The organism is Nonomuraea phyllanthi (assembly GCF_006334985.2).
GTDB lineage: Bacteria > Actinomycetota > Actinomycetes > Streptosporangiales > Streptosporangiaceae > Nonomuraea > Nonomuraea phyllanthi.
On sequence record NZ_VDLX02000003.1, the window covers coordinates 1 to 57,036 of the forward strand.

Consider the following 57,036-nt stretch of genomic DNA (forward strand, 5'->3'; position numbering starts at 1 on the left):
CATCGCCTGGTTCTCCTTCGAATCTTGATCTTGCTACTCGAAGGATCACGCGATGGCCGTCTTCATTTCACGACGCCACGCCTGTGACCAGGCCAAGCTCGTACACCACTTCCGTGGACGCAACCCATATTGGATGCTGGGGTGCCGGGAAGTCGTCCTGGGCAGCCCCTCGGCGTCCGGGGGCATCGGTCGTCGTACGGTCGCCCAGCGCCAGTCGACGCGAGGTTGTCGGACGTCGAGATCATGTGGGCGTGCGGGGTACAAGCCAGTTTGGCCGGCCGTCGAGTGCTGCACGGGCGAGCAGCGGGTGTGAAGCGGAGAGCGTTCGTCCCTTGAGTCGCCCGTGGTGCGACGCCGGTGGTGAGGATGGCCGGCCGGCCTGGTGGCAAAGGCGTCGCGCGTCCCCGGCTCTGGCGGCAGGGGCTGCGCCGTGGCCCGAGTTCGGGGTCCTGGCGCGGACGGGAGCGAGCTGGAGGAAGCTCCGCCTGGCGGACCGATGGAATGCGGAGCGTGGGTGAGAGGGTTGTCCTCTTGGGGGAAGCCTGTGAGATGCCCGTGAAATCGGGCAAAAAGCACCTCCGGGCAGGCGAAGCGGGGTGGCGGCGTCCAAGAGATTTCTGAATCCAGGTAGCGTTCGCACTATGGCATCGCCAACTGGAACCACAGACGCGCCCTTCGGCCGCATGCTGACCGCGATGGTCACGCCGTTCACCTCCGATGGTGAGGTCGATTATGTGGCCGTGCGACGTGTTGCCGAGTATCTGGTGGACGAGCAGCACAACGATGGTTTGATCGTCAATGGGACGACAGGTGAGTCGCCCACGACCACGGACGAGGAGAAGAAGCGCATCGTCAGCACCGTCCTTGACACGGTCGGCGATCGCGCGACCGTGGTGGCGGGCGCGGGCACCAACGACACGCGCCACAGTGTCGAGCTCGCGAAGCAGGCGGCGGCTGCCGGCGCGCACGGCCTCCTGGTGGTGACGCCCTATTACAGCAAGCCCCCGCAGGAGGGGCTGTATCAGCACTTCACCGCCGTCGCCGACGCGACAGGGCTTCCGGTGATGCTGTACGACATTCCGGGACGCAGTGGCGTACCGATCAAGACCGAGACTTTGATCCGGCTGGCGCAGCACGAACGTATCGTGGCTGTCAAGGACGCCAAGGGCGATCTGTTCGCCGCCAGCCAGGTGATGGACGCGACCGATCTCGCCTTCTACTCCGGCGACGACCTGCTCAACCTGGCCTGGCTCTCCCTCGGGGCGGCCGGGTTCGTCAGCGTGGTCGGACATGTGGTGGGCGCCAAGCTGGCGCGCATGATCAAGCTCCACAAGGGCGGCGATGTCGCCCAGGCCATGGCCATCCACAGCGAGGTGGCCCCCGTGGTGGACGGGATCATGCTGCGCGCCGGTGGCGCGATCATGGCGAAGGCGGCGCTGAGCCTGGTGGGGGTGCCGGTGGGGCCGGTACGGCTGCCGCTCGTGGACGCGACAGAAAAGCAGATCGCCGAGCTGCGTGCTTGCCTGGTAGCCGGCGGGGTGAAGTTGACAGACGCATAGGAACGGGGAGGAACCGGGAGTTTTGAGAACACGATCTGACCGTGGGGGCCAGGCATGAGCCATCCGCATCCTGAGCTTGGCCCGCCGCCGCCGCTGCCTGATGGCGGCCTGCGCATCGTAGCGCTCGGCGGATTGGGAGAGATCGGCAGAAACATGGCCGTCTTCGAATACGACGGTCGCCTGCTGGTGGTCGACTGCGGGGTGTTGTTCCCCGAGCCCGATCAGCCAGGTGTCGATCTCATCCTGCCTGACTTCGAATACATCAGGAACCGGCTCGACGACGTCGAAGCCGTCGTGCTGACGCACGCCCACGAAGACCACATCGGGGCCGTGCCCTACCTGCTGCGCGAGCGGCGCGGCATCCCGCTCATCGGATCCAGGCTCACGCTTGCGCTGATCGAGGCCAAGCTCACCGAGCACAGGATCCAACCGACCAAGGTCGAAGTCATCGAGGGCGAACGACGCACCTTCGGCCCGTTCGACTGCGAGTTCCTCGCGGTCAACCACTCGATCCCCGACGCGCTGGCCGTCGCCATCAGGACGCCCGCGGGCATTGTCCTGCACACCGGCGACTTCCGCATGGACCAGCTGCCGAGCGACGGACGCCTCACCGATCTCGGCGGCTTCGCCAGGCTCGGCACCGAGGGCGTCGACCTGCTGATGTCCGACTCGACCAACGCCGAGGTGCCGGGATTCGTCACCAGCGAGCGCGAGATCGGGCCGGTCATCGACGAGGTGATCCGCACCTCCGAGCAGCGGGTCATCGTGGCCAGCTTCGCCTCGCACGTACACCGCATCCAGCAGGTGATGGACGCCGCCGCCAAGCACGGTCGCAAGGTCGCGCTGGTGGGCCGGTCCATGGTGCGCAACATGGGTGTGGCCCGGGACCTGGGGTATCTCAAGGTGCCGCCGGAGCTGATCGTCGACTCGCGCGACATCGAGGAGTGGCCGCCGGAGGACGTGGTGCTGATCTGCACCGGCTCCCAGGGCGAGCCCATGGCGGCGCTGTCGAGGATGGCCAATCGCGATCACCCCATCCGCATCGCCGAGGGCGACACGGTGCTCCTGGCCTCGTCGCTGGTGCCCGGCAACGAGACCGCGGTCAACAAGGTGATCAACGGGCTGACCAGGTGGGGCGCCCGCGTTGTGCACAAGGGCAACGCCAAGGTGCACGTCTCGGGCCACGCTGCCGCCGGCGAGCTCCTGTACGTGCTGAACCTGACCCGCCCGTCCAACTTCATGCCCGTACACGGCGAATGGCGCCACTTGCGGGCGCACGCCAAGCTGGCGGCCCTCACGGGGGTGCCCGAGGACCACATCGTGATCGCCGAGGACGGCGTCGTGGTGGACCTGGTCGACGGCCGTGCCAAGATCGCCGGTGCGGTGCATGCCGGGTACGTCTACGTCGACGGCTCGTCGGTCGGCGAGATCACGGACACCTCGTTGAAGGACCGCAGGATCCTCGGCGACGAGGGGTTCATCTCCGTGGTCGTGGTGGTCGACTCCAATACGGGCAAGCTCACCGCGGGCCCCGAGATCCATGCGCGGGGTTCCGGCATCGATCCCATCCAGTTCGACGAGTTCATCCCGCAGATCGAGCGTGCCCTCGAGGAGAAGGCCGCCGATGGGGTGGTCGACATGCAGGAGATCCGCCGCGTGGTCCGCCGGACCGTGGGGCGCTGGGTCAGCGACACCTACCGTCGTCGGCCCATGATCATCCCGGTCGTGCTGGAGGTCTGAGCCTCCTGGTGGTACGGCAGGCGTCCCCGTCTGCCGTACCGTTGGCCGGCCGCGCGTGCGCCGGATGCGCTTCAGTTTTTGTGGCGGGTGTGCTGAGCGAGTGGCGGGTGGAGCGTCCGACGGCGTTCCACCTTGAAGGGCGATCAGGCGTGAGCGTTCCGTCTGGCCGTTGGGGGCGGGCAGGTCACGTAGCCGTGTGAGACGGCTCCTCTCGTGTGGCCGCATCAGGCCCTCCTTCTCGCCCGGCTGTGTCAGGCGGCGCATGCCGCCGGAGCAGGTCACACAACACACAGAGGTGGCCCTCTCACGCAGCCCCGTCAGGCGGGCGGTTCCTGCTGCGCAGCTCTGTCAGGCGGTTCTCCTGCTGCGTGGCCATGTCAGGTTTTGCTGCGTGGCCATGTCAGCACGTCGCCGTCGCCCACGCGGGTCTCCAGGGTCGCCGCCTCCCAGGCGCTTCTTCTCGCGTAGTCCTGGCGGGTGGCACTCCCGCGTACTCATGTCAGACGTCCCTCCGGCGTAGCAGCCATGCGGCGACCAGCAGCGGAAGCGCCGCGTAGGCGACCAGAACCGCGGCCGCGGCCACGGGTGGCAGGAGCGAGCCGTACACCGAGTTGGCGTTGCCGTCGCCGGTGATCTGGCGGGGGAGGGCCGCGATCATCAGCGACCCGAGACGCTCGCTCCAGGGCTCAGGGATGTTGCCGATGATGATGGGGATCACGTAGACGAGCCCGACCGTGATCGAGATCGCCGCGGGTGTGGAGCGCAGGAGCGCGCCCAGTCCGAGGCCGAGGAGGGCGAAGACCGGCACGGTGAGGCTGACGGTGGCCAGGACGGGCAGCCGGTCCAGGAACGCGACGGTGTACGCGCCCGAGAAGCGGTCTCCCAGTACCCATCGAGAGAGGAAGTACGTACCGAACACCACCGTTGGGCCGATGACTAGGGCCGCCGCGACCACGACCGCGGCCTTGGCGCCGAGCAGCGGCCAGCGACGGGGGACGATGGTCAGACTTGTTCTGATCAGGCCGGTGACGTATTCGGAGGTCATGGCGAGCGTGCCCAGAATGCCCATGCACAGCTGGGGCACGATGACCACCACTTCCTCCAGGTCCGAGATGCGCGCGCTGGGCCGCCTGTCGACGGGGGCGCTGTCGTACATGCCGGCGGCCATGACGGCGAGGCCGAAGCCCAGGAGGACGGCGCTCAGGCTGAGGCCGATGATGAGACTCGTCGAGCGGATCGAGCGGATCTTCAGCCATTCCGAGGTGAGAACGCTCATCAGATGTCTTGGGCCATAGCTCGGGTCCGTCTTGGCCCGAGGAGCCCTTTCTCCTTACGTGTAGTGGCCGTACGTGTAGTGGCCATTTCCGTGCTCTCTGGAGCGGGTGGTATGGCCGATGCTGAGTGCTGGTGTTCAGCGGAGCTGAGGGGTGGCGGGGCTCTGTTGCTTCTTTCGTGGGTGGCGGCTTGGTGTCGCCGGTGGTCTTGGCGTGGGAAGCGGTTCTTGGAGGCGGCTGGTCATGCGTCTCTGCGTTTGAGCAGGACGTAGCCGACGGCGAGGGCGATGACGGGGTAGGCGCAGAGGACGGCGAGCGCGGCCCATGGGGGAAGGAAGCCGTCGCCGAGCCGGGACGAGAGCCGAGCGCCCACGATCTGAGGGACGATATTGGGCAGGAGGAGCGTGGCCACGCGGGTGTTCCACGGCGAGGGCAGGTAGTTGGCGATGCCTGGCAGCACGAACAGCAGTGCCACGACCGAGACGATGCCTCCTGCCGTTGAGCGGATGGCGGTGCCGAGGCCGAGACCGACCAGCGCGAGTGCGGTCGCCGAGAGGCTGGAGGCCAGCAGCGACGGGAGGTCGTCGGCTAACGGGGTGGTGTTGAACCCCAGGTTGTGGCCGCTTGCCAGCAGGCGGCTCACCGAATAGGTGAGCAGGAGGATCGTGGTGGCAGCCGTGAACGTGGTCAGCCCGACGATCCCGGCCTTGGCCAGGAGTAACGTGCCGCGTCGGGGGACGGCGGCCAGGCTGGGGCGGATCGTGCCCGTGGCGTACTCGGACGTGACCGCGAGCACTCCGAGCACCGCGAGGCTGATCTGGACGAGTGGGAGGAAGCCCTGCTCGGGGGCGGCGGCGCGGAGCGATCCCCGCTCGTCGGCCAGGGCGCTCACGTAGAGGGTCCATCCGACGCCGAGCAGCACCGTCAGGGCCGCCGTGCCCAGCGTGTGATAGGTGGAGGCCACCGAACGCAGCTTGAGCCATTCGGAGGAGACGGCGGCCTTCATCGCGCCGCTCCGTACTGCACGCTGCCGGCCGTAAGGGCCATGTAGGCGTCTTCGAGGGACGGATAGCGGGAGGTCAGCTCGGCTACGGTGGCCTCGGCGATCAGCCGGCCGCGGCCGACGATGAGGATGCGCTCGGCGGTGAGGGCCATCTCGCTCATCAGGTGGCTGGAAAGCAGGACCGTGCGGCCTTCGGCGGCCAGCGAGCGCATGAGGTCGCGGATCCAGCGCACGCCGTCGGGGTCGAGGCCGTTCACCGGCTCGTCGAACATCAACACCCCTGGATCCCCGAGCAGCGCCGACGCTATGCCGAGCCGCTGTTTCATGCCGAGCGAGAATCCGCCCACCCGTTTGCGCGCCACGCCTGCGAGCCCCACCTGGGCCAGCACCTCGGCCACGCGCGCGGCGCCGATGTCGTTGGTGAGGGCCAGGGAGAGCAGGTGGTTGTAGGCGCTGCGGCCGCCGTGGACGGCGCTCGCGTCCAGGAGCGCGCCGACCTCGCGCATGGGCCTGCGCAGCGACGTGTATGCGCGCCCGTTGACCAGCGCCCGGCCGGAGGTCGGGGCGTCGAGGCCGAGGATCAGGCGCATCGTGGTCGACTTGCCTGCTCCGTTGGGCCCGAGGAAGCCGGTCACATGGCCGGGCTCGACCTTGAACGACAGGTCGTCCACGGCGAGCGTGCCGCCGTAGCGCTTCGTGAGATGCTGGAGTTCGATCACGCCGTAAAGGATGCGGGACGGTGGGCCGCGGGCGCGTCGGACCACGGTTCGAATCTCAAGGTCAGACCCTGGGTTGACGTGCGGCGGCGGCCGCAGCGGCTACGGTTCAACGCGTGGACGACACCCATCCCTTCTTCGCCAGGCGACTGAGCCGGCAGCAGCTCGTCATGCTCGATCTGGTGGCGGGCGTGTGCTTCGCGTTCACGGCGTTCACCACGGCGGTCAACGCCGTCGAGCTGCCGCCGTGGGTGAGGATCGCCATCCCGTTCGGGCTGGGGCTGCTGGTGGGGCTGCGAAGGCTGTGGCCGTTGCCGGTCTTCTGCCTCACGCTGGCGCTGGCCGTGGTAGCCACGCACATCGACGCGGTCCCGTTCGCCTACGTGGCGCCCGCTTACGTGCTTTACGTGGTCGCCCTGTCCGACAGGCTCGGGGCCGCGGTCCCGACGTCAGCCATCGGGATGCTGAGCCTCGTCACGGTGGTCGGCCTCGCCGTGGCCGGGGTGCCGCAGGGCAGCGCGCCGATGTGGGTGCTCGACCTGGACCGGCCCCTCATAGGCATCGCGGCGCTGGGCGGTGCCTGGACGGTCGGCCGGGCTGTGCACGAGCGCCGGCTTTACGCGGCACGTGACGCGGAGCGGCTGGCGGCGCAGGCGGTGACGGAGGAGAGGTTAAGGATCGCTCGCGAGTTGCACGACGTGGTCACGCACAGCGTCGGGCTGATCGCGGTCAAGGCCGGGGTGGCCAACCACGTCCTTGCGACCAGGCCGGACGAGGCGCACGACGCTCTTCGTGTGATCGAGACGGCGAGCAGGAGCGCGCTGGTCGAAATGCGCCATCTGCTCGGTGTACTGAGGTCCACGTCCGAGCCCGACCTCGTCCCGACGCCGGGATTGCGAGGGATCTACGGGCTCGCGGACCAGGCTCGGCTGGCAGGGGTCGAGGTCGAGCTGGACGTGCAGGTCGGCGATGTCGGCGACGTCGATGACGGCTCGGAGGCGCAGGGCGGCAAGCGAGGGCGGTTGCCCGATGGCGTGGGTCTTTCGATCTATCGCATCGTGCAGGAGGCGCTCACCAATGTCGTCAAGCATGCCGCTCCGGCTCGCTGCCGGGTGTCCGTGGTCGCCGACGGCACAGATGCTCGGATCGAAGTGGTGGACGACGGGCCAGGAAGGCGTACGTTGCCGTCCGTGGGCACCGGGCATGGCCTGATCGGGATGCGGGAGCGGGTCGCGATGTACGGCGGCGTGTTCGAAGCAGGGAGGCTTCCCGAGGGCGGGTTCCGGGTGCGCGCCCGGCTGCCTTACGAGGCGGCCCCGTGATCCGCGTGGTCATCGCCGACGATCAGGCGCTGCTCAGGGGGAGTTTCCGGGTGCTGGTCGACTCGGAGCCCGATCTGACCGTCGTGGGGGAGGCGGCTACGGGAGTCGAGGCCGTTGCGGTGGCGTTGGAGCAGCGGGCGGATGTGGTGCTCATGGACGTACGGATGCCAGAAATGGATGGGATTGAGGCTACTCGAAGGATCAAGGATGTTTCGCGGGTTCTTGTGGTGACGATGTTTGACCTGGATGCCTATGTCTACGACGCGCTCCGGGCGGGGGCCAGCGGGTTCCTGTTGAAGGACACGCCACCGGCCGACCTGCTCACCGCCATCCGGGTGGTGGCGAGTGGGGAGGCGCTGCTGGCACCCACGGTCACCCGCAGGTTGATCGAGGAGTTCACGCGGACGCCTGTCCTGCCTCGGGTCAAGGGGCTGGAGGGGGTCACGGAGCGGGAGCGCGAGGTGCTGGTGCTGATCGCGCGTGGGTTGTCCAACGGGGAGATCGCGGAGCATCTGCAGGTGACCTTGGCGACGGTGAAGACCCATATCACCCGGTTGCTGGCCAAGCTGGAGGCCCGGGACCGGGCGCAGCTCGTGATCGCGGCGTACGAGAGCGGGCTGGTCTCTGCCGCGAGCTGATTGCTGATCCCGATCCTGATCCTGACTTCGATCCTGCTGGTTGAGCACCGGCCAGCGATCTGGAGCCGGCGATGGTCGAGGGCCGGGAGGCCGAGGCGGGCGGCGTAGTGGGGGCGGGCGGCGTAGTGGGGAGGGGGAGCGCCTCAGGCAGGCGGCTTCGCCTTCACCATCTCGCAGGTCCGGCCAGCACCGTCACAGGATCCGTATCGCCTGGGCACCATCTCGGACAGTCGCCCGCCTCCACACAACGTGCTGTGGAGGCGGGGATGCGGGATGTCAGGCGTGCTGGCGTAGGGCTTCGGAGAGGGCCGTCAGACGTTGAGGGGAGGCCAGACCGGCGTGGTACAGGTGGAATTCCGATGCTCCTGCCTTGGCGTACGTGCTGAGCTGATCTGCCAGCACGGCGGCGTCGGCGGGGCGAGGTGGCAGGGCGAGGACATAGGCGCCTATGCGCTGGCCCGGAGTGGAGAGGTCCTTGAGATGGGCCAGGCGGGTGGCGTCCGTGGCCGGGTCGCCCCAGCAGTTGGCGACCAGGACGTCCGCTTCCGGTTCTCCCGAGGGGAGTGGGGCGAAGGCGCCCGCCGCCCAGGGGTCCGGGTTGGCGTGCAGGGTGATGGGGAGGTCGGAGGTGATTCCTCTGGTGATGGCGATCAGGCGGCGGCGCAGGGAGGTGGAGAGCTGGACGCGGACGGCGCGCACCTCGTCGGCCAGTTCGCCGAGGGCTTGGTCGATGGTGACGGCACCGCTGTCCCCGTCTATGGCGGCGCGGACCGTGGCCCTGGTGGTGGGCGGGTAGCGGTCGGCGCAGGACGAGCAGAAGCACAGGGAGAGCAGGTCGGCGTCGGCGGGAGTCCAGTCGGCGCCGGAGGTCTTCTCGTGCACGCTCTGGTGGCCGAAGCCCATGGGGCCGCACGCCTCGAGGATGAGGCCGTCCGGCTCGCCCACCGTGAGGATCTCCCGGACGAGGCGCTCGCAGTACTCGATGACGTCCTCGTGCGCCGGGCACAGCGCGTACGGGTACGGGTCGCCGAAGGCGTTGCGGACGACGAGGTCGGGATTCGCGGCGCCCAGGTGGGAGTTGTGCGTCAGGACGGTCCAGGCGTGCACCTGGAGGCCCGCCGCCTTCAGGGCGTCACTGGCCTGCAGGTACGCGTCCTCCGGGGTCCAGGTCGGCGCCGCCGGGACCAGCCGGGACCAGGCCGACGGGCGGACCGGGAGGTAGAAGGCGGGGTGGGGGACGTCGAGTACGCGGTGGGAAGGGTGGTAGGGCGTGGCGGCTCTCGTGGAGTGGTAGCTCGCCGCCAGCGCCACCGCCTGCACGCCCAGGCCGGCCAGGCGGTCAGGGGCCGAGGGGTCGCCGACCACGTCCCAGGGGTAGACGTAGGCCACGTTCACCGGTGTGGGCTGCTTCACCAGCGTGGTCTCCTTGCGGAAAAGGTGGGTTCGAAGCGTTGCATGTAACTCGTGTCATCGCGGGCGGAGATGCCGCATTTCTCGTACTGCTCGTGCATGACGGCCAGCGCGTCGCGGTCGAGTTCGACGCCGAGTCCGGGGCCGGTGGGCACCGGCACGGCGCCGTCCGCGAAGCGCAGGGCGCCCGGCGCGACCACGTCCTGGCCGTCCTGCCAGGGCGTGTGCGTGTCGCAGGCGAACGTGAGGTTCGGGGTGGCGGCCGCCAGATGGGTCATGGCGGCCAGGCTGATCCCGAGGTGGGAGTTGGAGTGCATGGACAGCGCCAGGCCGAACGTGTCGCACAGGGTGGCGACGTGCGCGGAACGTACGAGTCCGCCCCAGTAGTGGTGGTCCAGGAGGAGCACGCCGATCGCGCGGGAGGCGACGGCGGGAGGAAGGTGTTCGTGCGTGACCACGCACATGTTCGTGGCGAGCGGCATAGGGACGGCGGCGGCCACTTCCGCCATTCCGGGAATGCCGGGTGTGGGGTCCTCCAGATACTGGAGAGTGCCTTCCAGCTCCCGGCCCACGCGGATCGAGGTCTCGACCGTCCAGGCGGCGTTTGGGTCGAGGCGGAGGGGGACGCCGGGGAACGCCTCGTGGAGCGCGCGGATCGCGGCTATTTCCTGGTCCGGGGGGAAGACGCCGCCTTTGAGCTTGATGGACTGGAAGCCGTACTCCTTGATGAGGAGAGCCGCTTGCTCGACGATGCCCGCTTCGTCCAGGGCCGTGCCGAACCGGTCGGCGTCCTCGCTGGGGTGGCCGGCCCATTTGTAGAAGAGATAGGCGCTGTACGGCACCGCGTCCCTGACGCGCCCGCCGAGCAGTTCCGCTACGGGCACTCCGGCCGCCTTGCCGCGAATGTCCAGGCAGGCCACCTCAAAGGGGGAGAAGATCCGGTCGATGCTCTTCTCCTTGGTGGTGGCGCCGGTCAGCCCGTGCCGGTCCGTCACCGTTTCGCCGATGGTCGCGCTGATCCGGGCGTACATCGTGTTCGTGGCGTGCACGTCGAGCCCGATCAGAGCCTGCGCGCATTCGCGTACCTTGCCCAGATGCGCGAGGTCTCCGTACGTCTCGCCCAACCCCGTCAGACCCTCGTCCGTGACGACCTCGACAATGGTACGGAGCGCCCACGGCTCGTGGACTCCGGCGGCGTTCAGAAGGGGCGGATCCCGGAAGGCGACAGGTGTGACGTGGATCTGCCTGATGATCATTTAGCCCGCCGTCCAGATATGTGAACAATAGCCAGATTTGTGGACAAGTTGCCGCAACTGTAAGAATCAAGCTGAAGAAGTGTCAAGCTCGGAAGGGCCTTTCGATGATCTACGGACACGACCCCAGGACCGGCGAGACCATTGGCGCCGCGTTCCCCGAGACCGACAGCGCCGGGGTCGACTCGATCGTTTCCGCCGCGGCCGCCGCCGGTACGACCTGGCGGGCGACCCCGGCGGCTGAGCGCGCGAACGCGCTGGAGGCCGTCGCCGACGCGCTCGCCGCGCACGTGGACGAGCTCTGGCAGCTCGCCGACCAGGAGACCGCGCTCGGCGAGGTACGGCTGCGCGGCGAGGTCGCGCGTACGGCGGGGCAGTTCCGGCTCTTCGCCCAGGTCCTCAGGGACGGCGGTTACGTCGAGGCGATCATCGATCATGCCGACCCCTCGCTCGCGCCGCCCCGCCCGGACGTGCGCCGGATGAAGCGGCCCCTGGCGGGTGTCGTCGCCGTCTTCGCGGCCAGCAACTTCCCGTTCGCGTTCTCGGTGGCCGGCGGTGACACGGCCTCCGCGCTGGCCGCCGGTTGCCCGGTGGTCGTCAAGGCGCACCCCGGTCACCCGGGCACCTCCGAGCGGGTGGCGAAGATCGTCCGCGAGGCGCTCCCGTCCCCTGACCTGCTGGGTCTGGTGCAGGGCATGCAGGCCGGCGCCGACCTCGTGCAGCACCCCGGGGTGGTCGCGGCCGGGTTCACCGGGTCCGTGGCCGGGGGCAAGGCGATCCAGCGGCTGATCGACGAGCGGGAGGTGCCGATCCCGTTCTACGGTGAGCTGGGCAGCGTCAACCCCGTCGTCGTGCTGCCGTCCGCGCCGGTCAAGGAGGTGGCGGCGGGCTTCGCCGGGTCGCTGACGTTGGGGGTCGGGCAGTTCTGCACGAACCCCGGGCTCATGTTCGTGCCCGAGGGCGACGAGCTGCGCGACGCCATCGTGGAGGCCGTCGAGGGGACGAGTGGCGGCCCCATGCTGGCCGAGCGGATCCGGGACGGCTACCTCGGCGGTGTCGAGCGGCTGGGCGAGCTGCGCCTGCTGGCCGAGGGCAAGCCGGGCGAGGGGAGCTGGGCGGTCACACCCAAGGTGTTCACCACCGACGTCAGCACGTTCGAGGAGAAGCTGCCGCGTGTCGCCGAAGAGTGCTTCGGGCCCGCGTCGATCGTGGTCACCTACCGGGACGTCGCTGAGCTGCGGTCTGTGCTCGAGCGGCTGGAAGGGTCGCTGACCGCTACCGTGCACAGCACCGACCCGGATGAGGCCGGCGAGGTCACCGAGGTGCTGGGGCGCAAGGCCGGGCGGCTCATCTGGAACGGGTGGCCGACCGGGGTGGCGGTGTGCTGGGCGATGCATCACGGTGGCCCTTGGCCTTCCGCGACGACGAGCTACACGTCGGTCGGGGCCACGGCGATCGATCGGTGGCTGGCGCCGACGGCGTACCAGGACTGGCCTGAGTCGCTGCTGCCGGAGGAGCTGAAGGACGCCAACCCGCTGTCCATTCCGCGCAGGGTGGACGGTCGTCTGCAGGCGTGACCGGCCGACCTTGGGTCTGGCCTGATGTCTGAGGGTTGAGGCCTGCGGGCTGAGGGTCTGGCCTGAGGTTGAGCTCGGGGAGGCTGGGGTTGAGCCCCGCAGGTCGAAGGTGGGGCCCGAGGGCTGGGGTCTGCGGGGCGGAGGTTCTGGCGCTCAGGCCTGAGGCTGAGGCCTGAGGCTGAGGGCTGCGGGCTGAGGGCTGAGGGCTGAGGGCTGAGAGTGGATGGTGGCCCGCGGGGTCTGCCCGCGGGTTGTCGGTGGATGTTGGGTGGCGGGCTGAGGTTGTGGGGCCCTGGGGTGAAGGTGGATGGGGCCTGGGGATGTTGGTGATGGTGGCCGGGGGAGTTGTGGGGTCAGGCGCCGGCTATGTCCAGGCCCTGCGCGATGATCCGCTCCAGCGCCGCCACGTGCTCGGGCGACGGGTCCACCAGTGGTGCCCGTACGCCTCCCACCTCCAGCCCTCGCGCCCGCACCCCCGCCTTGACCAGCGAGACCGCGTATCCCGGCACGCGGTCCCGCAGCTCCACCAGCGGCAGGTAGAAGTCGGTCAGCAGCCGCTGGGCCAGCACCTCGTCCCCGCCCGTCACCGCCTTGTAGAACGCCAGCGAGATCTGCGGCGCGAACGCGAACACGGCGCTCGAGTAGAGGTTCACCCCGAGCCCCCGGTACGCGGGCACGGTCAGTTCGGCGGTCGGCAGGCCGTTGAAGAAGGTGAACTCCTTGCCGGTCGCCGCCCGCACGGTCAGGATGATCCGCTGCAACAGGTCGAAGTCGCCCAGCCCATCCTTGAAGCCGACGATGTTGGGCATCTCGATCAGCTCGGCGACGGCGGCGGGGGTGAAGCGGGCGGTGCCGCGCTGGTAGATGATGACGGGCAGGTCGACGGTGGCGGCCACCTCGCGTACGTACCGGACGAGGCCCGTGGGAGGGCCGCTGACCAGGTAGGGAGGCATGAGCAGCAGCCCGTCGGCGCCCTGCTCGGCGGCGGCACGCGCGATGGCCTTGGCGGCGGGCAGTGGGCCGCCGGCGCCCGCGAAGACGGGGACGCGGCCGGCGGTGGCCGAGACCGCGGTGGACACCACGCGGGAGTGCTCGTCGAGGTCGAGGGCGCTGAACTCGCCGGTGCCGCAGGCGGCGAACACTCCTCCCGCCCCCGCCGCGACCCCGTCGGCGACGTGCCGGGCCAGCACGGGCTCGGCGAGGCCGCCGTCCGGCCCGAAGGGGGTCACCGGGAAGAAGAGAACACCATCCAGCCGCATCGACGATCCTTCCTGTCTGGCGGGTGGCTTCCCGCGGGAGATTGGTCGTACCTGGGTACCTGGCGGGTGCCCTCCCGCCGGCTGCCATTCAGCGCGTGCTCTCCGCACGTGGAGAGGCGGTCCCTTTTTGGTGCGTGTCCTCCTCACGTGGGGAAGGCGGCTCCTGCTGCTAGCGGATGCCCCCTGCGCGGAGAGGTGGTTCCCTCGGGGGCGCGCCTTCCCCGCGTGGAAAGGTCGGTCTCTTCTCGTGCGTGCCTTCCTCGCGTAGAGGGGTGGTCTCTTCTCGTGCGTGCCTTCCCCGCGCGGAGAAGCGGCTCCTTCTGGTGCGTGGCCCCCCGCGCGGAGAAGCGGCTCCTTCTGAAGCGTGCCCTCCCCGTACGGAGAGGTGGTTCCTGCTAGCGGATGCCCTCCCTGCGGAGGGTCGCCGCGAGCTTGCGGGTGTGCTTGATCACGGCCTCGATGATCCGTTCGATCTCGGAGGGCGCGAGCATCGTGGGCATCGAGCAGCTGATCGCGTCCGTGGCCGGGATGCGGTAGTCGACCGCCACCGCCACGCACGCCACCCCGCGCGTCCCCTGCTCGCGTTCGTACGCCCACCCCCGGGTGCGGACCTGGTCGAGCTCGCCGGTCAGCTTGGCCAGGTCGGTGATCGTGTGCTCGGTCAGCCCCTGCAGCGGCTCGGGCAGCAGCGCGATCACCTCGTCGTCGGTGAGCTGGGCGAGCAGCACCTGCCCCAGCGCCGTGACGTGGGCGGGCAGGCGGCGGCCGACCCTGGGGATGACGTGGTCGGCCTCGCGCGAGTCGCGGGTGGCCAGGTAGAGCACGTGCGCGCCGTCCCGGCGGGCAAAGTGGGAGGTCTGCCCGATCTCTGCCCGCAGGTCCTCCAGGGTCTCCTGGGCGAACGGCAGTGCCGGGTCCTTGTCGAGGTACGCGGTGCCGGTCAGCAGCGCGTGCGGCCCGATGCCGAACGCCGACCTGGCCGAGTCCGTCTCCACCCAGTTGAGCTCGACCAGCGTGCGCATGAGGGCGTGCAGGCTGCTCCGGGGGAATCCGGTGCGCTGCTGGAGCTCCGACAGCGTCAGGCTGTTCTGCGACTCGGCCAGGGCCTCCAGGATGCGTACCGTCCGCTCGGCGGACTTGACCAGCTGCGGCTCCATACTCGTCCCATCTCGACTGCGGCTTCGGACATCCAGAATATGGGATAGCGTCCAGATACATGGACGCCTAACCCTTGATGGCACCGCTTGTCAGACCGCGCATGAACTGCCGCTGGAAGGCCAGGAACGCGATGATCGACGGCAGCAGCGCCAGCAGCGAGGCCGCCAGCAGGATGCCGATCCCGACCTCCTCGTCGGAGCGGAGCGAACGCAGCGCGATGGGCAGCGTCCACATGCTCGACTCCGGCGCGACGATCAGGGGCAGCAGGTACTGGTCCCAGATCATGGTGAAGCCGAAGACCCCGATCACGCCGAGGGCCGGGCGGCACAGCGGCAGGATGATGGTGGCGAAGATGCGGAGCTCGCCCGCGCCGTCGATGCGCGCGGCCTCCTCCAGCTCGACCGGCACCTCCTTCATGAACTCGGTCATGACGAGGATGGAGAAGCCCCAGGCGCCGACCGGCAGGATCATGCCGGCGTACGTGCCGATGAGGTTGACGTGCAGCAGCGGCATGTCGGCCAGGACGAGCGAGAGCGGGATCGCGATGATCTCCTCGGGCAGCATCATGGTGGTGAGCATGAGCAGCAGCACGAACGTCATCCCGCGGAAGCGCTTGCGGGCCAGCGAGTACGCGGCGAACACGCTCACCAGCATCTGCAGCAGCAGGCCGAAGCCGACGACGATGAAGGAGTTCAGCAGGTAGAGGTAGACGTTCTTCTCCCCGGCCTGGATGAAGTTCTCCAGGGTGACGTCGTCCGGCCAGAGGGTGAAGGAGGTGGGGTCGAGGGTCTTGGTGAACGCGCTGACGAGCAGCCCGACCAGCGGCCCGGTGAATATGACCACCATCAGGCCATAAATCAGGACCTTTCCGGTGGTCGCCACGGGGCCCTTGCGCGCCTCCAGCCCCAGAGCGCTGTCGAACCTCATTCTGCCTGCCTCCTGCGCAACACCTGCGCCACCACGGTCAGCACCAGCGTGGCGAGGAACAGCACGATCCCGCCCGCCGAGGCCACGCCCAGGTCGTTGCTCTGGAACCCGAGCTTGTAGACCAGCGTCATCAGCACTTCGGACGACCCGTTCGGGCCGCCGTTGGTCAGGACGTACACCTCGACGAAGACCCGCAGCCCCCGGATGGCGGCCAGGGTGAAGAGGATCCAGAACACCGACCGCAGGGCGGGCACCGTGATGTGCCGCAGCCGCCGCCAGGTGGACGCGCCGTCCACGGCCGCCGCTTCATAGAGCGTGCGGTCGACGCCGACGAGCCCCGCCAGGAAGATCATCATGTCGTACGGGGTGCCGCGCCAGATGCTCATCAGCATGATCGACCAGAGCGAGGAGTGCTCGCTGGCCAGCCACGGTTGAGGATCGATGCCCACCCAGCCGATGATCGTGTTGAGCATGCCGCTGTCGGCCGGGTGGAACATGATCCGCCACACCTCGGCCACGGCCGCCATGGTGGTGACGACCGGCAGGAAGGCCGCGGTGCGGACGAACCACAGGTACCGGGCGGGCCCCTCGATGAGCAGCGCGAAGCCGAGGCCCAGCACCAGCGAGCCGAGCGTGGTGCCCAGCGCCAGCACGACGCTGTGCCCGATCGCCGAGGCGAACTCGGAGTCGGTGAGGATCGTCTTGTAGTTGTCCAGGCCCACCCAGGTGTCGGAGATGTAGTGCACCTCGTGGAAGCTCTTCCACAGGCCCAGCACCATGGGGATGAACTTGAAGTAGAGGAACAGCAGCAGCGCCGGTGCCAGGAACAGCCAGGCCACCAGCGACCCCTGCCACCACGCCCTTCTGGCGCGGCGATGGGGGGCCGCCGTGTGGCCGGGGGCCTGGGTGAGTGTGGTCGTCATGACGCTTTCTGGCTCTGCAGTTCCTGGGTCAGCTTGGTGTTCAGCTGGTCCATCGTCGTCTTGACGTCAGCGGAGCAGTCGGCCCAGACCGCGTTGATGGCGTCGGCGGAGTCCTGGCGGATCGGCGCCCAGTTCGGCACCGGCGGGGCGTAGACGGCGTTGGCGAAGGCGTCCTGGAACACCTGCCAGCGCGGGTCCTGCCGCTCGCCCGCCATGTCGACCTCGGTGTTGACCGGCAGGCGGACGATGGCGCCGTTGGCGTCCTTGTTCATGCCGATCTTCTGGCCTTCGGGGGAGATCGCGTACTCGGCGAACTTCTTCTGGGCGTCCTCCTGGTCGGAGCCGACCATCATGTAGACGTTCTCGCCCTCGCCGAGCGTGCCGGGGCCGCCGGTCGGGCCCTGGGGCACGGGCAGCACCTCGATCTTGTCGGTGCCGATGCTCTTGACGAACCGCGCCAGCACGTACGGGCCGACGACGTAGATGCCGCCCTGGCCCTTCTCGAACACCTCGTGGGTGACGGTCGTGTCGTTGCTGACCGCGCCCGGGTTGACGGTCTTGGTCTTGCAGAACTGGTCCTGCAGGTACTGGACGGCCTCGACGGTCTTCGGGTCGTTGACGGTGGCCTGGAACTTGCCGCCGCCGGTGCTTTTGACGAAGTCGCCGCCGTTGGCGTAGATGAACGAGGAGGCGTACCAGGAGGCGTAACCGCGCTTGGTGCCGGCGGGGGCGACGAAGCCCGACGTGTCGGCCTGGCCGTTGCCGTCGGGGTCCTTCTCGGTGAACGCCTGGGCGAGCTTGGTCAGGTCCTCCCACGTCTTGGGCGGCTCCATGCCGACCTTCTCCCGCCAGTCCTTGCGTACGATCATCGCGAACGACTGGGCGGAGAACGGCGCGGCGTAGTACTTGCCGTCGGCGCCCTGGGCGGCCATCCACGCGCGGTCGGAGAGCTTGTCGCCGCCGGCCAGCGTGGCCTTGTCGACCTCGCGCAGCCAGCCCTGGGAGTGCATGTTGCCGAGTTGCGCGGTGTCGTTGATGACGATGTCGGGAAGCTGCTTCTGGGCGGCCTGCTGGTTGAGTTTGGTCTCGAAGTCGTCGAATAGCGCGACGACTTTCGTCTTGATGCCGCTGGCCTTGGTGAATGCGTCTGCGAGTTTCACCGCCGTCTTCGCGGAGTCGGATTCGGGCGCCTGCCTGATCCAGATCTCCAGAGCGTTGTCTGAACCTGATCCCCCGGAACCGCAGCCTGTCAGCGTTACGGCCAGGGTCGCCGTGACCGCGACCCCCAGCAGACGACGTGACATCAGACCGCCTCCCGTTCACATACGTGGACATGAGTCGAGTGCTTGAACTCGTGCCTGCGAAAGTAACTACTGACGCGGTTCTCGGTCAATATTCAAGGATGTGAATTTCAGTCAGAATCGTGTACATCATGGAGACATGCGCATACTCATGACCGGTGCCGCGGGGAAAGTCGGCACGCTGCTCCGCCCACGGCTCGCCCGGGAAGGCCGCGTCCTGCGCCTCTCCGACCTGCAGGCGGTCGAGACGGGCCCAGGCGAGGAGTGGGTTACGGCCGACCTCGCCGACCCGGCCGCGATGGCCGAGGCGATGAAGGGCGTGGACGCGGTGATCCACCTCGGCGGCCAGAGCCGGGAGCATCCCTGGGACGACATCGTGCAGGCCAACATCCACGGAACGCAAGTGCTGATGGAGGCGGCCCGGGAGGAGGGCGTCCGGCATCTGGTCCTGATGGGCAGCCACCACGCGGCCGGCTTCCACACCCGGCCCGCCGACGGCTCCGACCTGCCCGACTACGCCTTTCCCCGGCCCGACACCTTCTACGGCGTGAGCAAGGTCGTCATGGAGGCGCTCGGCAGCCTCTACCACGACCGGTTCGGCATGAACGTGACCGTGATCCGGCTCGGCACCTGCAACGAGGCCTCCGCCGACACGCGCGGCCTGGCCACCTGGATCTCGCCCGACGACCTGACCCGCCTGGTCGAGGCGGGGCTGACCGCGCCCGGCTACCACGTGGTCTGGGGAGTCTCGGACAACGCGCGCCGCTGGTGGTCGCTGGAGGAGGCCGAATCCATCGGGTACGTCTCCCGCGACTCCTCCGAACCGCAGGCCGCCAAGCTCATCGCCGAGCAGGGCGAGCCGGACCTGTCGGAGCCGCTGCACAACCGCGCTGGAGGCGTGTTCACCCTCAACGAACTGGGCGGCCGCTGGTAACCCGGCCGGCACCGTCGCAACCGGTTGCAAGAACCTTGACGAGGGCAGGGGTGAAGGTCAAGGTTTAGTCTGGCAACCGTTTGCAAGGGAGGACGGCGATGACGGCGACGATCAAGGACGTGGCGCGCGTGTGCGGCGTGCACGTGTCCACCGTGTCCCGCACCTTCTCCGCGCCGCACCTGGTCAATCCCACCACCAGGAGCCGCGTGCTGGCCGCGGCCGACGACCTCGGCTACCGCCCCAACCGCGCGGCCAGGGCGCTCACCACCGGGCGCACCTTCAACATGGGCCTGATCGTGGCCGACATCGCCAACCCCTTCTTCCCGCCGCTCATCAAGGCCGCCCAGGCACAGGCCAGGGGACGCGACTACCACGTGTTCGTGGCCGACACCGATGAGGACCCGCGGGTCGAGGAGGAGCTGATCAGGACGCTGACCAAGCAGGTCGACGGCGTCCTGCTGTGCAGCCCCCGCCTGTCGAACAAGATGATCGAGCGCCTGGCGGAGGACGTGCCGTTCGTCGTGGTCAACCGGCGGATCAAGGGCATGGCCGCCGTGCTCATGAACGTCGCCCAGGGCGCCAGGCTCGCGCTGGAGCACCTCGCCGGGCTCGGTCACCGCAGGATCGCCCTCGTGTCGGGCCCGATCGGCTCGTGGACCAGCAACGAGATGCAGGGGGTCGCCGCCGACGCCACCGGACTTGACCTCGTCTTCTTCGGCCCCAACCAGCCCACGGAGGCGGGCGGCCTCGCCGTGGCGGCGGACGTGGCGGCCTGCGGGGCGACCGCGGTGCTCGCGTACAACGACCTCGTGGCACTCGGCGTCATCGAGGGGCTGTCGGCGATGGAGATAGGGGTACCAGACCAGATAAGTGTCATCGGGTTCGACGACATCCTGCCGGGGCGGCTCAACCGGCCCAAGCTGACCACGGTCGCCATGCCGGCCGTCGCCGCCGGGAGGATGGCCGTCGACCTGCTGCTGCAGTCGGGGGGCGAGGGCGCGACAGTGACCCTCGACACCGCCCTCATAGTCCGCGAATCCACGGGAAGGGCACAAACATGATCTTCGGAACGCTGCCGTCGGGGGAGACCGTCGAGCAGGTGGACCTGTCGTCAGGCCGGCTGCGCGCCGGGGTGCTGACGTACGGCGCCATCGTCCGCTCGCTTGAGGTGTCGGGCCGCGACGTCGTGCTCGGGCTCGACACGCTGGAGGATTACCAGACGCGCAGCCGCTACTTCGGCGCGGTCGTCGGCAGGTACGGCAACCGCATCGCGGGCGGAGCCTTCACCCTTGACGGCGTCGAATACCACGTCCCGGTCAACAACGGCACGGCCAGCCTGCACGGCGGCGTCGAGGGCTTCGACAAGAAGGTCTGGGCCGTCGAGGAGCGCACCGGGCAGTCGGTGACCTTGCGGCTGACCAGCCCCGACGGCGACCAGGGCTACCCCGGCACGCTGACGGCGCGGGTCACGTACACGCTGGAGGACGACGCGCTGCGCATCGACTACGCGATGGAGACCGACGCGCCGACCGTGGTCAACCTGACCAACCACTCCTACTTCAACCTCAAGGGCGAGGGCGAGGGCGACGTACGCGACCACGTCGTGACGCTGGACGCCGAGCACTACCTGCCGGTGGACGAGCACAAGATCCCGACGGGCGAGCTGGCGCCGGTCAAGGGCACGCCGTTCGACTTCACCGAGCCGCACGCCGTGGGGGAGCGGTACGACGGGCAGTACGACCACTGCTTCGTGCTCAACGAGGGCGGCGCGACGGTGACGGCCGGCGGGCTGACCATGGAGGTCACGACGACCGAGCCGGGCGTGCAGTTCTACTCGGGCAGCATGCTCGACGGGGGCGCGACGCCGTACGGGCCGTTCGGCGGGCTGTGCCTGGAGACCCAGCACTTCCCCGACTCGCCCAATCAGCCGAGCTTCCCCTCCACCGTGCTGCGGCCGGGCGAGCGACGCACCTCGACCACGACGTACCGCTTCACGTCATGACCGGGCGCAGGACGGCAGCGGCCTTGATCACCAGCAGGGCCACGTCGTCCTGCGAGGGCTCGTCGGCGAACGTCTCGACCGCGTGGCGCACGCGTTCGGCCACCGCGTGGGCGCTCAGCCCCGTGCAGCCGGACAGCAGCACGGCCAGCCCGTCGCCGTCGTCGAGCAGCCGCTCGCCGTCGCGCCGCTCGGTCACGCCGTCGGTGACGCACAGCAGCACCTCCTCCGGCGCCAGCTCGAACGTCTCGACGTAGAACCGGGCGCCGGACTCGATGCCGAGCAGCAGCTGCGGCGTCGCCATCGCCTCGACCTTGCCGTCCGGCCGCAGCAGGAGCGGCGGCGGGTGGCCGGCCGAGGCGATCGTGCACAGCGCGCCGCCCTGCGGCAGCGGGGTCAGCTCGCCGCACAGCAGGCTGAGGAAGCGGCCCTCCTCGCCCTCCTCCAGCAGCGCGTGGTTGAGCCGGTCGAAGATGTCGGCCACCGTGTAGTGCTCCTTGGCCAGCAGGCGTACGGCGTGGCGGGCCAGCCCGGTGACCGCGGCCGCCTCCGGGCCGCTGCCGCACACGTCGCCCAGCGCGAAGCACCAGTGGTCGGCCACCGTGAACAGGTCGTAGAAGTCGCCCCCGACGTCCGCGCCCTCCTCGGCGGGCTCGTAGACGACGGCGGACTCCAGGCCCGGCATGGGCGCCACGCGCAGGGGCAGCAGGCTGCGCTGCAGCACCCGCGAGGTGGTGGCCTGGCGGGCGTACAGCATGGCGGTGTGCAGGTTGAGCGACACCAGGCGGCACAGGTCCGACAGCAGGTCGGCCAGCTCCAGCGGCAGCGTCGGCTCGACGCGGCCGATCACCAGCGCGCCGTGCGACCTGCCCTGGGTGACCAGCGGGAACGACACCACGGTCTCCGGGCCGACCGGCCAGCTCACCTCGTCGAGCGGGGTGCGCGGGACGGCGGGCAGCGCCTTGCGCAGCTCGGCGTTGTGGCGCTCCTCGCTGTGCCAGACGTGCGCGAGCCTGGTCATGCCCGTCAGATCGGTCAGGTAGACGGCCGCCCAGGTGGCGATCTTCGGTACGACGAGCTGCGCGGCCAGCGCCGCGATCACCTCCTCGTCGTGCACGCCCGCCAGCAGCTCGCCCGCCTCGGCCAGGAACGACAGCCGCCCCCGGTGCGCGCGGTCGCGCTCGGCCAGCCGCTCGCGCTGCACCGGGACGGCCACCTGGGCGGCGATGTGCTGGAGGCTCGCCACGAGCTCCTCGTCGAAGCGGTCCGGCGACGTGGCCGTCACCACCACGTAGCCGGCCGGCTCGCCGCCCGCGAGCAGCGGCGCGCACGCCAGCGACCTGGCGCGCAGCCGCCGGGCCAGCTCCGCGTCCACGGCCGGCAGGTCCGCGACGATCGCGGGCGCCGTGCGGTCCCGGCCGAAGATCCCGGGGGCCAGCACCCCCACCAGCCCCGGCGTCGCGCCGGCGCCCGCCGCCACGCCGAAGGCGTCACCGCCGTCGGCGGCCAGCAGCACGTATGCGGCGTCGCCGCCGCAGGAGATCTGCACGATCCGCGCGATCGTGTCGAGCAGCTCGGCGAACGGCAGGTCCTGGCCGAGCAGGTCCTTGATGCGCCGGCCCGCCTCCCGGCGCGGCGGCGGCGCCAGGACGTGCCCGTGGTCGAGCGCCACCACCAGCCAGACGGAGCAGCGCCGCACCCGGTCGCGCAGGTGGGAGACGTAGACCGGGACCACGCCGCCGTCCCGGTGCCGCATGTGCGCCTCGCCGCGCCAGCGGCCCAGGCAGAGCGTGTCGGCCAGTGACATCGTGTACGGGCCGTGCCCCCGCCAGGCCACCAGCTTCTCCAGCCGCCGGCCGATCGCCTGGTCGGCCCGCCACCCGAGCAGCGTCTCCGCCTCCGCGTTCCACGACTGGACCAGCCCGTCGCGGTCGGCGACGATGACGCCGACGTGCAGGGTCTCGATCGGGGCCGCGCCGGCCGGCTCCGGCGCGTCGTATCCGTCGGCCAGCTCCAGGCGCACCCAGACCCGCTTGGCCGTACGGGTGTAGGTGACGCCCCAGGCGTCGGCCAGCATGCCGGCGAGCGCCAGGCCGCGTCCCGACGTGCGCGTCGAGCCGGGCACCGGCCCGGCCTCCGGGAGCGTCCTGGCCGGGTGGTGGTCGTCGACCTCGATCTCCAGCTTCGCGGGGTCGGCGTCCACGTCCAGCCGGCAGGTCAGCTCGATGCCGGTGCCCGCGTGGACGACGGCGTTCGTGACGAGCTCGCTGGTCAGCAGCACGGCGTCCTCGGCCAGGTGGTCGAGGCGCCACTCGCCGAGCACCTGGCGGACGAACCTGCGCGCGTGCGCCGGGGCATGGGGGGTCCCGTCGAAGGCCGTGCTCGACACCCTGGTCGTGTCCACTGTGCGTCCTAGAACATCACTCGATGTGGCAGTACGGTCACTCTCAGAGTGGCAGACGGACGCGCTCCGTACCGGCGGTTGTGAGAAGGCCGCCAGGGTCATGTGGCGGTCATGGGCCGGTCGGCGGGTTTCGCCGGATCTTCCAGGGGTCCGGACGGATCATCGGCGTGCCTACGCGCCTTCCGCGGTGTCTCCGACGTACCTTTGGCATCATGGCCACCCGTACGCCGAAAAGCGCATCGAAGGGGCCGGCGAAGCGGTCGACCTCGTCTCGCTCGACGCCCGCCAAGCGCGGGACCTCGTCGGCGGGGCGGTCCAGGGCGGCCTCGAGCCGCAAGCCCGCTTCGGTGACCCACCAGGATCCGATCAGCTGGGTCTTCACGATGATCGGCAAGCTGATCGTCGGGCTGTGGATGCTGCTCGCCAACGGCATCGGCAGCACGGCTCGCGCGCTGGGCAAGAACGCCCGCGAGCTCGATCCCGCGCACCGGCGCGACGGAGTGGGCCTGACGGTGCTCGCGGGCGCGATCGTGCTGGCGGCCATGACCTGGCGAAACGCCGACGGTGCCGTCTCCAGCGTGGTGAACGCGACCGTGCACGGCGTCTTCGGCTCGCTGGCGTGGGCGCTGCCGCTGCTGCTCGGCCTGCTGTCCTGGCGCTACCTGCGCCACCCCGACCAGAACGCCGACACCGGGCGCATGGTGATCGGGTGGGCGGCGCTGCTGGTCGGCGTGCTGGGCGTCATCCACGTCGCCAACGGCACCCCCTACCCGGCCGGCGAGGGGCAGGGCATGGACAAGGTGTCGCAGGCCGGCGGCATGATCGGGTTCATCGTGTCGGCGCCGCCGATGAGCATCCTGCCGCCGTGGATCACGATCCCGCTGCTGCTCCTCCTCTCCGGGTTCGGGGTGCTGGTGATCACCGCCACCCCCGTGCACCGGATCCCCGAGCGGCTGGCCGAGCTGCGGCACATGCTGTTCGAGCGGCAGGCCGAGCCCGCGCCGCGCGCGCCGGGCAAGAAGCGGGCCAGGAGCGCCAAGAAGGCCACCGAGGAGGGCGGCGACTCCGTCAAGCCGTACGACACGCCCGTCCTGGCCGACGACGCCGACAAGCGGGCCGACCACTCGCCGGAGATCGTGCCGGGGCTGACGGACGAGGAGGAGGCGCCCGCTCCCGAGGCCGACAAGCGGCCGGAGCCGCCGCAGCCGACGCCCGCGCCGCGCAAGGTGGAGCAGCTCGTGCTCTCGCCGCAGGCGGGCCCCTACAGCCTGCCGGACCTGCAGTTCCTCAAGCCGGGCACGGCGCCCAAGCCGCAGACGAAGGCCAACACCACCGTGGTGAACGCGCTGACCAGCGTGCTGGAGCAGTTCACCATCGACGCCCAGGTGATCGGCTTCACCCGGGGGCCGACCGTGACCCGCTACGAGATCGAGCTGGGGCCCGCGGTCAAGGTGGAGAAGGTCACGGCGCTCACCAAGAACATCGCGTACGCGGTCAAGTCAGCAGACGTCCGGATTTTGTCGCCTATCCCGGGTAAGTCGGCGATCGGGGTGGAGATCCCGAACGCCGACAAGGACCTGGTCGCCCTGGGCGACGTGCTGCGCGCCCAGGTGGCGCAGGCCGATCACCACCCGATGATCGTCGGCCTGGGCAAGGACGTCGAGGGCCGCACCATCGTCGCGAACCTCGCCAAGATGCCCCACCTGCTCATCGCGGGAGCCACCGGCGCCGGCAAGTCGGTCTGCGTGAACGGGCTCATCACCAGCATCCTCATGCGGGCCACGCCCGACGAGGTGCGGATGGTGCTGGTCGACCCCAAGCGGGTCGAGCTCAGCGTCTACGAGGGCATCCCTCACCTCATCACGCCCATCATCACCAACCCGAAGAAGGCCGCCGAGGCCCTCGAATGGGTCGTGGGCGAGATGGACCGGCGCTACGACGACCTGGCCGCGTCGGGGTTCCGGCACGTCGACGAGTTCAACAAGGCCGTGCGGGCGGGCAAGCTGCAGCCGCCGCCGGGCAGCGAGCGCGTCTACCAGCCGTACCCGTACCTGCTAGTGATCGTCGACGAGCTGGCCGACCTCATGATGGTGGCGCCGCGCGACGTCGAGGACTCGATCGTGCGCATCACGCAGCTGGCCCGCGCGGCGGGCATCCACCTCGTGATCGCCACCCAGCGGCCGTCCGTCGACGTGGTCACCGGCCTGATCAAGGCCAACGTGCCGTCCAGGCTGGCGTTCGCCGTCTCCAGCCTCACCGACTCGCGGGTCATCCTCGACCAGCCGGGCGCCGACAAGCTGGTCGGCCAGGGCGACGCGCTGTTCCTGCCGATGGGCGCGAGCAAGCCCATCCGCATCCAGAACGCGTTCGTCTCCGAGAAGGAGATCGCCGAGGTCGTCGCGCACTGCAAGGCGCAGATGCAGGTCGAATACCGCGAGGACGTCGCCGCGGCGCCGGTCAAGCGGGAGATCGACGAGGACATCGGCGACGACCTCGACCTGCTGATCCAGGCCGCCGAGCTCATCGTGACCACCCAGTTCGGCTCCACCTCGATGCTGCAGCGCAAGCTGCGGGTCGGGTTCGCCAAGGCCGGACGGCTCATGGACCTGCTGGAGAGCCGGAACGTGGTCGGCCCGAGCGAGGGGTCGAAGGCGCGGGAAGTAATGGTCAAACCGGACGATCTACCCGGTTTGCTGGCTGACCTGCGTGGCGAATGACCACAATGCCGCCTAGCGGGGTAGTAACTGGTTGAATGTAAACCACTACCTAGTGTGGTGGCATTTCCAGTGCCGTGGGGGAGGCATTCGCCGTGGAGGAGCAGAGTATCGGGGCCGTGCTGGCGGCGGCCAGACAGTCGTCCGGGCTGACGGTCGAGCAGGTCAGCGAGGCCACCAACATTCGTGAGGCGATCATCCATGGCCTGGAGCAGGATGACGACAGCCAGTACGGCGGCGACTTCTATACCAGGGGCCACATCAAGGCGGTGGCCAAGGCCGTGGGGCTCGACCCCGAGGCCACGGTCCACCTCTATGACCAGCGGCACGGCGGGGCGCCGAGGCCGATGGCCGCCTCGGCCGTGTTCCAGGCCGACCGCAAGATCAACCTGAGGGAGCGGCGCGGGCCCAACTGGTCCATGGCCCTCGGGGTGGCGCTCGCGATCGTCGTCGTCTTCGGCATGATGCGGGTGCTGGGCGGCGCGAGCGACGAGGTGCGCACGGCCGACGTGCAGGCGGCCTCGGCCCGGCCCAGCGTCCCGCCGAACTCGCCGATCGCCGAGAAGCCGAAGAAGCACGCCGCGGGCAAGGCGGCCCAGCGCATGGTGACGATCAGGATCAAGGCCAAGCGGTCGTCGTACGTGCAGGCCCAGGACGGCAAGGGGCGCAAGCTGTTCGAGGGCACGCTGAAGGCGGGAAAGACCTCCACGGTGCGCGCCGAGGACAAGGTCAACCTGCTGCTCGCCGACGCCTCGGCCGTGTCGCTGCAGGTCAACGGCAAGAAGGTCGCGCCGCTCGGGGGCAAGGGGGAGATGGTGCGGCGCTCGTTCGGGCCCGCCAAGCCGCCCGCGCGATAGCCGTCCGGCGGGAGCCGGTGCATCGGGTGGTGGCCAACTCCCGATACCGTAGTGTTCACCATGTCATCCCGCCGAACCGCATCGCTGATCACTCTGGGCTGCGCACGTAACGAGGTCGACTCCGAGGAGCTGGCCGCGCGACTCGAGGCTGCCGGCTGGCAGCTGGGCGACGACGACCCCGACGTCGTCGTCGTCAACACGTGTGGCTTCATCGACTCGGCCAAGAAAGACTCCATCGACACGCTGCTGGCCGCCGCCGACTCCGGCGCGAAGGTGGTCGCCGCGGGGTGCATGGCCGAGCGCTACGGCAACGAGCTGGCCGAGGCGCTGCCCGAGGCCAGCGCGGTCATCTCCTTCGACGACTACGCCGAGATCGGCGGCCGCCTCGACGACGTGCTCGCCGGGCGGCCGCTCAAGCCCCACACGCCACGCGACCGCCGCACCTTGCTCCCCATCTCGCCGGTGGATCGTGCCAGCGCCCCCAAGACCAACATCCCCGGCCACGGCGACCTGCCCGATGGCCTCGCGCCCGCGAGCGGGCCGCGCGTGCTGCGCAAACGGCTCGACGAGAGCCCGGTGGCCTCGCTCAAGCTGGCCTCCGGCTGCGACAGGCGCTGCACGTTCTGCGCCATCCCGGCCTTCCGCGGCTCCTACGTCTCGCGCCGGCCCGACGAGCTGCTGGCCGAGGCCGACTGGCTGGCCCACCGAGGGGTGCGCGAGCTCGTCCTGGTCAGCGAGAACTCCACGTCCTACGGCAAGGATCTGGGCGACCTTCGGGCGCTGGAGCAGCTGCTGCCCCGGCTCGCGGCCGTCGAGGGCATCGACCGGGTGCGGGTCAGCTACCTCCAGCCGGCCGAGCTGCGCCCCGGGCTGATCGACGTGCTCACCGGCACCGACGGCATCGCCCCCTACTTCGACCTGTCCTTCCAGCACGCCAGCGGCACGGTGCTGCGCCGGATGCGCCGCTTCGGCGACCCCGAGCGCTTCCTCGGGCTGCTGGGGAGCATCCGCGAGCGCGCTCCCGAGGCCGGCGTGCGCTCCAACTTCATCGTGGGCTTCCCGGGAGAGACCGAGGAGGAGTTCGGCGAGCTGGTCGGCTTCCTGGAGGAGGCCAGGCTCGACGTGATCGGCGTGTTCGGCTACTCCGACGAGGACGGCACGGAGGCCGCCGGGCTGCCGGGCAAGCTGGAGCAGGAGGTCATCGACGAGCGCGTGCGCGTGCTCACCGAGCTGGCCGAGGAGCTGACCGCCCAGCGCGCGGAGGAGCGCATGGGCACCGAGGTCGACGTGCTGATCGAGGACGACCTGGGCGACGGCGGCTACGAAGGCCGGGCCGCGCACCAGGGCCCCGAGGTCGACGGCTCCGTCACGGTGCAGGGCATCGGCCTGGTCAGGGGGCAGATCGTGCGCGCTGTCGTGGTCGACGCCGAAGGGGTCGATCTGATCGCGCGCATCAAGGCCGGCCCATGACGAGGGACGAGCGCCGGGTGGTGAGCCCGTGGAACATCGCCAACGTCCTCACGGTCCTCCGGTTGGCGCTCGTCCCCTTCTTCGTCGTCTGTCTCTTCCTGCCCGGCATGGGCTGGCGGCTGGCCGCCCTCGGGGTGTTCGTGGTGGCCTCGATCACCGACCACCTCGACGGGGAGCTGGCCAGGCGCTACGGCCTCATCACCGACTTCGGCAAGATCGCCGACCCGATCGCCGACAAGGCGCTCACCGGCGCGGCCCTGGTCTGCCTGTCGATCCTGAACGAGCTGCCCTGGTGGGTGACGATCGTCATCCTCGGCAGGGAGGTCGGCATCACGGTCCTCAGGTTCGTGCTGCTGCGCCACGCGGTGATCCCGGCCAGCTACGGCGGCAAGGTCAAGACCGTGCTGCAGATCGCCGCGATCGTCCTCTACCTCCTGCCGTGGGTGCCGGATCCGGTGCGGTGGGTGGTGATGGGGGCGGCGCTGCTCATCACGGTCGCCACGGGGGTCGACTACGTCGTCAGGGCCATCAGGTTGCGGAAAGTGGCCAGGCAGTCGCGCGGGGAGTGATCGATGGCAGATGTGGCCGAGGTTCTGGGGATGCTGGTGGCCCGCTCCGCCACGGTGGCGGTGGCCGAGTCGCTGACCGGCGGGCTCATCGGGGCGGCGATCACGTCGGTCTCGGGGTCGTCCAAGGCGTTCAGGGGCGGAGTCATCTCGTACGCGACCGAGCTCAAGCACGAGCTGCTGGGGGTGCCCGCCGAGCTGCTGCGGCGCGAGGGGGCCGTGCACCCCGGCGTGGCCGCGGCCATGGCGACGGGGGTGGCCCGGCTGTGCGGGGCCACGTACGGGCTGGCCGTGACCGGGGTGGCCGGGCCGGAGCCGCAGGACGGCAAGCCGGTCGGCACCGTCTACGCGGCCGTCTGCGGGCCGGGCGGGCGCGTCTGGGGCCGGGAGATGCAACTTTCTGGATCCCGCGAACGTATCAGGGTAGAGACGGTGGACGAGGCGGTAGATCTACTGTCAGGTGTGCTTAAGTCGAACATAGGGGAACATTCCGGGTGATTACCGTGTTACGTCCCGAGCGAACATGCGAAGCACGGTCTGACGCGGTGTCGGTGGATACGGGTACGGTGGAGCTGTGAGTGAGGTCCGTGAGCCAACTGCAAGCACCGAGCGCCCGGCAGGCGGGCCTGATGAGCCACGTGCGGTGGTCAAAGCGCGACGTCGCCCGATGATGACGGCGAGGAGTATGTACGAAGCCAAGAAGAACAATGTGCGGCACGATCCGATCGCGCGGGGTGTGGTGAAATCCGCGCCGGGGAGGGAGCGACAGATGATTCTGCTGCGTCAGCTGCTCGGCGACGTGCTGAGACGGTTGAGGGTGCGGCAGGGACGCACGCTACGCGAGGTGTCCACGCAGGCGCGTGTCTCGCTCGGCTACTTGTCCGAGGTGGAGCGCGGCCAGAAGGAAGCCTCGTCGGAGCTGCTGGCGTCCATTTGCGGCGCACTCGAGGTGCCTCTTTCTCAGGTGCTGCGTGAGGTTTCCGACCAGTTCGCGCTGGCGGAGCTGCAGGCTGCCCCTGTGCTGGCCGACGTGCCCGATCGCGAACGGCTGCCCCTCGCGGAGACGGTTCCCGGGTCGATTTCCGACTCCGTGTTCCCCGAAGTCAAGGACATGGTGGCTGCCTAGCCCCGCTGGCAGCCCGCACACCACAGGATGAGCCTTTCCTGTGGCTGCGTCCCCATCTCCCCGCGGCTGATGCGGGTGCCGCATCGGCGACAGGGCCTCCCCGCCCTGCCGTAGACCCACGTCTGGTTCGCCGGGCGGCGATCACCTGTGGTCACCGTGCCCGCATGAGATGTGTTCGCTTCCAGCAGTCGCTGGGCCAGTGACACGAGCCCCGCGAGATCCTCGATCTCCCCGACCCTCCTCCACGGCCAGATCCCGCGCAGAAACAGGGTCTCGGCGCGATAGATCGTGCCGATCCCCGCCAGGTTGCGCTGATCGAGCAGCGCCTCCCCGATGGTCCTGCCGGGCGAGACCCGCAGCCTGCGCACGGCCTCGTCCGGGTCCCAGTCCGGGCCGAGCAGATCCGGCCCCAGATGCCCGACCAGCCGCCCCTCGTCACCCGTCCTGACGAGATCCACCATCCCCAGCCGCACACCGACCGCCTGCCACCGCTCGTTGGCCAGGATGAGCCTGACCAGGTCTCCCGGGGCGGTCCTGCGGCCCGCCGGCATGATCCGCCAGCTCCCGTCCATGCGCAGGTGCGTGTGCACCGTCAAGTCACCCTCGACGCGGGTGAGCAGGTGCTTGCCCCGGGAGAGCGTGGTGACGACCGCGCGGCCCGTCAGGTCGGCGGTGGCGTGCCGGGGCACGCGGAAGTCCGACCTGGTCAGCACGCGCCCGTCCAGCGCGCCGCGCAGGCGGGCGGCCGTGCGATAGACGGCGTCTCCTTCGGGCATGCCCCAAGTCTAGGAACGCGGCCGGTGCGCACCGCTGGTTCCGTCGGCGATACGTGACGCCCCGCTCGTCACCACGACGTGCGTCGAGGGCGCGAGGGCCGGCTCACCCGGCGGCAGCGACCCATTCGTCCACCAGGGCGCAGAGCCGGTCGAGCGCCTCTTCGACGCGATCGCGCTCGCCGGTCGTCAGGAAGTCGATCTGCAGTCCCGTGTACGCCGAGTTGGCCAGCGTGGAGATCCGCGACGCGTCGGCCTCCGCGACGCCCCGCTCGCGCAGCAGCCCTGCCACGAACTCCGACCGGTCGGCCAGCAGCCGCGGCACGTGCCCCTGGAGCCGGCCACCGGCCGCCAGTCCCTCGATCTCGTGGATCAGGCGGGCGACCGGCAGGTTCTCCTCCCGGGACTGCCAGTCCCAGGTGCGGCGGATGATCGTGCCCACGCTGTCGGACCCCGACCAGCCCGGCAGCGCCCGCAGCCAGGCGCGGTGCCGCTCGTCCAGGCGCTCCATGGTGGCCGACAGCAGCTCCTCCTTGTCGGCGAAGTGGTGGGTCAGCACGCGCGTGGACCTGCCGAGGTGCTCGGCCAGCGGGCGCATCGACAACGTCGACAGGCCGTGCTCGGCCAGGTAGTCGACGATCTGGTCGAGCAGTTCGGCCCGGCGGCGCGGGTCGGCGGTCCTGGCCATCGGCGTATATCCCTTTGCGGTCATTGAGGTGACGACTGTTACCCTATATGGGAAACGACTGTTACCTTTATTGAGGGGATACGCATGCCCGTCGCCGTACGGCAGCGCGCCCGCCTGCCCGCGTGGCTGCTCGCCCTGGTCTTCACCACCTTCGCCCTGGCCACCGACGACTACGTGATCGCGGGCGTGCTGCCCGCCGTCTCCGCCGGTCTCGGCGTCAGCGAGGCGGCGGGCGGGCAGCTCGTCACCGTCTTCTCCCTGGCGTTCGCTCTGGGAGCGCCGGTGGCCTCCGTCGTGTGCGCCACCTGGCCGCGGCGACGGCTGCTCACCTGGGCCCTGGTCCTGTTCGCCGCTGCCAACGGCGCGGCCGCGTTCACGACGTCGTACGCCGTGCTCATGGGGCTGCGCGTGCTGGCGGCGCTGGCCGCGGCGGCCATCGTCCCCACCGCGTACGCCGTCGCCACCGCCCTCGCCCCCGACAGCGGGAGGGGCCGCTACCTGGCGCTGGTGATGGGCGGGCTGACGGGGTCGCTCATGCTGGGCGTGCCCATCGGCACGTGGGTGGGCGGCGCCTTCGGCTGGCGGGCCACGTTCGGCCTCGGCGGGCTGCTGGGGCTCGTCGCGCTGGTCGCGATCCGGAGGACGTTGCCCGAGCCGCCCCCGGCGGACGCCATGCCCGTCCGGGAGCGGCTGGCGTCCCTGGCCAGGCCGCGGGTCGTGCTCGGGCTGCTCGGGATCGTGGCGATCGTGCTGGGCAGCATGATGCTGATGACGTACCTGGCGCCGTTCCTGCGGGACCTGGCCGGGGCCGGGCCGGCGGCGCTGGGGTGGGTGTTCGCGCTGGCCGGGCTCGCCGGGCTGGTGGGCGGGCAGCTCGGCGGACGGGCCGCCGACCGGTGGGGTGCGGATCGGGCGCTGATCGCCGGCATCGCCGGGTTCACCGGGGTGATGGGCGTCTTCACCGCCTGCTGGCTGCTGCGGCCGCTGCCGTTGCCCGCGCTCCTGCCGCTGCTACTGGTGTGGGCGGGTGTGTCGTGGTGGGTGCCGCCACCGGCGCAGACCCGGCTGCTGGCGCTGGCGGGCCCGGCGGGGCCGCAGGCGCTGGCGCTCAACAGCAGCGCCGTCTACGTCGGGGTGTCGGGCGGGGGCGCGGTGGGCGGGCTGGTGCTGGAGAGTCACGGAAGCGGCTGGCTGCCGGCGGTGGCGGCCGTCGTCGAACTGGTCGCCCTCGCGCTCTTCTGGGCGGCGGGCAGGAGCCGCTGACGAGGGGCTCAGCCTTCAGGGCGGGCGCCGCAGGTGCTCGGTCTTCCGGGCGGATGCCGCTGACGAAGAGGCCTCAGTCCCAGGCGGCGGGGTCGGCGGCGAGCTGGCGGATCCGCTCGGGCAGCACCCCCGAGGCCACCTGCTCCAGCGTGACCTCCTCCAGGATGGACCGCTCGGTGGCCCGCAGCGCGATCCAGACCTGCTGCAACGACTCCGCCGGCCCGCGGTAGCCGACGTGCTCGGGGCGCTCGCCGCGCACGTTGGCCAGCGGCCCGTCCACGGCTCTGATCACGTCGGCCAGCGAGATGTCGGTGGCCGGCCTGGCCAGCACGTAGCCCCCCTCCGGCCCCCGCTGCCCGCGCACGAGCCCGGCCCGGCGCATCTGCAGCAGGATGTTCTCCAGGTATTTGGGGGGCATGTCTTGCTCCTTGGCGAGCTCACCCACCGTAGTCGGGCCGGCACCGGCCGCGGCGAGTTCGGCGGCGGCGCGGAGGGCGTAGTCCACACGAGCGGAGAGGCGCATGTTCTCGATTATCCCCCCTGGTCAACACTGGTTAGGCGCGCGTACGCCGGAACGGGTGCGCGCTGCGGATACGCCCGAGGATGGGAGCGCTAAACTTCCAACAACCTTTCTGATTCGACGGTGGGATTCGGTGTGGAGCGACGCCCTGGTGTGCCCAGATTGCTCAGGGAGATCAACGACCGGGCGGCGCTGGAGCTGCTGCTGACCACCGGCCCCATGACGCGCGGCCAGATCGGCGACCTGACCGGCCTGTCCAAGGTCACGGCCTCGCAGACGCTGGCCAGGCTGGAGGAGCGCGGCCTGGTCGAGATGGTCGGCACCCAGGCGGGCGGCCGCGGTCCCAACGCGGCCCTCTACTCGGTGATCGCCTCCAGTGCGTACGTGGCCGGCCTGGAGGTCGGGCCCGAGCTGATCTCCACCGCGGTCGCCGACATCCACGGCCGGACGATCGCCCAGGTCGCGGTCGACCCGGGCGGCCACGACGACCCGGTCTCGCTGGTTCACGGCGCGATCGTCAAGGCGTGCCGCAGCGCCAAGGTCAGCCTGTCCAGGCTGCGCGGCGTCGTCATCGGCACGCCGGGCGTGGTCGATCCGCGCAGCGGCGACGTGCGCTTCTCCTTCGACCTGCCGGGCTGGCACGAGGGCATCCACGAGGCGCTGGCGGGCGACCTGCGCCGCGAGGTGACCATCGAGAACGACGTCAACCTCGCCGCCATCGCCGAGCGCGCCGACGGGGCGGCGCAGGGGATCGACGACTTCGTGCTGCTCTGGTCGAGCCGCGGCCTCGGCCTGGCGATCATGCTGGGTGGCCGGCTGCACCGCGGGCGGTCCGGCAGCGCGGGGGAGATCGGCTACCTGCCGGTGCCGGGCGTGCCGCTGCCCGAGGACATCCGCACCCCGCCCGGCCGGCTGCCCTCGCTGGCGGGCGGCCTGCAGTCGCTCGTCAGCGCCGAGGCGGTGGCCGAGCTGGCCCAGTCGTACGGCTTCGCGGCCGGCAGCGCGGGCGAGTGCGTCAAGGTCGCGATGGCCGCGGGCGCGGAGGGCGAGCCGCTGCTCGACGAGATCGCCAACCGGCTCGCCCTGGGGGTGGCCGCCGTGTGCGTGGTCCTCGACCCGGGGCTGGTGGTGCTGGCCGGGGAGGTGGGCCACGCGGGCGGGTCCGCGCTCACGTCCCGGGTGGAGGAGGCCGTGGCCAGGATCTGCCCGGTGCGGCCCCAGATCGTCACCACGACGGTGACCGACCCCAACCCGGTGCTGCGCGGCGCCGTGCTGGCCGCTCTCGACCAGGCGCGCGAGGAGCTGCTGGCCTCCTGACCCCGGCGGGCTCCACGGGGGCTCAGGCGGTGAGGAGTTCGACGGCGGCCTGGGCGTTGGCCCTGGCCGCCCCGTACGTCGCGATGTAGGCGGCGCTGCCGGGCCGCCAGACGGGCAGCCCCATCTCGATCACCGTCACGTCGGGACGGGCCGCCACCAGCGCGGAGACCAGGTCCTGGCTCGCCCGGTGGCGGTGCGCGTCCTTGACCACGACGACCAGCGACCGGTTCGCGGCCTTGGCCAGCAGGGCAGGGACGTCGGCGGCCCCCGGCTCGACCCGGACGATCTCGGCGTCCGGCAGCCACGGGCCCACGCCCCACGGCACGTCGCCCACGGCGATCGTCGGCGGGGTGTCCACCTCGATCACCAGGGGCTCGACGAGGGGCTCCGTCTCTCCGGTCAGCCGCACGGCGCGCCGCGCCGCGTGCAGGCCGACCCCGTTCTGCTCGGCGGCGACGGGCGCGGGCGTTCCGAACCAGGCCCGCAGCGCCGCCACCCGGGCCGCCGCCTCCTCCAGCCGGGCGGGGTCGAGCCGCCCGTCGCGCACCGCGGCGACGATCTCGGCGATGATGGCCTGGACGTCGTCATAGGACGGCAGCGGCCCGAGGCACAGCAGGTCGGCCCCGGCCGCCAGCGTCAGCACGGCGCCGCCCGCCAGGCCCACGCTCCTGGTGATCGCCCGCATGTCCAGCGCGTCGGTGACGACCACGCCGTCGTAGCCGAGCTCGCCCCTGAGGAGCCCGGTCAGCGCGGCGCCGGACAGCGTGGCGGGCGTCTGTCCCGTCACCACCGGCACCGCGACGTGCGCGGTCATCACCGACCTCGCCCCCGCGCCGATCGCCGCGCGGAACGGGGCCAGCTCCCGTTCCCGCAGCACATCGAGGCTCACATCCACGACGGGGATCGCCAGGTGCGAGTCGACCCGGGTCGCGCCGTGGCCGGGGAAGTGCTTGACGCAGGCGGCCACGTTCACCGACTGCAGGCCCTGGACGGCCGCCACCGTGTGCCGGGAGACCAGCGCGGCGTCGGCGCCGAACGATCGCGTGCCGATGACCGGGTTGTCGGCCTCGGTGTTGACGTCGGCGCTGGGCGCCATGTCCAGGTTGATGCCGCAGGCGGCCAGTTCGGAGCCGATGGCGCGGTAGACGCGGCGGGTCAGCTCGGTGTCGTCCACCGCGCCGAGCGCCGCGTTGCCCGGGTACGGACTGCCGACGTGGTACGCCAGCCGGGTGACGTCGCCGCCCTCCTCGTCCAGGGAGATGACCGGCTCACCGGCGCCGCGCAGCGCGGCGGTCAGCTCGGACAGCCGGCCGGGGTCGGCCACGTTGAAGCCGAAGAGCGTGACGCCGCCCAGGCCGTGCTCCAGCTCGCGCAGCACCCATTCGGGCGCCGTGGTGCCCTGGAAGGCGACGAGCAGTGTGCCGGCCGCGAGACGGCGCAGCCCCCGATCACTCTGACTCATGGCTCCTCTTCTGATGACAGGCATGCATTCGAAACGTGGGTTTCAGGGCATGGCGAAAGAAGGTCTCCGCCCTGCGGGAGATGTCAGCCCTTGACGGCTCCGGCGACCAGGCCGGAGACCATGCGGCGCTGCACGACAAGGAAGAAGATGACGACCGGGATGGTCATCATCGTGGAGCTGGCCATGATGGCGCCCCAGTCCGTGCCCTTCTGCCCGAAGAAGTACTGCAGGGCCACGGGCATGGTGTACTTCGTCGGGTCGCTGATCAGGTAGAGGGCCATGATCAGCTCGTTCCACGCGGTGATGAACGAGAAGATGCTGGTCGCGACCAGGCCCGGGGCCACCAGCGGGAAGAGCACCTTCCAGAACGTGGTGAACCGGCTCGCCCCGTCGATCCAGGCCGCCTCCTCCAGCGACTTGGGCACGGCGGCCACGAACGTGCGCAGCATCCAGATGCCGAACGGCAGCGTCAGCGCCACCTGCGTGACGATCAGGCCGAGCAGCTGGTCGTACAGGCCGAGGCGCTTGACCCCGAGGAACAGCGGGATGACCAGCGCCTCGGCCGGGATCATCTGCGCGACCAGGAGCAGGGCCAGGAACGCCGTGCGCCCCTTGAACCGGAACCTCGCCACCGCGGTCGCCGACAGCAGCGCGAAGACCGCGCCGATCACGACCGTGCCGAGCGCCACGATGGCGCTGTTGCGCATGTAGAGCCAGATGGAGTGCTCGGCCACGCCCTCGGTGAGCACCCGCGTGATGTGCTCGAAGGTGAAGTGGGTGGGGAACGGGATGAAGTCGGTGGTGAAGATCTGGTCGTTCGCCTTGAAAGCGGTGCTGACCATCCAGTAGACGGGGAAGATCGCCACCAGGAAGACCAGCACGCCTGCCGTGTTGAGCGCGGCCTTGCCCAGGCGCCTGCGGGCCAGCGGTCTCATCAGACCTCCTCCTGCTTGAACATCTGCCGGATGTAGGCCGCGGTGACGATGAGCAGGATCACGGTCAGCACGACCGCGATGGCCGCGCCGGACCCCATCTTCGGCGGGGCCTTGAACGCCTCGGTCACCGCGTACATCGACAGGTTGTAGGCCTCCCGGTTGCTGGTGCCGGCCAGCACGTACAGCTGGGCGAAGACCTTGAAGTCCCAGATGATCGACAGTACGGTCAGCACCGCGAACACCGGCTTCAGCAGCGGGAAGGTGATCTTCCTGAACGTGCGCCACGGCCCCGAGCCGTCCACCCTGGCGGCCTCGTACAGCTCGGCCGGGATGCCCTTGAGCCCCGCCAGCACCGAGACCGCGATGAACGGGAAGCTCGCCCAGACCACGCAGATGATCAGCACCATGTAGATGGACCACGCGTCGTTGAGCCACGGCTGCCCGGTCCAGTCGGCGCGGCCGAACAGGGCGCTGGAGAGCCAGTCGGGCAGCAGGTTGAGCGCCCAGTTGATGACGCCCGCCTCCGCGTCGAACAGCCAGCGCCAGATCACGCCCTGCGCCACCGGCGGGACCGCCCAGGCGAACATGATGCCGATGATGACGAACAGCGACATCTTCTTGCCGAGCCGGTGCAGCAGCACGCCGACGGCGGTGCCGAGGACCAGCGTGAGCGGCACCGCGACGGCCGCGAAGACCACCGTGTTGCGCAGCGAGGACCAGAAGATGTCGTTGTCGAGAACGTTGGTGTAGTTCTCCAGGCCGAGCCAGGTGGCGGGCTTCTTGCCCGAGATCTGGACCAGGCCGACCTTCTGGAAGGAGATGATCACCATCTGGATCAGCGGCCAGAGCAGCAGCGCGCCGATGACCAGCAGGCCGGGGATCAGCAGGACGTAGGGGATGGACCAGGCGGGCAGCCCGCTGGCGCGGGCCCGCCGGGGTGCGCGGCGCCGTCCCGGGGTGGAGGAGTGGCCTCCGCCCCGGGAGAGCGTTGACGTGTCGGTCATAGGACTCAGGACGCGTTGAGGATGTCTTCGAGTTCCTTGTTGGCCGCGGCCAGTGCCTCGTCCGCGGTCGCCTTGCCCTCGATGACCTGGCGGGCGGCGTTCTGCAGCACGGCCTTGGTCTCGTTGGCCTCCGTCCACTGCGGGTCGGCGGGGAAGGCCTTGGCCTTGGCGAAGGCGGCGGCGAACGGCGCCTGGGCCGGGTCATCGGCCAGCGCGGCCAGCGCGTCGGGGTAGACCGGCAGCAGGCCGCCGTCGGTGGCGTACTTGACGCCCCACTGCTTGCCCGAGGCCAGCTTCACGAAGTCCTTGGCGGCCTCCTTCTGCTCGGAGGTGCCCCACACGGCGATGTCGTTGCCGCCGAGGAAGGACTGCGCCTCGCCGCCGGCCTTGGACGGGAGCGGGAAGAAGGCGATCTTGTCACCCTTGATCTTGCCCTTGCTCTCCTCCTCGATGGTCGCGAGGTCCCACGACGCGGTCAGGTACATGCCGACCTTGTTGTTGGAGAAGCGGGTGCGGATCTCGGTGGTGTTCTGGTTGAGCCGCGCCTTGCTGGACAGCCCGTCGGTCACCAGTCCGGTGTACTGGGCGAAGCCCTCCTTGAAACCGGGCTCGGTGAGCTTGCCGACCCACTTGTCGCCCTCCTTGACGGCGTACTCGCCGCCGGCGGTCCAGGCGAGGGCGCCCAGCAGGTGGTTGGCGTCGGAGCCGCCGTTGAAGGCGAAGCCGTCGACGTCCGAGCCCTTCGCCTTCTGGATCTTCTTGGCCGCGGCCACGAGCTCGTCCCAGGTCTTGGGGACCTCGATCTTGAGCTCCTTGAACCAGTCGGCGCGGTAGAGCACGGCCCGGCTGCCGCCGCCCCACGGCACGGCGTACGTCTCGCCGTCGATGGTCTCCAGCCCCATCAGGTTCTTGGGGATCTGGGCCTGGTCACCGCCCGCCACGATGTCGGTGATCGGCTCCAGGGCCTCCTGGCTCTGCCACAGCGGCACCTGGTCGTTGCCGATCTCCGTCACGTCGGGGCCGGCGCCGCCCGCCGCCGCGGCCGTGAACTTGTCGTTGACCTGCGGCCACGGGATCCACTCGACCTTCACCTTGGCGCCGGTCTGCTTCTCGAACTCGGCGACCAGCTCGTCGGTGTACGCCTTGGCGTCGGGGTTGCTGTCGCCCAGGCGCCAGAACGTCAGCGTCTTGCCCGCGTACTTGGGGCCGCCGGCGGAGGAGGCGGCGGCGCTGGGTGAGGACGATGGCGCCTCGCCGGAGCCACAGGCGGCCAGGCCCACGGCGAGCGCGGCCGTGGTGACCGTAGCGGCTGTGATCTTCGCGATCCTCACAGGGTCTCCCTTCCCGGGTGCCGGCCTACGGTCCGCACCAGGCTGATCGTCAAATGTCGAGCGACGGCTGCTAAACTAACAAGAAACTTTCTTAAAAGAAACGCTCGTTAGCCATTCGTGACGAGAGGGGTGCGGTAATGAGTCGAAGCCCGGGGGTCCCCCGGCTGCTGCGCAGGCTGAACGATCGCGCGGCTCTCGAGCTGCTCCTCACGGACGGCCCGCTCACCCGGGCCGAACTGGGGGAACGAACCGGGCTCTCCAAGGTAACCGCAGGTCAGCTGCTCGCACGACTGGAGGAGCGGGGGCTGGTCGAGGTTGCGGGGGAGCGCGCGGGCGGCAGGGGGCCGCACGCCGCCCTGTACGCCGTGGCCCCCTCCAGCGCGTACGTCGCCGGGCTCGAGGTTCTGCCCGACAGCATGCGCGTGGCTGTGGCGGACATCACAGGCAGAGTGGTCGTCGAGATCACGCTCAACCCCAGCGACAGCCGCGACCCGGTCAAGGCGGTCCACGAGGCCGTACGACGGGCGTGCGACGCGGCGGACGTCAACCTGTCGCGGCTGCGCGCGTTCGTCATCGGCACGCGCGGCGTGGTCGACCCGGTCACGGGCGACGTGCGCTGGTCGTACGACCTGCCGGACTGGCACGTCGGCGTGCTGGCCAGCCTGCGCCAGACCCTCGGCGCCTCGGTCACCATCGAGAACGACGTCAACCTGGTCGCGCTAGCCGAGCACACCTACGGAGCGGCCGTCGGCCACGACGACTTCGCGGTGATCTGGGCAGGTGTGGGCCAGGGCCTCGGCGTCATGCTGGGCGGCCGGCTGCACCGGGGGATCAGCGGGGGAGCGGGCGAGATCGGCTGGCTGCCGGTCCCGGGCGAGCCGCTGCCGTCCGACGTCTCGGAGCCGCAGTCCGGCTCGTTCCAGCGACTGGTGGGCCACGACGCGCTGCGCGGCCTGGCCGAGCGGCACGGCGTGACCGGCCACACGGTGTCCGACCTGGTGCGCGGCGGTGACGAGGCGTACCTGGACCAGGTTGCGGCGCGGCTGGCCGTGGGGGCGGCGGCGGTGACAGTCGTGCTCGATCCCGGACTGATCGTGCTCAGCGGTGACGTCGGCCGCGCGGGCGGCGAGCGGCTGGCCGCCAAGGTGCAGGAGGCGGTGGCCCGGGTGTGCCCCAGCAGGCCCACCGTGGTCACCACCGGGGTCGCGGGCAACCCGGTGCTGAGGGGCGCGCTGGTGGCGGCTCTGGAGCAGGCCCGGGAACAGGTCTTCTCCGACACTGTGTGAGAATTTCTGCCCATGTGGCAGTCCCCCCAAGATGTCGTGCTCATCTCCGACCCCCGGGTGACCGGGATCCTCGTCCAGGAGTGCGGCGAGCCGCTGGCCGACGTACGCGGGCGGCTCCGCGTGGACGATCGCCTGGCCGACGACGAGGGCGCGTACGCGCACCTGCGCTCGGGCCTGCTCGACCGGCTGGAGCGGGCCGAGCGGCTGCTGCCCGACGGCTTCCACCTGCTGGTGGTCGAGGGCTACCGCCCGATCGCCACCCAGCGGCGGATCTTCGACGGGTACCGGGCGGAGCTCCAGGCCGCCTTCCCCGAAATTTCGCCTGACGAGGCTTATATCGCGGCGAGTCGGTACGTGTCCCCTGTCGAGGTCGCCCCCCACACCGCCGGGGCCGCCGTGGACCTGACCCTGTGCGACCCCGACGGCGTCGAATATGACATGGGCACCCAGGTCAACGACAACCCCGAGCAGAGCGGCGGCGCCTGCTACACGAACGCTCCCAACGTCTCCGCCGACGCCCGTGCGAACCGCAAGCTGCTCGCCGCCGCCCTGGAGCCGTCCGGCCTGGTCAACTACCCGACCGAGTGGTGGCACTGGTCGTACGGCGACCGCTACTGGGCCATGACCACGGGATCCCCCCACGCGATCTACGGCCCGGTCTGAACCGCCACCGCTCCGACCAGCACCGCGCCGCCTAGCGCAGGGCCAGCGCCAGCGCCACGCCCAGCCCGAACGCGACGACGACCCCGCGCAGGACCTTGGCCGACATCAGCCGCGCCAGCCGCGTCCCGAGGAACCCGCCCGCCAGGCTGGCCGGCGCGATGGCCGCCACCGCCTGCCACTGCACGTCCCCGAACAGCGAGAACGCCACCACCGACACCGTGCTGATCACCAGCGCGAGCGTGGCCCGCACGGCGTTGACGCGGTGGAGGTTGTCGTGCAGGAACATGCCGAGCACGGTCAGCAGCAGCACGCCCATGCCGCCGTTGAAGTAGGCGCCGTAGCAGCCGCCGACGAAGACGCCCGCGTACACCAGCCTGCTGGGCGGCCCGCCGGCCTCGCCGCCGAAGTGCTTGCGCAGCCACGGCTGGGCCAGCAGCGCCAGGCTGGCGAAGCCCACCAGCCACGGCACCAGCGACTCGAACAGCCGGCCGGGCGTGACGAGCAGCAGCGCGCTGCCCGCGCCGGCGCCGGCCACCGCGGTGATCGACAGCACGGTCGCCCGGCGCCGCTGGCCGCGCAGCTCGGCCCGGTAACCCAGCACTCCCCCGAGATAGCCCGGCCACAACGCCACCGCGTTGGTCACGGACGCGGACAGGCCGGGGTAGCCGAGCGCGAGCAGCGCCGGGAACGAGATGAGCGTCCCGCCGCCGGCCAGCGCGTTCACCACCCCGGCCAGGAGTCCGGCCCCGGCCAGGAACAACAGATCGGTCATCGGCCGACGGCGTAGCCCTGGGCGCCGCGCGGGTTGGCGGCGGCCTTGAGGAACGCGCCGTCACGGGCGACCGCGCTCAGCCTGCCCAGCGACCACGGATCCTGCGTCTCGACCTCGTGCCCGCGCCGCCGCAGCTCGGCCAGCACACCCGCGTCGATGCGGTCCTCGGCGTGCAGCACGCCGGGGCGGGAGCCGCGCGGGAAGAACGAGCTGGGGAAGTGCTCGGAGTGGAACATGGGCGCGTCGATGGCCTCCTGGAGGTTCAGGCGGCCGTGGACGACGGCGAGGAAGAAGTTCAGGCTCCACTGGTCCTGCTGGTCGCCGCCGGGGGTGCCGAACGCCAGCCACGGCTGTCCGTCCCTGAGCGCGAACGACGGCGACAGCGTGGTGCGCGGGCGCGTGCCGGGCCGCAGCGAGGCGGCGAGCCCCTCCTGCAGCCAGAACATCTGCGCCCTGGTGCCCAGGCAGAAGCCCAGCTCGGGGATGGTGGGGGAGCTCTGCAGCCAGCCGCCGCTGGGGGTGGCGGAGACCATGTTGCCGTGCCGGTCGACGACGTCCAGGTGGCAGGTGTCGCCCTTGACCCGGCCGTCGCGGGCCACGGTCGGCTCGCCGACGCCCTGCGGGGCGCGGCGCGCGCCGGAGATGCCGGGGGCGTCGCTCGTGGTGCCCGGCTCGGGGAAGTCGGGCAGCCTCGGCGGACGGCCGCCGGGCGCGCCGGGCCGCAGCTCCAGGCTCGCCTCGGGGCCGACGAGCGTGCGCCGCTCGGCGTTGTAGCCCTCGCCGAGCAGGTCGGAGATCGGTACGTCGGTGTCGCCGTACCAGGCCTCGCGGTCGGCGAAGGCCAGCTTGGCGGCCTCCGTCACCGTGTGCACGTAGTCGGCGCTGAGATAGCCCATGGCGTCGAGGTCGAAGCCGCGCAGCAGGGCGAGCTGCTGGAGGAACACCGGTCCCTGGCCCCACGGCCCGGTCTTGTAGACGGTGTGCCCGTGGTAGTCGAGGGCGAGCGGCTCCTCGACGGAGGCGGACCAGCGAGCGAGGTCGTCGCCGGTGAGCAGCCCGCCGTGCGCCTCGCCGGAGCTGTCGCGCCAGGCCGTCCTGGCGCAGAACTCGGCGATCGCCTCGGCGACGAAGCCCTCGTACCAGGCCTTCCTGGCGGCGGCGAGCTGGCCCTCACGGGTGCTCGACGCGGCCTCGGCCTCGGCGACGACGCGCCGGTAGGTGGCGGCCAGCACGGGGTTGGCGAACTTCGACCCGGCATCGGGAACGTTCCCGCCGGGCAGCCAGGTCGCCGCCGACGTCGGCCAGTCCTCGGTGAACAGCTCCCGGACCGCCTCGATCGTGGCCGAGACCCGCTCCAGCACCGGCACCCCGTGCTCGGCGTAGTGGATCGCGGGGGCCAGCACGTCGGCCAGCGACCAGGTGCCCCAGCGCTCCAGCATGAGCATCCAGCCGCCGAACGCCCCCGGCACGGTGGCCGCCAGCAGCCCCGTGCCGGGCACGATGTCCAGGCCCAGCTCGGTGAAACGCTCGATGGTGGCCGCGGCGGGCGCCACGCCCTGCCCGCACACGGTCGACACCTTCTGGTCGGCCTCGCTCCAGAGCAGGATCGGCACCTCGCCGCCGGGGCCGTTCAGGTGCGGCTCGGCGACCTGGAGCACGAACCCGGCGGCCACCGCCGCGTCGAAGGCGTTGCCGCCGCGTTCCAGAACGCCCATGCCGGTGGCCGAGGCCAGCCAGTGGGTGCTCGCGACCATGCCGAAGTCGCCCTTCAGCTCAGGCCTGGTGGTGAACAAACTCTCTCCTTCAGTTCATTGTGCGGCCGCGTCTGGGGTGCGGTCCGCCGTTACCAGGTGGCACGCGGCCGGATGGTCGCCGCCACGTGGATCACGCAAGGGGGGCTCGTCGGTACGGCAGGCGTCGTACGCCAGCGGGCACCGCGTGTGGAAGCGGCACCCGGCGGGCGGGTCGACCGGGCTGGGGACGTCGCCGCCCAGCACGATCCTGCGCCGTTCCCGCTGCCTGACCGGATCGGCCACCGGCGCCGCCGACAGCAGGGCCTGCGTGTACGGGTGGCGCGGCGCGGCGAAGATCTCGGCCGTCGGGCCGGACTCGACGATCCTGCCGAGGTACATGACCGCGATACGGTCGGCCAGGAACTCCACCACCGACAGGTCATGGGTGATGAACAGGCACGAGAACCCCATGTCGCGCTGCAGATCGGTGATCAGGTTGAGCACCGACGCCTGCACGGACACGTCCAGCGCCGACACCGGCTCGTCGGCCACGACGAGCTTGGGCTCGACGATCAGCGCCCTGGCCAGCCCCACCCGCTGCCGCTGCCCGCCGGACAGCTCGTGCGGGTGGCGGGAGCGCATCTCCTGCCGCAGCCCGACCTTCTCCAGCATGGCCGAGACCCGCTCCTGGACCTCGCGCCGCCCGGCCACCTTGTGCCGCAGCAGCGGCTCGGCGACGATCTGCCCGATCGTGAAGCGCGGGTTGAGCGAGGAGTAGGGGTCCTGGAAGACCATGTGGACGTCCCGGCGCAGCGGGCGCATGGCCCGGCGCGACAGGTGGGTGATGTCGCGGCCGCCCAGCTCGATCGTGCCGGAGGTGGGCTCGGTCAGGCGCAGCACGCACTTGCCGACCGTGGACTTGCCGCTGCCGGACTCGCCGACCAGGCCGAGCACCTCGCCCTGGCCGATCTCCAGCGACAGGCCGTCCACGGCGCGTACCTGGCCGTAGTGTTTGACCAGGTTGTCGATGCGCAGGATCACCGGTTGCCTCCCCGCGGGGGGTCTTCTCCGTCGTTCGGGGTGTGCGGGGCGTCCCCGCTGGGGTGGAAGCAGGCCGCCAGATGGCCGGCGGCGTGCCGTTCGAGCGGCGGCCTGGCCGCGCGGCAGTCGTCCTGGGCGCGCGGGCAGCGAGCCTGGAACGAGCACTCGTCGGGGTCGGTCAGCGGCGAGGGCACCATGCCGGGGATCTCGGCCAGCCGCCCGTCCACGGCCGCGGACGGCAGCGCGTTCATCAGGCCCAGCGTGTACGGGTGGCGCGGGTGCGCGAACAGCTCGGTCACCGGTGCCTGCTCGACGGCGCGACCGGCGTACATGACGACGGCCCTGTCGGCGATGTCGGCCACGACGCCCAGGTCGTGCGTGATGAGGATGACCGCGGTGCCGAGCCGGTCGCGCAGGTCGCGGAAGACGTCCAGCACGCCGGCCTGGATCGTCACGTCGAGCGCCGTGGTCGGCTCGTCGGCGATCAGCACGCGCGGCGAGCAGGCCACCGCGATCGCGATCATCACGCGCTGGCGCATGCCGCCCGACAGCTGGTGCGGGTACTCCTTCATGCGCCGCCGCGGCGCCGGGATGCCGACCAGCTCCAGCAGCTCGACGGCCCGGCCGTTGGCCGCCTGGCGCGAGAGGCGCTCGTGCCTGCGCAGCACCTCGGTGATCTGGTAACCGACGGTGAACGACGGGTTCAGCGAGGTCATCGGCTCCTGGAAGACGACCGAGACGTCCTTGCCGCGTACCTGACGCATCTCCCGCTCGGGCAGCGTGGTGAGCTCGCGCCCGTCCAGCTTGACCGAGCCGGACAGCCGGGTCGTCCCGGGCGGCAGCAGCCGGGGCACCGACATCGCGGTGACCGACTTGCCGCAGCCCGACTCCCCGCACAGCGCCAGGATCTCGCCCTCGCCGAGCGTGAGCGAGATGCCCCTGACCGCCTGCACGTGGCCGTCCTCGGTGTCGAAGCCGACGGTGAGGTCGGTGATCTCCAGCAGGCTCATCGGCTGCTCCTCGGGTCCAGAACGTCACGCAGCCCGTCGCCGAGCAGGTTGAAACCGAGCGTGGCCAGCGCGATCATCAGTCCCGGCCAGACGGCCAGCCACGGGGCGTCGCTCAGATACTGCTGCGCGGTCGTCAGCATCACGCCCCACGAGGGCGTGGGCGGCTGCACGCCGAGCCCGAGGAACGACAGCGTGGACTCGCCGATGATGGCCGCCGGGATCGCCACCGTGGCCTGCACGATGAGCGGGCTGGCGCAGTTCGGGAGCACGTACCGGAAGATGAGGTGCCCGTCGCCCGCGCCGTCGGCGACGGCGGCGTCCACGTAGTCCATCTCCCTGACGGCCAGCACCTCGCCACGGGTGATCCTCACGACGGCCGGCAGCTGGGCGAAGCCGAGCGCCAGCACCACGCCCTTCAGCGAGGGGCCGATGATCGCCGCCAGGCCCACCGCGAACACCAGGAACGGGAACGCCAGCGTCACGTCCACCAGCCGCATCACCACGGGGTCGAGCCAGCGCCGGTAGAAGCCGGCGACCAGGCCGATCGGGATGCCGACGACCATCGCCAGCAGCGTGGACAGCACCCCGGCCTGCAGGGAGACCTGCGCGCCGTGGGCGATCCTGGCGAACGCGTCGCGGCCCAGGTCGTCGGTGCCCATCAGGTGGGCGGGCGACGGGGGCGCGAGCGTGGCCAGGTAGTCCTGCTGGGTCGGGTCGGCGGTGACCAGCGGCCCGACCAGCGCCAGCAGCAGGAACGCGACGACCAGCACCAGCCCGGTCATCGGCATGGGCCGCTTCCTGAAGCGGCGCCAGAGCTTAGTCACGGGTGCCTCCCGACAGCCTGATGCGCGGGTTGAGGAAGGCGTAGGCGATGTCGACCAGCAGGTTGACCAGCACGTAGCCGATGACCGTGATGAGGACGACGGCCTGGATGACGGGGTAGTTCCTGGTCAGCACCGCGTCCACGGTCAGCTTGCCGAACCCCGGGATCACGAAGATCTGCTCGGTCACCACGGCGCCGCTGATCAGCGCGCCCAGCTGGAGGCCGAGCACGGTGACGACCGTCGTCAGGCTGTTGCGCAGCGCGTGCGCGCCCACCACCTTGGTCTCGGACAGGCCCTTCGACCTGGCGGTCCTGACGTAGTCGGCCGACAGCGCGCCGAGCATGGCCGAGCGGGTCTGCCGCATGAGGATGGCGGCGAAGCCGGTGCCGAGCACGATGGCGGGCAGGATCATGCGCTGGAGGTTCTGCGCCGGGTCCTCGGTGAAGGGGACGTACCCGGAGGCGGGCAGGATCCGCCAGGTGACCGCGAACAGCAGGATGCCGAGCAGGCCCAGCCAGAAGTGCGGCACCGACAGCCCGGCCAGGCCGAACCCGGTGGCCACGTAGTCGGCGAGCCGGCCGCGCCGGACGGCCGCCGCGATGCCGGCGCCGACGCCGACGATCACGGCGACCAGCATGGCCAGCGCCGACAGCTCCAGCGTCACCGGCAGCCGCTCGGCGATGATGTCGATCACCGGGAGCTGGTCCTGCGTCGAGCGGCCGAAGTTGCCGGACAGGGTCTGGCCGACGTAGTCGAGGTACTGGGCGGGCAGCGGCTTGTCCAGGCCGAACTCGTGCCGGATGGCCTCGACCACGGCGGGCGAGGCCTCCTGGCCCGCCATGACCGTGGCCGGGTCGCCGGGCAGCGCCCTGATCCCGAGGAAGATCAGGACGCTGGCCAGGAACAACACGATCACCGCTGACCCGCAGCGCCGAAGGATGAACCAGAGCATTACGCGGCGAATCCGGCGGTGACGAAGCGCGGAAGGCCGTCGGCGAAGTACTGGACCCCGGCGACGTTCTTGCTCATGCCCAGGTAGTACTTGTTGTGGTAGAGGTACAGGATGCCGCGCAGCTCGGCGATCTTCTTCATGGCGGCGGCGTAGAGCTCGGCCCGCTTGGCCTGGTCCGACTCGGCGGCGGCCTGCTTGATCGGGTCGTCGATGCCGGGGTCGGACATGCCGCTGTAGTTGTTGCTGCCGCGCGAGGTGACGAGGTTCGTGAGGTTGCCGTCGAGGTCCACGCGGCCGGACCAGCCGACCAGCATGGCGTCGAACGTGCCGGCCTTGCCCTCCTCCAGGAGGCTGACGAACTCGGCGGTGTGCACCTTCACCTCGAAACCGGCCTCCTTGGTCATCTGCTGGATGACCTGGGCGAGGCGGATGTTCACGGCGTCGTTGGGGGTGTTGAGCGTGACCTTGATCGGCGTCGGCACGCCGGAGGCCTGCACGAGCTGCTTGGCCTTGGCCACGTCGCGCTGCGGGCACTGCAGGCCGTCGGCGCGGAACGGGCTGTCCAGCGGCACCCCGAAGCAGTCCACCTCGTACAGGCCGTTGTAGACCGTCTTGTTGATCGCGTCGCGGTCGAGCGCCAGCTCGAACGCCTCGCGCAGCTGCGGGCTCTTGCCCAGCGCCGTGTCCACCGGGCCGGACTTCTCGGTGGCGCCGTCGGCGTTGCCGATGTTGATCGTGACACCGTAGTAGCCGAGGCCGCCGCCGGACACGACCTTGAGGTTCGGGTCGCTCTGCACGCCCTTGACGGTGTTGGTGGCGAGGTTGTCGCCCACCTGCACGTCGCCGGACTTCAGGTTCGCGGCCCGTACGTTCGGGTCCACGATGATTTTGTATACGAGCTTGTCGAGCTTGACCTTGGCCGCGTCGTAGTAGTCCGGGGCCTTCTCCAGCACGATCTCGCTGCCGGACGTGCGGCTGGCGAACTTGAACGGCCCGACGCAGACCGGGCCGGCGCCGAAGTTGTCGTTCGCGGCGTCCAGCGCCTTCGGCGACATGATCATCCCGGCGCGGTCGGCGAGCTGCGCGGTCAGCGGCGTGAACGCCCGCTTCAGCGTGAGCTGGATGGTCGTGGGGTCGACGACCGTGACCTTGGAGACCGCCTCCAGGTCGGCCTGGCGCGCGGACTTCTCCCACGTGCGGTGCCGGTCCAGCGACTTCTTGACCGCCTCGGCGTCGAAGGCCGTGCCGTCGTTGAACTTCACGCCCTCCCGCAGCTTGATCGTCACCTCCTTGCCGTCGTCGGAGAGCTCGGGCAATGCGCCGGCCAGCTGCGGGACGATGGTGGACTTCGCGTCGATGTCGTAGAGCTTCTCGCACATGTTCGCGAACACCTCACGGCCGACCAGAGTGGTCGAGGTGCTCGGGTCGAGCGCGTCAGGATCGGCGTTGAGCGCCACGGTGAGCGTGCCGCCGCTCTTGACGGGCCGGTTGTCGGCAGAGGCGCCGGCTACGGAAGGCGGGGCGGCTGGCGTGCCGCTCGATCCGCCTCCACCGCAAGCCGTCAGGGCGAGGGGCAGAACGGCGAGCGCCGCTACGAGCCTGGGGGACGGTCTCATGTGGCCTCCGTTGGAACGTTTAGGAGACTGTATACAAGACCTGACATGTCACCGGTGTTTCGTAGCGCAATGTTGTTATCTGAGCGTTTTCTAATCGTTCGGGGCTTTTGCCCTGCGTACCGCCGTGAGGAAGGACCGCCGGGCGGCGGCCACGTGCGCGACGGCTCTGGCCTGGGCCTCGTCCTCGTCGCCCGCCGCGATCGCCTCGCACAGGCTCACGTGCTCCGACCAGGAGTGCGGCCCGCGTGCGGCGGCGGTCCGGCTGAAGACCCACTGGGCGCGCAGCAGCATGGGCTTCATCATCAGGCTCAGGTACGAGTTGCCCGCGGCCTCCACCACGGCCAGGTGGAAGGCGGTGTTGAGGTCGGCCACCTCCTCAAGACGCCCCTCGTCCACCGCCTGCCTGGCGTGATCGAGGACCTGGCGCAGCCGCGCGGCCGACGCTGCGGTGCGCTTGCGCGCCGCCAGCCGGGCCGCCAGGCCCTCGACCGCCATGCGCACGTCGAAGAGCTCCTCGCCCTCCTCGGCCGACAGCCGCGAGACCGTGGCGCCCAGCCTGGGCACGACCTCGACGAAGCCCTCGGTGGCCAGCACGCGGATGGACTCGCGAACGGGGTTGCGCGAGACGCCGAGCGAGGCGGCCAGCCGGTCCTCCACCAGCCGCTCGCCCGGGGGCAGCTCGCCGGACAGGATGCGGCGCCGCAGCTCGTTGGTGACTTCGTCGCGTAAGGTCCGGTGAGTCGCGCCCAGCGTCAAATCGCTCATAAGGCGACTAATCGTATACAGGTGGCCGCTTCTTGGCGCGGTAGGGGATCCACAGTCCCACGCCGTACATGGTCAGGCCGATGAGGATCATGAGCGCGGCCGTCGGCCAGCGCAGCCCGGGCGGCATGTACGTGGCCAGGAACCACGACATCCGCAGCCGGTCGTTCGCCAGGAAGGCGGCGGCCACGATGCCCTGCGGGATCAGCGGGATCGCGCCGAACGACCAGCAGATCATCACGATCGTCCGCTGCGCCTTCGGCAGGTCGGGCAGCTTGAACGCCATGCCGCCGCGCTGCGGCCGGCGCCCGGTGCGCATCATGTGCAGGAGCTCGGGGCCCTGCGCCGCCAGCCGCCGCTCCGCCAGCAGGCCGAACCCCCAGTAGCACAGCGCGCCCGTCGCCGCTCCCGCCACGACGCCCCACCAGCCGTACAGCAGGGCCGCGACGAGGGCGGGCGCGCCCGACAGCGCCACGAGCGCCATCATCAGGTACGCCAGGCCCGTCAGGGCTCCGTCGTCCTCGCTGGTGCGCAACGGGTTGCCGCCGCGCCGCTGCGGATCCGTGCCCGGAACCAGCGCGTACACCGAGATGAGCGGCACCAGCCCGGCCGCGCCTCCCAGCAGCGCCGTCACGCTCGCTAAGATCAGCGCCCACGGACCGTCCGTGACCAGCGTGAACGCGACGGCGAGCAGCACCGCCACCGGGCCCACCGTCACCAGCCAGGCGCGCTGCCTGCCGCGCACGTCCGATGCGCCGGGCGTCATCAGCGTCAGCCAGAGCGCGGTGCCGTCGGTGCCGTACGAGTTGGAGGTCATCGCGGCGGCCATGACGATGAAGATCGGCGCGGCCCACGGCAGCATGCCCGTCCAGCCGAGCGCGAGCGGCGCGGCGGCGAAGAACACCCCGTAGGCCAGCGCGAACGTGAGCTGATGGGTGCGCACCAGGTCGCGCGACCACGTACGCAGCTCCTTGGCCACCACCGCCTCCCGCGCCGTCGCGGCCCGCATCGGGCGGCGGCCGCGCGTCGAGGGCCGGTTCGCGCCCGTCCGCCGGGTCAGCAGCGCCGCCCACGCCGCGAGCAGCAGGACGATCAGGACCGCCATCGCGAGCAGCGCCAGATAGTCGCCCTGGACGGCGAGCAGCCCCCACCCCGACGGCAGATAGCGGACGAAAGACGGAATCTGCCCGCCCTGCCCGAACGCCACCGCGAACACCCACGCCTGGCCCAGGAACGCCAGCACCGCGCCGTTGATCACCCCCGCGCCGATCGCCCCCACCCGGGAGCGCAGCGCGATGCCCAGCACCGCCACCGCGACCTTCGACAGCAGCACGAAAACCGCCAGCTGCAGCACCATCGCGGGCACCGCCACCAGCACGTTCCCCGGCGTGGCCGCGAAGAGGAGCCCCGCCAGCGCGATCAGGCTGATCACCGGCGCCACGCCCACGAACGCCGACACCAGCAGCCCTGACGCCAGCCTCGGCGCGGGCAGCCCCAGCGGCGCGAAGAACTCCGGGCGCAGCGTCTCGTCGCCGCCGCCGGAGAAGACCGGGCCGATGATCCAGCCGAGCATCCACACCGCGTAGGCGGCGGCGAGCCAGTCGCCCCCGAGGAAGGCCAGATAGATCGTGCCGGCCGCGAGCAGCAGCCCGAGCACGCCGCCCGAGGCCATCATGCCCCCGCGCTGCCCCTTGGTGGAGTGGCGCAGGATCGCGATCTTCATCCTGACCAGGGTCATCGCTACAGCCATGACAGCCCCTTGGCGTCGCCGGAGTCCGCACCCACCAGCTCCACGAACCTGTCCTCCAGCGTGGCCGCCCCGCGTACCTCGTCGATCGGGCCCGCCGCCGCCACCCGGCCCCTGTCGATCACGCCCACGTGGTCGCAGAGCTGCTCGACCAGCGCCATCACGTGGCTCGACAGCACGATCGAGCCGCCGCCCGCCACGAACCCGCGCAGGATCGTCTTGATCGTCGCCGCCGACACCGGATCCACCGCCTCGAACGGCTCGTCCAGCACCAGCAGCCGCGGCCCGTGCAGCAGCGCCGTCGCCAGCCCGATCTTCTTGCGCATGCCCGTCGAGTACTCGATCACGAGCGTCTTCTCCGCGTCGTCCAGCTCCAGCACCGCGAGCAGCTCATCGGCCCGCTCCGCCACCACCTCCTTCGCGAGCCCCCTGAGCAGGCCCAGGTAGGTGAGCACCTCACGCCCGGTCAGCCGCTCCGGCATGGCCAGCCCGTCAGGCAGCACGCCCACCAGCTGCTTGGCCCGCGCCGGGGCCGCCCACACGTCGTCGCCGAAGATCCGCGCCGTGCCGCTGTCGGGCCGCAGCAGGCCGACCGCCATGGACAGCGTGGTCGTCTTGCCCGCGCCGTTCTGCCCGACCAGGCCGTAGAACGAGCCCTGCGGGACGACGAGGTCCACATGATCGACGGCGACCTTGTCGCCGAACGTCTTGGCCAGGCCGCTGATCTCCAAGGCCGCTGTCATGGCTGTCTCCTGGTGGCGAGGGTGAAGGTGGTGACGAGCTCCTGGGCGAGCAGATCGAGATCGAGGCCGGGCTCGTTGAGCATGCGCGCCGGCACGGCGTCCACGGCCCCCCGGATGGTGACCGCCATGGTCCGCTTGTCGAAGTCGCGGAACTCGCCGGACCTCTGGCCCCAGTCGAGCACCTTCTCCAGGTCGGTGATGGCGACCTCCGCCTGCTCCGCGTACGGCCCCGGGCCGCCCTCCTCGCCCGGCATGTGGGTGATGACCTCCACCAGGGCGAGCAGCGGCTTGCGGTGCAGGCGCATGAAGTCGAGGTTGCTCTCGAGATAGGCGCGCAGGGCCAGCGTGGCGGTGGGCTGGGCGAGGATGCGGGGCACCATCATGTCGGTGGCCAGCCTGGCGACCTCTGCCACGACCGCCTCGATGAGCTGGTTCTTGCCGCCGAAGTGGTACGAGATCGCGCCGGCGCTGATCTTCGCCTGCCTGGCGATCCTGGCCATTGTGGCGTGCGCGTACCCGTGGTCGGCGAGCACCTCGATGGCGCAGGCGATGATCTGGCTTCTTCGCGCCTCCTCGATGAAGGTGCGGGACTCTGACGGCACGTTCAGGACTTTAAACGCTATTCAGATTTTGGAAAGCCCCTTCAACTCGGACGAACTCCTTCCGCACCGCCGGCCCGGGGGAGCCGGCAGGGTCGTTCGGGTGGAGCGCACCCACAGAACATCGGTCTTCGTGACCCTATGGGCTGCTACTCCTGGTACCGGGAGCGACCGCGCACAGATAGACCGACGTCTCCAGAAGATGAGCCGTCAGCTTGACCCCGGTCAAATGCTCGGCCAGCGCGAAAGCGGTCCCGGCGCGAGCCGCCTCGCTTGCCGCCGTGCCGAACCGGTCGCCGTCACCCAGATCAAATCCCGCCCGACGCATGGCCATGACCGATCCATCCGGGTCGCTGCCGAATCGCATGGTGGGAAAAAGGGGTTCGAATCCGAGGCGGATCTCACCGTCTTCCAGCCAATAGAAGTAGCCGGTCGCGTTGGCGTTGTTGTTGGAATGCGACACCAACCGCGTGCCTTGCGACAGCGGTCTGATGAGGTCCTGATTTACCCCCATGGCGCCACCAGGTTCGACGACGAGACACCAGTCCGCCAAGGCGGCGGCGCCGAGGAAATAGCCGGGCCAGCCACCGTACGGTCCTGGACCGGAGTAGGCGGCGCTCTCCATGTCCCCGAAGGGCATCGGCTGGAAGTCCTCGGTCCGGGCATGGAGCCGGGTCACGACATCCTGCGGACGCAGACCCTGGATCAGGGTCAGGCAGTATGCCTCCCACAAGCCAGGGAAACGATCGTGGAACCAGGCATAGTCTGCCGCCGTCACAGTCACCACCGCATTCTGGCGGAATCCTTCCGAACCCAGGGCTGCGCAGTTGTGCTGGCCTTGTCAGCACCCGGTCAGGTCCGTATTCCTCTTGAGCGTTACTTCGTTCTGAAGAGAGGGGTTCTCACTTCACCCCTCATGTCATGAGCCGACCCGGGAACGACGATTAGCGCGCGGGCGGGCCGCGAATACCGGGTGATCCGTGCATGCCGCGTGTCGTGCGGACATGCGGACGGGCGTGCAAGCCGCGGGTCAGGCGCGCAGGCGCAGGCCTCTGGGGGTGGGGTGGAAGCCGGCCGCCTCCAGGGCCGCCGCCAGCGGTGAGTCGGTGATGGAGGCGCCGTCGGCCCGCTCCACGGTCAGCTTGCCGAGTGCGCCGTCCCGTACGGCCAGGGCGAGCGCGTCCACGGCGGGCTGCAACCTTTCGTCATCGGCGAACGACAGCAGCGTCTTGCCGCCCCGCTCCACGTAGAGCACCAGATGGCCCTCCACCAGCACGACCAGCGAGCCGGCCTTCCTGCCCGGCTTGTGGCCGAGGTCGCCTGGGTGCTGTGGCCAGGGCAGCGCCGCGCCGTACGGACTGGCCGGATCGGCGGCGGCCAGCACCACCGCGCGCTGCCCGCCACCCGCGAGCCCGCCACCCCCGGACCTGCCACCCCCGGACCCGCCACCACCGGCCGCGCCACGGAAGCCCCGGCCCCCGCCCGGCCCCGCACCCGTCATGCCGGCACGCGGGCCACCGCCCACGCCGCCTGCCCCCACACCTGCACCCGCAGCATCCCCGCCCACACCGCCTGGCCCCGCACCCGCAGCATCCGCGCTCACGTCGCTCGCGAACGCGCCACCCGAGAACGCTTCGCCCGAGAACGGGTCACCCGGGAGCGCGCCGCCGGGAGGCGTGTCGCCCGGACCGATGGGTGTCCAGGCGCCCCCGGCCGGTTGATCACCTGGACGGGTGGTCGGTGCGATGCCGGGTGCCATGGCGCGCATCCGGTCGACCGCCCCCGGCAGCGCGAACTGCGCGCCGCCCAGGCCCTCGACGAAGTAGCCCCGCCGGCACCGCCCGCTCTCCTCGTACGCCCGCAGAACCTGGTAAACCGGCGTGAACCCGCCGGGCAGCCGTTCGGAGGTCACCGCGCCCCTGGTCACCACCCCGTGCCGTTCGAGCAGCACCTCGGCCTGCGCGTGGGCGCGCTGCGTCGTGTCGGAGGCGGGCGCCGGCAGCAGCCACCACCGGCCGCCGACGGTGGGCGGCCCGCTCCTGCTCGGCAGCACGGCCCGCCGCCTGCGCGTGGTGGCGGGCCGGTGCGCGGGACGGCCGGTGCCGAGAGTGGCCCGCAGCGGGGCCAGCGTGTCGCCGGAGACGCGCCCCGCCCACACCAGGTCCCACAGCGCCGCGGCGAGCGTGGTGTCGTCGAGGGAGGAGAGCTGGTCGGAGATGCCGCGGAAGAACAGCGCGCCGCCCCCGCCCAGCAGCTCCAGCACCCGCTCGTGCAGAGGCGTCATCGTGATCTCCGCGGGGTCCGGCAGCAGCAGCGGCGCGGTGTCGGCGTAGTAGAGCGACACCCACCCGTCGCCGCCCGGCAGCGACCCCTGGCCCGCCCAGATCACCTCACCCGACGAGGTCAGCTCGTCGAGCAGTGCCGGGTGGTAGCCGGGCACCCGCGAGGGCAGCACCAGCGTCTCCAGCGCGGACGCGGGCACGGCGGCGCCCTGGAGTTGTTCGATGGAGCGGACCAGCGCGTCCATGGCCCTGGCCGCCCCGCCGGAAGAACCCGTGGAGCCGGGGCCCGCCACGCTCGACCCGGTGATGCCGTGCCAGGCGGGCAGGAACCGGGCGAGGGTCTCGGGGGCGACCGGCTCGACCTCCTTGCGCAGCCTCGCCAGCGACCTGCGGCGCAACATCCGCAGCACCCCGGCGTCGCACCACTCCTCACCCCGCCCGCCGGGCCGGAACTCCCCGCTGACGACCCGCCCCGACGCGGCCAGCCGCCGCAGCGCGTCCGTCACCACGGCCACGCCGAGCCCGAACCGGGCGGCCGCCGTGGCGGCGTGGAACGGCCCGCGCGTACGGGCGTGCCGTGCCACCAGGTCGGCCAGCGGATCGGCCACCGGCTCGAGGAACACGTGCGGCACCCCGACGGGTGGCGGCACGCCCAGCGCGTCACGCATGCGCGCGGTGTCCTCGATCGCGGCCCACTGCTCCTCGCCCGCGACGCGTACCCTGATCGCGCGGCGGGACCGTTCGAGCTGGTCGAGCCAGGACGGGTCGCCGCCGCGCACGCTCACGTCGGGCGCGAGCAGCGGCCCGTGCGAGCGCAGCAGGTCGGCGAGGTCCTCCAGGTCGCGCAGGGGACGGTCGAGCCTGGCCAGCTCGCGCTCGGCGTCGGAGATCACGTCGGGGTCGAGCAGCTCGCGCAGGTCGGCCTGGCCGAGCAGCTCGGCCAGCAGCGTGGTGTCGAGCGCCAGGGCCTGGGCGCGCCGCTCGGCCAGGGGCGCGTCGCCTTCGTACATGAACGCGCCGACGTAGTGGAACAGCAGCGAGGTCGCGAACGGCGAGGCCTGCGAGGTCTCCACCTCGACCAGCCGGACGCGGCGCGCGGCGATGTCGCGCATGAGCCGCACGAGCCCCGGCACGTCGAAGACGTCCTGCAGGCACTCGCGCATGGTCTCCAGCACGATCGGGAACGAGGCGTACTGCGAGGCCACCCCCAGCAGGTGGGCGGCGCGCTGGCGCTGCTGCCACAGGGGGCTGCGCCGGCCGGGCGTGCGGCGCGGCAGCAGCAGCGCCCGCCCCGCGCACTCCCTGAACCGGGAGGCGAACATGGCCGACCCGCCCAGCTCCTCGGTGACGATCTGCTCGATCTCCTCCGCGTCGAACGCCGCCACGTCGGTGGGCGGCTCGGCGAGCGTGTCGGGGATGCGCAGCACGATGCCGTCGTCGGAGTGGACGGCCTGGACGTCGATGCCGTAGCGCTCGCGCAGCCGCCGGTTGATCGCCAGCGCCCACGGGGCGTGCACGCGCGCGCCGTAGGGGGAGTGGATGACCACCCGCCAGTCACCGAGCTCGTCGTGGAACCGTTCGAC

Annotated in this window: 49 protein-coding genes and 1 pseudogene (1 of these 50 only partly in view); 18 read left to right on the forward strand and 32 right to left on the reverse strand. The window is 70.7% G+C overall.

Annotation, left to right across the window (positions count from 1 at the left end):
- Positions 1-641: 641 nt before the first annotated feature.
- Positions 642-1,559, forward strand: coding sequence for a 4-hydroxy-tetrahydrodipicolinate synthase (gene dapA, locus FH608_RS08980; protein WP_139629964.1), 918 nt, complete (start codon positions 642-644; stop codon positions 1,557-1,559).
- A gap of 54 nt (positions 1,560-1,613) precedes the next feature.
- The gene (locus FH608_RS08985; protein WP_139629965.1) at positions 1,614-3,299 is read left to right on the forward strand and encodes a ribonuclease J; all 1,686 of its coding nucleotides are present in this window, start codon (positions 1,614-1,616) and stop codon (positions 3,297-3,299) included.
- Between the two features lie 499 nt (positions 3,300-3,798).
- Here the strand turns inward: FH608_RS08985 and FH608_RS08990 are convergent, their stop codons facing one another.
- The 3 genes and pseudogenes from FH608_RS08990 to FH608_RS09000 all read right to left on the reverse strand — a co-directional run.
- Positions 3,799-4,575: an ABC transporter permease gene (locus tag FH608_RS08990; RefSeq protein ID WP_139629966.1), complete on the reverse strand. Its 777-nt coding sequence runs from the start codon at positions 4,573-4,575 to the stop codon at positions 3,799-3,801.
- A 239-nt stretch (positions 4,576-4,814) separates the two neighbouring features.
- Positions 4,815-5,579 (reverse strand): ABC transporter permease subunit, encoded by a 765-nt coding sequence (locus FH608_RS08995; RefSeq protein ID WP_139629967.1) that lies wholly within the window; start codon positions 5,577-5,579, stop codon positions 4,815-4,817.
- 62 nt (positions 5,580-5,641) lie between these two features.
- Positions 5,642-6,295: pseudogene (locus tag FH608_RS09000) on the reverse strand (ABC transporter ATP-binding protein); the annotation flags it as partial.
- Positions 6,296-6,408: 113 nt separating this feature from the next.
- Between FH608_RS09000 and FH608_RS09005 the strand changes: the two are divergent.
- Positions 6,409-7,614 (forward strand): sensor histidine kinase, encoded by a 1,206-nt coding sequence (locus tag FH608_RS09005; protein WP_226899200.1) that lies wholly within the window; start codon positions 6,409-6,411, stop codon positions 7,612-7,614.
- Positions 7,611-8,252 (forward strand): response regulator, encoded by a 642-nt coding sequence (locus tag FH608_RS09010; protein ID WP_139629969.1) that lies wholly within the window; start codon positions 7,611-7,613, stop codon positions 8,250-8,252. The genes FH608_RS09005 and FH608_RS09010 overlap by 4 nt, the downstream gene beginning before the upstream one ends.
- A 276-nt stretch (positions 8,253-8,528) precedes the next feature.
- Here the strand turns inward: FH608_RS09010 and FH608_RS09020 are convergent, their stop codons facing one another.
- The gene (locus tag FH608_RS09020; protein ID WP_226899201.1) at positions 8,529-9,665 is read right to left on the reverse strand and encodes a hypothetical protein; all 1,137 of its coding nucleotides are present in this window, start codon (positions 9,663-9,665) and stop codon (positions 8,529-8,531) included.
- Positions 9,662-10,918, reverse strand: coding sequence for a glucarate dehydratase family protein (locus tag FH608_RS09025; RefSeq protein ID WP_139629971.1), 1,257 nt, complete (start codon positions 10,916-10,918; stop codon positions 9,662-9,664). Before FH608_RS09025 ends, FH608_RS09020 begins: the two co-directional genes overlap by 4 nt.
- Positions 10,919-11,022: 104 nt before the next feature.
- On the opposite strand from FH608_RS09025, the gene FH608_RS09030 reads away from it, so the two are divergent.
- Positions 11,023-12,492, forward strand: coding sequence for an aldehyde dehydrogenase (NADP(+)) (locus FH608_RS09030; RefSeq protein ID WP_139629972.1), 1,470 nt, complete (start codon positions 11,023-11,025; stop codon positions 12,490-12,492).
- 353 nt (positions 12,493-12,845) lie between these two features.
- Here FH608_RS09030 and FH608_RS09035 read toward each other — a convergent pair whose 3' ends face one another.
- The 5 genes from FH608_RS09035 to FH608_RS09055 all read right to left on the reverse strand — a co-directional run bounded on the left by FH608_RS09035 (position 12,846) and on the right by FH608_RS09055 (position 18,063).
- Positions 12,846-13,751, reverse strand: coding sequence for a 5-dehydro-4-deoxyglucarate dehydratase (locus FH608_RS09035; protein WP_139629973.1), 906 nt, complete (start codon positions 13,749-13,751; stop codon positions 12,846-12,848).
- Between the two features lie 395 nt (positions 13,752-14,146).
- Positions 14,147-14,908, reverse strand: coding sequence for an IclR family transcriptional regulator (locus FH608_RS09040; protein ID WP_139629974.1), 762 nt, complete (start codon positions 14,906-14,908; stop codon positions 14,147-14,149).
- Positions 14,909-14,975: 67 nt separating this feature from the next.
- Positions 14,976-15,836, reverse strand: coding sequence for a carbohydrate ABC transporter permease (locus tag FH608_RS09045; RefSeq protein ID WP_139629975.1), 861 nt, complete (start codon positions 15,834-15,836; stop codon positions 14,976-14,978).
- Entirely contained in the window at positions 15,833-16,759 is a 927-nt protein-coding gene (locus FH608_RS09050) for a carbohydrate ABC transporter permease (RefSeq protein WP_139629976.1), read from the reverse strand. Before FH608_RS09050 ends, FH608_RS09045 begins: the two co-directional genes overlap by 4 nt.
- On the reverse strand, positions 16,756-18,063 hold the full coding sequence (locus FH608_RS09055; protein WP_139629977.1) for a sugar ABC transporter substrate-binding protein: 1,308 nt from the start codon (positions 18,061-18,063) through the stop codon (positions 16,756-16,758). The genes FH608_RS09050 and FH608_RS09055 overlap by 4 nt, the downstream gene beginning before the upstream one ends.
- A gap of 136 nt (positions 18,064-18,199) precedes the next feature.
- On the opposite strand from FH608_RS09055, the gene FH608_RS09060 reads away from it, so the two are divergent.
- From FH608_RS09060 to FH608_RS09070, 3 genes are all read left to right on the forward strand, one after another.
- The gene (locus FH608_RS09060) at positions 18,200-18,994 is read left to right on the forward strand and encodes an NAD-dependent epimerase/dehydratase family protein (protein ID WP_226899203.1); all 795 of its coding nucleotides are present in this window, start codon (positions 18,200-18,202) and stop codon (positions 18,992-18,994) included.
- A 98-nt stretch (positions 18,995-19,092) separates the two neighbouring features.
- Positions 19,093-20,055: a LacI family DNA-binding transcriptional regulator gene (locus FH608_RS09065; RefSeq protein ID WP_139629978.1), complete on the forward strand. Its 963-nt coding sequence runs from the start codon at positions 19,093-19,095 to the stop codon at positions 20,053-20,055.
- Positions 20,052-20,996, forward strand: a complete 945-nt coding sequence (locus tag FH608_RS09070; protein WP_139629979.1) for an aldose epimerase family protein — start codon at positions 20,052-20,054, stop codon at positions 20,994-20,996. The genes FH608_RS09065 and FH608_RS09070 overlap by 4 nt, the downstream gene beginning before the upstream one ends.
- On the opposite strand, the gene FH608_RS09075 is transcribed toward FH608_RS09070, so the two are convergent.
- Positions 20,986-23,397 carry a SpoIIE family protein phosphatase gene (locus tag FH608_RS09075; protein ID WP_193318320.1) on the reverse strand — a complete coding sequence of 804 codons (2,412 nt, stop codon included), beginning with the start codon at positions 23,395-23,397 and terminating at the stop codon, positions 20,986-20,988. The genes FH608_RS09070 and FH608_RS09075 overlap by 11 nt on opposite strands.
- A gap of 109 nt (positions 23,398-23,506) precedes the next feature.
- The gene (locus FH608_RS52515) at positions 23,507-23,779 is read right to left on the reverse strand and encodes a hypothetical protein (protein WP_226899205.1); all 273 of its coding nucleotides are present in this window, start codon (positions 23,777-23,779) and stop codon (positions 23,507-23,509) included.
- A 1-nt stretch (position 23,780) separates the two neighbouring features.
- On the opposite strand from FH608_RS52515, the gene FH608_RS09080 reads away from it, so the two are divergent.
- The 6 genes from FH608_RS09080 (at position 23,781) to FH608_RS09105 (ending at position 30,130) form a co-directional block, all read left to right on the forward strand.
- Positions 23,781-26,114 carry a DNA translocase FtsK gene (locus FH608_RS09080; RefSeq protein WP_226899207.1) on the forward strand — a complete coding sequence of 778 codons (2,334 nt, stop codon included), beginning with the start codon at positions 23,781-23,783 and terminating at the stop codon, positions 26,112-26,114.
- A gap of 92 nt (positions 26,115-26,206) precedes the next feature.
- On the forward strand, positions 26,207-26,968 hold the full coding sequence (locus FH608_RS09085; RefSeq protein ID WP_139629982.1) for a helix-turn-helix domain-containing protein: 762 nt from the start codon (positions 26,207-26,209) through the stop codon (positions 26,966-26,968).
- Between the two features lie 60 nt (positions 26,969-27,028).
- Complete coding sequence (gene rimO / locus FH608_RS09090) at positions 27,029-28,438, forward strand: 30S ribosomal protein S12 methylthiotransferase RimO (protein WP_139629983.1); 1,410 nt, start codon at positions 27,029-27,031, stop codon at positions 28,436-28,438.
- Entirely contained in the window at positions 28,435-29,007 is a 573-nt protein-coding gene (pgsA, locus tag FH608_RS09095) for a CDP-diacylglycerol--glycerol-3-phosphate 3-phosphatidyltransferase (protein WP_139629984.1), read from the forward strand. Before rimO ends, pgsA begins: the two co-directional genes overlap by 4 nt.
- A 3-nt stretch (positions 29,008-29,010) precedes the next feature.
- Positions 29,011-29,502 carry a CinA family protein gene (locus FH608_RS09100; protein ID WP_139629985.1) on the forward strand — a complete coding sequence of 164 codons (492 nt, stop codon included), beginning with the start codon at positions 29,011-29,013 and terminating at the stop codon, positions 29,500-29,502.
- Positions 29,503-29,773: 271 nt separating this feature from the next.
- Entirely contained in the window at positions 29,774-30,130 is a 357-nt protein-coding gene (locus FH608_RS09105; protein ID WP_139630401.1) for a helix-turn-helix domain-containing protein, read from the forward strand.
- On the opposite strand, the gene FH608_RS09110 is transcribed toward FH608_RS09105, so the two are convergent.
- On the reverse strand, positions 30,127-30,906 hold the full coding sequence (locus FH608_RS09110) for a DNA-formamidopyrimidine glycosylase family protein (RefSeq protein ID WP_139629986.1): 780 nt from the start codon (positions 30,904-30,906) through the stop codon (positions 30,127-30,129). The two genes, FH608_RS09105 and FH608_RS09110, sit on opposite strands and share 4 nt — an antisense overlap.
- A gap of 103 nt (positions 30,907-31,009) precedes the next feature.
- The gene (locus FH608_RS09115; protein ID WP_139629987.1) at positions 31,010-31,591 is read right to left on the reverse strand and encodes a TetR/AcrR family transcriptional regulator; all 582 of its coding nucleotides are present in this window, start codon (positions 31,589-31,591) and stop codon (positions 31,010-31,012) included.
- A gap of 84 nt (positions 31,592-31,675) precedes the next feature.
- On the opposite strand from FH608_RS09115, the gene FH608_RS09120 reads away from it, so the two are divergent.
- Positions 31,676-32,854 carry an MFS transporter gene (locus FH608_RS09120; RefSeq protein WP_139629988.1) on the forward strand — a complete coding sequence of 393 codons (1,179 nt, stop codon included), beginning with the start codon at positions 31,676-31,678 and terminating at the stop codon, positions 32,852-32,854.
- A gap of 73 nt (positions 32,855-32,927) precedes the next feature.
- Here FH608_RS09120 and FH608_RS09125 read toward each other — a convergent pair whose 3' ends face one another.
- The gene (locus FH608_RS09125; RefSeq protein WP_139629989.1) at positions 32,928-33,377 is read right to left on the reverse strand and encodes an RrF2 family transcriptional regulator; all 450 of its coding nucleotides are present in this window, start codon (positions 33,375-33,377) and stop codon (positions 32,928-32,930) included.
- Between the two features lie 132 nt (positions 33,378-33,509).
- Between FH608_RS09125 and FH608_RS09130 the strand changes: the two genes are divergently transcribed.
- Positions 33,510-34,691, forward strand: coding sequence for an ROK family transcriptional regulator (locus FH608_RS09130; protein ID WP_139629990.1), 1,182 nt, complete (start codon positions 33,510-33,512; stop codon positions 34,689-34,691).
- 22 nt (positions 34,692-34,713) lie between these two features.
- On the opposite strand, the gene FH608_RS09135 is transcribed toward FH608_RS09130, so the two are convergent.
- The 4 genes from FH608_RS09135 to FH608_RS09150 form a co-directional block, all read right to left on the reverse strand.
- Positions 34,714-36,153, reverse strand: a complete 1,440-nt coding sequence (locus FH608_RS09135; RefSeq protein ID WP_139629991.1) for a glycoside hydrolase family 3 protein — start codon at positions 36,151-36,153, stop codon at positions 34,714-34,716.
- Positions 36,154-36,236: 83 nt separating this feature from the next.
- Positions 36,237-37,088, reverse strand: coding sequence for a carbohydrate ABC transporter permease (locus tag FH608_RS09140; RefSeq protein WP_139629992.1), 852 nt, complete (start codon positions 37,086-37,088; stop codon positions 36,237-36,239).
- The gene (locus FH608_RS09145; RefSeq protein WP_139629993.1) at positions 37,088-38,092 is read right to left on the reverse strand and encodes a carbohydrate ABC transporter permease; all 1,005 of its coding nucleotides are present in this window, start codon (positions 38,090-38,092) and stop codon (positions 37,088-37,090) included. Before FH608_RS09145 ends, FH608_RS09140 begins: the two co-directional genes overlap by 1 nt.
- A gap of 5 nt (positions 38,093-38,097) precedes the next feature.
- Positions 38,098-39,423, reverse strand: coding sequence for an extracellular solute-binding protein (locus tag FH608_RS09150; RefSeq protein ID WP_139629994.1), 1,326 nt, complete (start codon positions 39,421-39,423; stop codon positions 38,098-38,100).
- Positions 39,424-39,560: 137 nt separating this feature from the next.
- Between FH608_RS09150 and FH608_RS09155 the strand changes: the two genes are divergently transcribed.
- Positions 39,561-40,709, forward strand: coding sequence for an ROK family transcriptional regulator (locus FH608_RS09155; RefSeq protein ID WP_139629995.1), 1,149 nt, complete (start codon positions 39,561-39,563; stop codon positions 40,707-40,709).
- A gap of 12 nt (positions 40,710-40,721) precedes the next feature.
- Positions 40,722-41,372, forward strand: coding sequence for a M15 family metallopeptidase (locus FH608_RS09160; RefSeq protein WP_139629996.1), 651 nt, complete (start codon positions 40,722-40,724; stop codon positions 41,370-41,372).
- Between the two features lie 31 nt (positions 41,373-41,403).
- Here FH608_RS09160 and FH608_RS09165 read toward each other — a convergent pair whose 3' ends face one another.
- The 13 genes from FH608_RS09165 to FH608_RS09225 all read right to left on the reverse strand — a co-directional run.
- Complete coding sequence (locus FH608_RS09165) at positions 41,404-42,144, reverse strand: sulfite exporter TauE/SafE family protein (protein ID WP_139629997.1); 741 nt, start codon at positions 42,142-42,144, stop codon at positions 41,404-41,406.
- Positions 42,141-43,898, reverse strand: a complete 1,758-nt coding sequence (locus tag FH608_RS09170) for a gamma-glutamyltransferase family protein (protein ID WP_139630402.1) — start codon at positions 43,896-43,898, stop codon at positions 42,141-42,143. Before FH608_RS09170 ends, FH608_RS09165 begins: the two co-directional genes overlap by 4 nt.
- A 54-nt stretch (positions 43,899-43,952) precedes the next feature.
- The gene (locus FH608_RS09175; RefSeq protein WP_139629998.1) at positions 43,953-44,918 is read right to left on the reverse strand and encodes an ABC transporter ATP-binding protein; all 966 of its coding nucleotides are present in this window, start codon (positions 44,916-44,918) and stop codon (positions 43,953-43,955) included.
- Positions 44,915-45,928 carry an ABC transporter ATP-binding protein gene (locus FH608_RS09180; RefSeq protein ID WP_139629999.1) on the reverse strand — a complete coding sequence of 338 codons (1,014 nt, stop codon included), beginning with the start codon at positions 45,926-45,928 and terminating at the stop codon, positions 44,915-44,917. Before FH608_RS09180 ends, FH608_RS09175 begins: the two co-directional genes overlap by 4 nt.
- Positions 45,925-46,752, reverse strand: a complete 828-nt coding sequence (locus FH608_RS09185; protein ID WP_139630000.1) for an ABC transporter permease — start codon at positions 46,750-46,752, stop codon at positions 45,925-45,927. The genes FH608_RS09180 and FH608_RS09185 overlap by 4 nt, the downstream gene beginning before the upstream one ends.
- Positions 46,745-47,704 carry an ABC transporter permease gene (locus FH608_RS09190; protein WP_139630001.1) on the reverse strand — a complete coding sequence of 320 codons (960 nt, stop codon included), beginning with the start codon at positions 47,702-47,704 and terminating at the stop codon, positions 46,745-46,747. The genes FH608_RS09185 and FH608_RS09190 overlap by 8 nt, the downstream gene beginning before the upstream one ends.
- Complete coding sequence (locus FH608_RS09195) at positions 47,704-49,320, reverse strand: ABC transporter substrate-binding protein (RefSeq protein WP_139630002.1); 1,617 nt, start codon at positions 49,318-49,320, stop codon at positions 47,704-47,706. The genes FH608_RS09190 and FH608_RS09195 overlap by 1 nt, the downstream gene beginning before the upstream one ends.
- A gap of 90 nt (positions 49,321-49,410) precedes the next feature.
- Positions 49,411-50,085, reverse strand: coding sequence for a GntR family transcriptional regulator (locus FH608_RS09200; RefSeq protein WP_139630003.1), 675 nt, complete (start codon positions 50,083-50,085; stop codon positions 49,411-49,413).
- Positions 50,086-50,092: 7 nt separating this feature from the next.
- Positions 50,093-51,832, reverse strand: a complete 1,740-nt coding sequence (locus FH608_RS09205; RefSeq protein ID WP_139630004.1) for a hypothetical protein — start codon at positions 51,830-51,832, stop codon at positions 50,093-50,095.
- Positions 51,823-52,572 carry an ABC transporter ATP-binding protein gene (locus tag FH608_RS09210; RefSeq protein WP_139630005.1) on the reverse strand — a complete coding sequence of 250 codons (750 nt, stop codon included), beginning with the start codon at positions 52,570-52,572 and terminating at the stop codon, positions 51,823-51,825. The genes FH608_RS09205 and FH608_RS09210 overlap by 10 nt, the downstream gene beginning before the upstream one ends.
- Positions 52,569-53,174 (reverse strand): TetR/AcrR family transcriptional regulator, encoded by a 606-nt coding sequence (locus FH608_RS09215; protein ID WP_193318321.1) that lies wholly within the window; start codon positions 53,172-53,174, stop codon positions 52,569-52,571. Before FH608_RS09215 ends, FH608_RS09210 begins: the two co-directional genes overlap by 4 nt.
- A gap of 136 nt (positions 53,175-53,310) precedes the next feature.
- Entirely contained in the window at positions 53,311-53,955 is a 645-nt protein-coding gene (locus tag FH608_RS09220; protein WP_139630007.1) for a DUF6461 domain-containing protein, read from the reverse strand.
- A 246-nt stretch (positions 53,956-54,201) separates the two neighbouring features.
- On the reverse strand, positions 54,202-57,036 hold the 3' portion of the coding sequence (locus tag FH608_RS09225) for an ATP-dependent helicase (RefSeq protein ID WP_139630403.1). The gene runs 2,328 nt beyond the window's last position; 2,835 of the gene's 5,163 nt are visible here — the last part of the coding sequence; its start codon lies beyond the right edge, outside the window — the gene reads right to left on this strand; the stop codon is at positions 54,202-54,204.

Excerpts from the sequence above, each read along its gene's own strand:
- dapA (WP_139629964.1), top strand. The coding sequence starts at position 642 with ATGGCATCGCCAACTGGAACCACAGACGCGCCCTTCGGCCGCATGCTG.
- FH608_RS08985 (WP_139629965.1), top strand. The coding sequence starts at position 1,614 with ATGAGCCATCCGCATCCTGAGCTTGGCCCGCCGCCGCCGCTGCCTGAT.
- FH608_RS08990 (WP_139629966.1), bottom strand. The coding sequence starts at position 4,575 with ATGAGCGTTCTCACCTCGGAATGGCTGAAGATCCGCTCGATCCGCTCG.
- FH608_RS08995 (WP_139629967.1), bottom strand. The coding sequence starts at position 5,579 with ATGAAGGCCGCCGTCTCCTCCGAATGGCTCAAGCTGCGTTCGGTGGCC.
- FH608_RS09025 (WP_139629971.1), bottom strand. The coding sequence starts at position 10,918 with ATGATCATCAGGCAGATCCACGTCACACCTGTCGCCTTCCGGGATCCG.
- FH608_RS09030 (WP_139629972.1), top strand. The coding sequence starts at position 11,023 with ATGATCTACGGACACGACCCCAGGACCGGCGAGACCATTGGCGCCGCG.
- FH608_RS09035 (WP_139629973.1), bottom strand. The coding sequence starts at position 13,751 with ATGCGGCTGGATGGTGTTCTCTTCTTCCCGGTGACCCCCTTCGGGCCG.
- FH608_RS09040 (WP_139629974.1), bottom strand. The coding sequence starts at position 14,908 with ATGGAGCCGCAGCTGGTCAAGTCCGCCGAGCGGACGGTACGCATCCTG.
- FH608_RS09045 (WP_139629975.1), bottom strand. The coding sequence starts at position 15,836 with ATGAGGTTCGACAGCGCTCTGGGGCTGGAGGCGCGCAAGGGCCCCGTG.
- FH608_RS09050 (WP_139629976.1), bottom strand. The coding sequence starts at position 16,759 with ATGACGACCACACTCACCCAGGCCCCCGGCCACACGGCGGCCCCCCAT.
- FH608_RS09055 (WP_139629977.1), bottom strand. The coding sequence starts at position 18,063 with ATGTCACGTCGTCTGCTGGGGGTCGCGGTCACGGCGACCCTGGCCGTA.
- FH608_RS09060 (WP_226899203.1), top strand. The coding sequence starts at position 18,200 with ATGCGCATACTCATGACCGGTGCCGCGGGGAAAGTCGGCACGCTGCTC.
- FH608_RS09065 (WP_139629978.1), top strand. The coding sequence starts at position 19,093 with ATGACGGCGACGATCAAGGACGTGGCGCGCGTGTGCGGCGTGCACGTG.
- FH608_RS09070 (WP_139629979.1), top strand. The coding sequence starts at position 20,052 with ATGATCTTCGGAACGCTGCCGTCGGGGGAGACCGTCGAGCAGGTGGAC.
- FH608_RS09080 (WP_226899207.1), top strand. The coding sequence starts at position 23,781 with ATGATCGGCAAGCTGATCGTCGGGCTGTGGATGCTGCTCGCCAACGGC.
- rimO (WP_139629983.1), top strand. The coding sequence starts at position 27,029 with ATGTCATCCCGCCGAACCGCATCGCTGATCACTCTGGGCTGCGCACGT.
- pgsA (WP_139629984.1), top strand. The coding sequence starts at position 28,435 with ATGACGAGGGACGAGCGCCGGGTGGTGAGCCCGTGGAACATCGCCAAC.
- FH608_RS09100 (WP_139629985.1), top strand. The coding sequence starts at position 29,011 with ATGGCAGATGTGGCCGAGGTTCTGGGGATGCTGGTGGCCCGCTCCGCC.
- FH608_RS09105 (WP_139630401.1), top strand. The coding sequence starts at position 29,774 with ATGATTCTGCTGCGTCAGCTGCTCGGCGACGTGCTGAGACGGTTGAGG.
- FH608_RS09110 (WP_139629986.1), bottom strand. The coding sequence starts at position 30,906 with ATGCCCGAAGGAGACGCCGTCTATCGCACGGCCGCCCGCCTGCGCGGC.
- FH608_RS09115 (WP_139629987.1), bottom strand. The coding sequence starts at position 31,591 with ATGGCCAGGACCGCCGACCCGCGCCGCCGGGCCGAACTGCTCGACCAG.
- FH608_RS09120 (WP_139629988.1), top strand. The coding sequence starts at position 31,676 with ATGCCCGTCGCCGTACGGCAGCGCGCCCGCCTGCCCGCGTGGCTGCTC.
- FH608_RS09125 (WP_139629989.1), bottom strand. The coding sequence starts at position 33,377 with ATGCGCCTCTCCGCTCGTGTGGACTACGCCCTCCGCGCCGCCGCCGAA.
- FH608_RS09135 (WP_139629991.1), bottom strand. The coding sequence starts at position 36,153 with ATGAGTCAGAGTGATCGGGGGCTGCGCCGTCTCGCGGCCGGCACACTG.
- FH608_RS09140 (WP_139629992.1), bottom strand. The coding sequence starts at position 37,088 with ATGAGACCGCTGGCCCGCAGGCGCCTGGGCAAGGCCGCGCTCAACACG.
- FH608_RS09145 (WP_139629993.1), bottom strand. The coding sequence starts at position 38,092 with ATGACCGACACGTCAACGCTCTCCCGGGGCGGAGGCCACTCCTCCACC.
- FH608_RS09155 (WP_139629995.1), top strand. The coding sequence starts at position 39,561 with ATGAGTCGAAGCCCGGGGGTCCCCCGGCTGCTGCGCAGGCTGAACGAT.
- FH608_RS09160 (WP_139629996.1), top strand. The coding sequence starts at position 40,722 with ATGTGGCAGTCCCCCCAAGATGTCGTGCTCATCTCCGACCCCCGGGTG.
- FH608_RS09165 (WP_139629997.1), bottom strand. The coding sequence starts at position 42,144 with ATGACCGATCTGTTGTTCCTGGCCGGGGCCGGACTCCTGGCCGGGGTG.
- FH608_RS09170 (WP_139630402.1), bottom strand. The coding sequence starts at position 43,898 with ATGGTCGCGAGCACCCACTGGCTGGCCTCGGCCACCGGCATGGGCGTT.
- FH608_RS09180 (WP_139629999.1), bottom strand. The coding sequence starts at position 45,928 with ATGAGCCTGCTGGAGATCACCGACCTCACCGTCGGCTTCGACACCGAG.
- FH608_RS09190 (WP_139630001.1), bottom strand. The coding sequence starts at position 47,704 with ATGCTCTGGTTCATCCTTCGGCGCTGCGGGTCAGCGGTGATCGTGTTG.
- FH608_RS09195 (WP_139630002.1), bottom strand. The coding sequence starts at position 49,320 with ATGAGACCGTCCCCCAGGCTCGTAGCGGCGCTCGCCGTTCTGCCCCTC.
- FH608_RS09200 (WP_139630003.1), bottom strand. The coding sequence starts at position 50,085 with ATGAGCGATTTGACGCTGGGCGCGACTCACCGGACCTTACGCGACGAA.
- FH608_RS09205 (WP_139630004.1), bottom strand. The coding sequence starts at position 51,832 with ATGGCTGTAGCGATGACCCTGGTCAGGATGAAGATCGCGATCCTGCGC.
- FH608_RS09210 (WP_139630005.1), bottom strand. The coding sequence starts at position 52,572 with ATGACAGCGGCCTTGGAGATCAGCGGCCTGGCCAAGACGTTCGGCGAC.